Raw genomic sequence first — 57,671 nt, 5'->3', positions numbered from 1 at the left:
TTGCTTTCGCCGACTCAGTGGGTTTGTGAATCAAATGCTTGGTTTGCGGCTCTGCTGTTTGAATGGCTGGTAGGGCCCTGTGAAGTGCGAGAAGTTGAAGTGAAAGGGTTAGATCAACAGATCCGCACTCAGAGAAGCGGTGTGTACATGAAGAAATGCCGCTATTTGGAGCAGAGTGGGTGCGTGGGGATGTGCATCAACATGTGCAAAATGCCAACGCAAAACTTTCTAACCCAGAGACTAGGAATTCCCCTAACCATGACTCCTAACTTTGAAGATATGAGTTGTGAGATGGTGTTTGGGCAGATACCACCACCTTTAGAAGAGGAAGCAGCTTATCAACAGCCTTGTTTAATTAATCAATGTGGTGTGATGAAATCTTTAGAGCCTTGTCCCAAGGTACGAGAGGCTTGAATAAAATAAACCTTCAAAGGGGATCTGAACATTCAGATCCCCCTTGAAGGTTGCAAGGGTTAATTGCAGCGCTCAAGAAACATTAGATCATTTTCAGATCAGCGTAGCCTAGCACCATATCGTCAGAGGAAAGAGTGTCTCCTTCAGCCTGAGGAGTCCACATGACCTCGACTGCTAACAAGTTATCGCTAGAAACTGCTCCAAGCTGCCCTAATGCTTGACGCAAATCTTGGGAAGTGCGAATGACAGGCAGCTTCAGGTTGCCTTGAGTTGCCACCAGTAAGGTCACAACGATATAAGCACCGGGGTCTTGGTCAGACTCAACAAGCTGTCCGCTGGCATCAGGCAGCAATCCCTTGGGAGTTGCTTGGCGCAACTGGTTATTGACATTGGAGAGAGTTTCTTCGGTAAACTTGCTGCGTTCTGTCAAAGAAAAGCGATTGAATTGATCTTCGGCAGCTTCTAAACGAGTTTGCTGAGTGTCACTACCTGCATAACTCCAGTACTCTGGGTGCCGGAGTAAGGAAAGCGTTGTCTCTTGCAGCAGCAGAGTCAAACCTTCAGAGTTGCTGGTATCAGCAGTTTTTGCAATGCGATCGAGATCTGCTTGTAGAGTTCGTGCCTCGGACAAAAGACCAACCTGGACTTTTGCCACAGAAACAGTGGGCGACCCAGTGGAATAACCATAGCTATCTGTAGTTCCGCCACCTTGAGTAGAACGGAAACTGCGAACCAGGAAACTAGCGATCGCAAAGAAGATCAGAATTGAGAATAATCCACCACCACCAAACCCAAACAAGGGTAGAAGGAACGGAAAGCCAAAGCCACCCCCACCGGGATAGTAACCACCACCATAGCCGCCGCCGTAGCCGCCACCATAGCCACCCCCAGGAGCACTACGAGGGGCGCTACTGGGGGCACGGAAGCTTCCCCCACCCACTCGACCGCCACTTCGTGCTGCTAAGGCTCCATCTGCTTGGCTTAGAACTAGCGTAAAGACCAGACAGATTGCAAAGAGAGGCTTGACCCAGGATTTGATGAGTTTAGAGAGTTTTTTGTTCAAGTTGTTGTTCATAGTGCCATGCCGATTCAAACTGATGAAGGTTGACGTTGGCTGAGGCTGTAGATTCTTAATTAACCTTTCGGCTTAACCAAACGTTACAAACTATTCGTTTCATCTAGTCTATCTTCTCTAGGTCATCGACAGAAGGGTCTTAAGAGAGACTTAGGAGTGGATTACCGAACCTCTTTCTAGCTGTTGATTATCCACCTCCCACAATAGTTACAATCTCCAGTCGATCGCCCTCCTGCACTTCGGTTTCATCCCAAAATTGCCGATGTAAAATCTCACCGTTATACTCTACAGCCACCAAACGAAGATTCATGCCCAATTGGGTTAACAGTTCTGGTAGACAAGTCTGGGGTGGACATTGGCAGCGATCGCCATTGATTTGTACGGTAATGACAGAATTCATAGATATTGCTGAGGGGCAAACGGCAACTTAGATAGATTTCTTCCTTTTCGTCACCTATCGGAAGAGAGAGGAAAAGTTCGATGCAGTTGCGAGATAAAAAACTGGGTGGTCAGCGTTGGGTCTGAAGCCGCCATAATTGACCGTACGACTGCCACGCGCGTTGCTCCGGCAGTAAGAATAGGCTGAAGATTTTCAGTATCAACGCCTCCAATGGCAAACCAAGGCATGGGGGCATGGGCAGCAGCATAGCTGACATACTCTAATCCAGCGGCAGCTTTTCCGGCTTTGGTCGGAGTTTCGTGGACAGGGCCCACACCAATATAGTCGGCTTCTTCAGCGATCGCCTGCTGCATTTCGTCTGGATTAGTTGTAGAACGACCAATAATGCGTTGATTGCCCAGTAGCTGACGGGCAACGGCAATAGGCATATCTTGCTGCCCCAGGTGAACGCCATCGGCATCCACAGCGATCGCCAAGTCTACGCGGTCATTCATAATAAACAGTGCATCATATTGGTGGCAAAGCTGTTTAAGTCGCTTGGCATTGTGTAGACGAGTTGAGTCATCGGCATCTTTATCACGATATTGCACCAGAGGAACCCCGCCTTGAAGGGCTGCTTCAACCGTGGCAAAGAGGTTTTCGACTGGTGAGGTGACTAAATAAAGGAGCGATCGCTGCAATTTCTGGTGCCGCTGTTGCCCAATTAAACTCGTCTCTAGCATATAGACCTGATAGCGCATCTGCTTGCAATCAGCCGCCATTTGAGGAATATGAAGCTTGCCATACTCTTCTAAAACGCGCAGAGCCTCCTCCACTCGGCAAAAGTTCACCCGGAGCACTTGGGTGATGTCTGCGCGACTTTCTTCTTGAGGATGGGTCAAGCCAGTACCCGGATCATTGCTTGTGTCCCGCGATGCCCAAATTTCGGGCGTATGCCAGCGTGCCAGCGCCTGCCGCAGTTGCTTACACTCCGAGGTGAGCAATGCTTGGTTTAGCCCAAAACGGCACCATTCTTCAATAACCCGCAATCCTTCGCGGGCGCGGTCTAGATTCGCGTCGAGAATGCGATAAAGAGTTGATTTGGAAAGGCTATTTTGGCTCAATGTTTCGCCCATGAGAGTCTGACATTTAATTTTCTGATCGTAGCAGTGAGTCAGCCTAATCGGGCGTTCTCAGTCTGTTATCCGCCCCAATCTGCATAAGCCCTAATCTCTCAAGCTGCCTTCTTAAGTTCGTGAACTTTATCGAAGCTTGATGCGTTTTCAAGATAATGGGGCAAAATTGAATCGGTTCCTGAAAGGTTGACGTGCTTTGGCAATAGGAGAAAATCCCATGAGTTTGACCGTTTCCCCCAATCTTCACAATCGGTTCCGACCTTGGGTTAAAGCGTTGTCTAGTTTAGGGCTATTGACAGTTTTGGGCTATGCCTCTGGAGCGATCGCTCAGCCAATTCAGGTTCCGCCTGCTGTCCAGTCTTCTGGTTCTGATGCAGCGCAGCAATTCTTGTTCGTCAATTCTAGCAGCGGCAATGATGCAGGGCAGGGCGTAACCCAGCGATCGCCCTTTCGGACTTTAACCCGCGCGCTCCAGGCTGTTCAGTCTCAAAACGCCTCGTTCAACACCATTGTCATGGTGGCAGCCGGAACCTATACGCCAGATACGGGTGAAGTTTTTCCCCTGATCTTGCCGCCTGGCGTGATCATTCAAGGTGACCCCAGCACAAAAGGGAAAAATATTGTCATTCAGGGTGGAGGAGCATTTACAACAGCGACAGCAGGTCAGCAGAATGTAGCGATCGTTGGAACCGGACAAATTATGGGAGTTACGGTCAGCAATCCTCACCCTAACGGGTATGGGGTCTGGATAGAGGCAGGCAGCCCCACGATCGCCAACAATACTTTTACGGGCAGTAATTTGGCGGGCGTTGCCATTATGGGAGACAGTACACCGACCTTGTGGGGCAATGCTTTTAGCCAAAACCGGACAGGCGTTGTGGTGGCGGCGACAGCGCAGCCTGCTATTAAGGATGGCTTGGATCAAGTGGAAGCCGCTGCTCCTGCCGCATCTACGAGACAGCGCGACTCCCGTCCTGCTGCGACCGCTCAAGCCACTTCAATGTCCATTCGTCCTCAAACTCCAGCCACCCTGATTCAAACGCCCCCCGCTCAGTCAACAACCTCACCCGTTAATCCTCCTCGGCTCCTGGCAGCATCTCAAGCCCAGATAACACCTCGTGCAGGTGTTATGCCCCGATCGCAAAATTCTTCTGAACCGCCTCTCTCAGCTTCAGCAACTCCCCAAAGGTCGCGTCCCGATCGCTCAACTGCTCGCCCATCGATCGTCAATATTCCCGTCCCTGCCCCCCAATCTGAACAGCGGCGGCTGCCCATTAGTCGCTCTACACCTATTCCTGTTCCTCCCCCAGAAACCCAAGCGACTTCTCGATCTACTTTTACAGCGCCCCCAACCTCTAGCGCTTCATCTAACCTTCTGCGTGTCCCTGCCGAACCGCCTATTGGCAATGTAGGAGATTTGCCTGTTGTCAATGTTTCTCGGAACCCGTTGCAAAATCGAGAGTCTGGCAGTAGACAAAGTGCTGCTGTGAGAGGGTTGCGGTATCGGGTGGTGGTGGCGGCTGGCAGACGAGCCGAGCAAGTACGATCGCTGTTTCCAGGTGCATTTACAACTTACTCTGACGGAAAAGCTGTTTTGCAGGTGGGCGCGTTTGGCGATCGCACCAATGCTGAGGAAGCTGCACAAATTTTAGATAGCAATGGGTTGAACGGAACAATTGAAACACTAGATAATTAGATCAGCCTCTCTGAAAAAGTTTCTGCATCACATCATGAGTCGAGATTACTCCTTTGCCCAAAGTTTTATGTGGATGAGCTTTGCCACAGTAAGCTTGATGGTGGCAAGCCAGATGGGGGCTTTTTCGGCTCTAACTGCCAACGCTTTGAATGCTTTATCATCCTCCAACCAGGCAGAAGTGAAGCAATCACAACTTGTGGTGGATTTGGGCGATCGCAAAGTTTATCTCTATGCTGATGGAAATACCCAAGTGGGCTATGACATTGCTGTTGGCAAGGCTGGTTGGGAAACGCCGCCAGGCAAATTCAGTATTCTCAATATGCAACTCAATCCGACGTGGCAACATCCTTTTACAGGCGATGTTATTCCAACCGGAACAGGCAACCCCCTAGGCAGCCGCTGGATTGGCTTTTGGACAGATGGTACTCACCAAATTGGCTTTCATGGCACTAATCAAACCGACCTCATTGGACAAGCCGTTTCCCATGGCTGTATTCGGATGCGGGATAAAGATATTCAAGCACTGTATGAGCAGGTGGCGATCGGAACAGTAGTAGTGGTACAACCTTAATTTGCGATCTTAAGTTTGTGATAGAGCTACAAAAAAGCGAGGCTCTCTTTTAGAACCTCGCCCTTTTGACTGAATGCATCCTTTAATGCGTTTGCACTTCATATTGATAGGCATGGGTCTTAAGTAGCGAGCTTACCTGGGTCAACATTTCGCTTCCTGTATTCTTTTTCAATACTTGGCGCTCTGGAAAAAACTCAGGTTGATCCAGGTTACGAGCGATCGCCTCATTGACCTGTTGGGCAATCAGATCTTGTAATTCGTCTTTAGCTCTGCCTCGCTGATAGTCTGCACCTTCTTCAGTCGTCGCATACAAAGGCGGCAGACGATTGAGGGCATAAGCTGCAATGTCGCCTAAGTCGAGGGTACAATCGCTGGTGGCTTCAATCTCCGCAACACGAGCGATCGACTCAGTGAGCACCAATTCTTCCATAACATTAATAAACTGCTTGCGAGGCACTGCCACCACTTCGCCCGTAAGCAGAGCGCCCATGAGCCGGTCTAATGCCATGTATTCTTCAATAGACAACTCAGAGGCAGTATCACAAATTCGCCCAACTTCTGCCTCCATTGCTGGCGTTAAATATCCATCTTGCAGAGCCTGTTCAACAATTCTTTCAATACTCATAATTTCTTCCTAAGCTCCAAAACACCCTGCGTTAGGGCGATCGCTCACTCACGCTCAATCCTGCTTATAATGCCCAGAAAACTTTGGAAACAAGCAGAGAGACTTAGCAAGTTAGGCTACTCAAAGCCAGTTTCTCGCCAAGGCACCGGATCAACCGATAGCCCATTAACATACAGTCCCCAGTGCAGATGTGGCCCTGTCGCTGCGCCTGTAGAGCCAATTCCGCCTAAAGTTTGTCCGGCTTGCACTCGATCGCCTTCTTTGACATCGATGCGGCTCAGGTGAATAAAAATGCTGATAACGCCTTGCCCATGGTCAACGCCAACGGTATTACCATGAATTTCAAAACCATCGGCAACTCGCCCGACTAATACGACTTTGCCGCCAGCAGGGGCAACCACAGCAGAGCCAACTTCTCCGGCATAGTCTACGCCACGATGATAGTAGTCTTCGGCAAATTCACCGTTATAGTACCGACGAACGCCGTAGATACTGGTCACTTCACCGGTTGCGGGACGGCGGAAAGCTCCATTCCAAAGTTTATCTGGGGTGATCAAGGCTTTGAAGGCATCAACGCGATCGAACTCATGGTCAGTTCCTTCAGGTCCGCCGCCATTGCCTAGCCAAATACTTTGCGTTGGAAAGGTGCGATCGCGCAATTGCACCACCAAATCTTTCACAGTGCCATCGATCATCACCTGAATGGGCTTACGCCCTGCTGAAAATTGTGGGGTTGTGGGTAGCAAAGCACGGTAGCGGTTAGCGCCAATGGGAAAAGCGGTGTAGGTCTTTTGATTAAAATCGATCGTTGGGTTAGCGCTGCTGTTGCCCTGAATCACTACCGATAAAGTATCGCCAAGTTGGGGGTTAGAAGGTTGCACCTGGACAGTCGGAGTTACAGCAGGGGCACTCAGGATAGGGGTAACGAGGACGGACAGGAGCGCGATCGCGCCTAGTACGAGGCTAACGGACAAGCGATATTGCCACAGAAAACGGCGAAATGACTTGAGGGCTTTGAGTGCCGAGTTGGGAAGGGAAGGAGAAGGATGGGTCATGGGAAGAGGCGATCGGGAGTTTGCTGAAGGATCTAATCCATATTCTAGGGAACTCTGCATTGATCCTGAATTCTTTTCAAATTTTTGAATTTTGAATTCGAGTTTGCTCTCCGCAGAATCTGAAAACTCGGTATGCTGAAATCATTAAGCTTCAAATTTCTTAGCATTTCTCCAAGATTACAAACTCGTGCAAGAAGACTTTCGATTAATTGTTGATCTCGTTATTGTTCTAGCGGCGGCGGCGGGTGGTGGACTGCTGGCAGCATTGCTGAAACAGCCCGTGCTGTTGGGTTACCTAATGGGTGGGGCGATCGTGGGCCCGGCTGGGCTGGGGCTGGTTAAGGAGCTTATTCAAGTAGAGACGTTGGCGCAGTTTGGTGCAGCGTTTTTGCTATTTGCCTTGGGGGTAGAGTTTTCGTTCTCAGAATTGAAAAAAGTCCAGGGAATTAGTTTGGGTGGCGGAGGCTTGCAGATTTTCCTAACCATCCTAGTAACAGCGCTGGTTTCGACGGGCGTGGGCTGGGTGTCTTCGGCAACACAGGGCGTATTTTTGGGTGCAATTCTCTCTCTTTCTTCAACGGCGGTGGTGCTGAAGTGCTTGATGGAGAAGAATGAGACGGAGACGGCGCACGGGCGAGTCATGTTAGGGATTTTGGTGGTACAGGATTTGGCGTTGGGGGTCATGTTGGCAGTGTTACCAGCCCTGAACCAGCCTTCTGAAGAAATTGGGGTGGCGATCGCGATTGCGCTACTGAAGACGGCACTGTTGGCAGGTGGGGCGATCGTGGCAGGTATCTGGGTCATTCCGCCACTGCTGCGGTTCTTGGCTCGCACTGAAAGCAAAGAGTTATTCCTCCTTGGCGTGGTTGCCCTCTGTTTAGGCATTGCGCTATTAACGGAATACATGGGGCTTTCTATCGAGATGGGCGCGTTCATCGCCGGATTAATGATTTCAGAGGTAGAGTACGCCGATCAAACTTTGACCTATGTGGAACCGATTCGGGATATTTTCGCCACGCTATTTTTTGCGGCGATCGGCATGTTGATCGATCCATTCTTTATTTGGAACCATTTAGAACTGATTTTAGGACTGGTGACGCTAGTCTTTATCGGCAAGTTTTTGATTATTACGCCGCTGGTCAAGTCATTTGGTTATCCGCTCAAAACTTCGTTGATTGTGGGTTTGGGGCTGGCGCAAATTGGAGAATTTTCTTTCGTTTTGGCAAGCAAAGGACAGGTTTTGGGCTTGGTGTCGCGGCGGGTTTATCTGCTGATTTTAGGTACAACAGCAGTAACGTTGGTGCTGACCCCATTTGTATTGCGATTAATTCCTCAGCTTTTTGAATGGGCTGAGCAGGTGCCCTGGATGAAAACTTTGCTAGAGGGTTCAGAAGAGGCATGGGAAGTGCCGGAAAATCTACCAAAGCGGGATCATATTGTGGTCTGTGGCTACGGTCATATTGGACACAATATTGTTCAATTGCTCCAGTCCCATAACTATCCGGTGGTGGTGATTGATCAATCTGAGCAAGCCATTCAACAGTTGCGCGAGGCAGAAATTCCTTACGTGTACGGAAATGCAGCAAGTTTGCACGTGATGCAAGCTGCGGGGGTGAGCCAAGCTAAGGGAATGGCGATCGCGCTGCCAGATCCGATGAGTACGCGCCTTAGCCTCAAGCGGGCACTGGAGCTTGCTCCAGATTTAGATGTAGTCGTCCGTGCAGAGCATGAAAAAGACATTGATTTGCTATATCAACTAGGCGCAAAAGAAGTGGTACAGCCTGAGCTAGAAGCGAGCCTTGAGCTTTCTGCCCACCTATTAACCAGCATTGGCATTCCGCTACCCATTATTCAGCGAGAAGTGCAGCAAATTCGTAATTCTCATTATGAAGATCTTATTTCAAAGCGGCAGCCTGAGCAAATTTCGCGAGATTTGGTCGTTGCCGCACAAGACATGAACAGTCGTTGGTATCCATTGCCGGAAGGTTCACCACTGGCTGGGATGACTTTGGAAGAAACCGATTTGCGCCGCTTAACGGGGGTAAGCCTGATGGCAATTCGCCGAGATCAGGGCGAAGAAATTGACTACCCCGATCCACAAACGCCTTTGCAGGAGGGCGATCGCCTCCTCATCGTGGGCGATGCTGACGAAATGGCAGCATTTAGTGAATTGGCTAAAGGGGAAACCGTGGTGCCAGAGCAAGCCTCTTGCCAATGGTTGCTGGTGCCTGACGATAGCCATGTAATCGGGAAAACTTTAGCAGAACTGCACATTCGACAGCAGTTTGGCATTTTGATTCAGGCGATTCGGCGGGAAAGCAAATATATTCGGTTCCCCAACGGTGCAAGTGATTTGCAGGCAGGCGATCGCCTTTTATTATGTGGTAACTTTCATTCACTCACTCAAGCGAGCAGTTGGATCGCACCAGAATCCTCTAAAGTAGTGCAATTCCCCCTGGCTTCTGGCATCATGCCCAATCTTGTACCCGTTGAAGATCATTTGCCTAGCGATCGGTTGCCCATTGATCAACAGAGGATAAATTGAGTCCAGTGAGCATTAGAAATATTATTCCGCTCGTCCTTCTCATCTTTGTTCCAATTTCGATCGCCGCCAAGCTGCTCGATTGGGGAGACTCGACCATCTTTGTTACTTCGGCATTGGCGATCGTACCGCTGTCGATTTGGCTCTCTACTGCAACCGAAAAAGTTGCAGTGGTAACAGGGCCTTCTGTGGGCGGACTGGTCAATGCCATTTTTGGAAATGCCACTGCTTTAATCATTGCGTTGGCAGCTTTAAAAAGAGGATTGATTGATATTGTGCAAGCCAGCATTACGGGCAGCATTTTAAGTGCGCTGTTATTGCTGTTGGGGTTAGCGATGTTGGCGGGTGGGTTGCGCTATAAAGAGCAAGAATTTAAGCCTGTGCTTGCCAGAGTAAACGGTTCTTCGATGACGCTTGCCGTCACCGCGATCGCGCTGCCAACGATGGTGATTTATACCTCTAATATTGGCGATGCGATCGCCATTCATAATCTCTCTATGGTGGTTGCCACTATTCTGATTATTGTTTATGGACTAACCCTGCTATTCTCACTTAAAACACACAGCTATCTTTACCAGATTGGTTTAGCTGACAAAAGTGTGTCAGAACCCGAGGAACCGAAAGAGAAAAGCTTAAGCCTTATTATTTGGATTGGCATCCTATTGGCGGCGACGATCGCGGTTGCGTTTGAATCTGAGTTATTTATTGATGTGATTGAGCCAGAAACTCAAAGGTTGGGTTTAACGCCGCTGTTCACAGGAGTCATTCTGATTCCATTAATTAGCGATGTCGCAGGATTCGTAACCGTAGTGCGATTAGCCATGAAGAATCAGATGGATCTGACGGTTTCTACAACAACAGGCGATAGTTTATTGATCGCTTTATTCGTAGCTCCAGTGCTGGTTTTTGTAGGGCAATTTTCGGGGCATCCGATCGATCTGAACTTTAACGCCTTTGAAGTAGTGGCGTTAGCGATCGCGGTAACAGTCAATAATTTGATCAGCTTCGGCGGGCGATCGAATTGGTTGGATGGAACTCTATTGTTGGCGACCTATGTAGTTTTAGGTGTTGCCTTTTATTACCATCCCGCCTAATCTTCTCATTCAAAAGCTAAGCTGTTTAATTCCTAACATCGAGTTTTCTCCTCTTTAACTTTTCGTTGAACGCTGCTCGGAATCCCTAACGACGCACCTTGATACAATCGCTCAAACTCTCGTTGGAAATGGGCAGCAACAGTTGCGTTGTCAATGACCAGAAGATTTTCGTCGTTATTATCATTAGCCGCTTCACTCCAATTTTGCGAACCTGTGATTACAAGATGCTGATCCACAATGCCGACTTTGTGATGCAACAAATCGCCTTGGGGCAAATCTGGTGTGCCGACTGTGGTAATGGGCGATCGCCAAACTCGGTTACCTTTCTCATACCGACAACGCTGATTCTTTAATGCTACGCCCATCATGTCTAACGCCTCACTGTAATCACGGCTGAAGAACTGCGGTTCGATCAAGGCGCGTACCTGCACATCTCGGCTTTTCACCTGCTCTAAACGATCGCTCAACGGCTGCTCGGAAAACACAAACAGCATTAAATCTACCGATCGCTGAGCAGTACTGATTGCTCGACTAATTAGCCCATTGACGCTCTCCTCCCAATCTAGGCGCTTAGAGGTAGGAGAGAACTGCGCAGTCACAGTAGAACGGGGGGTAAGCGTCACAGTTTGGGGCGCACGGTAAGCTTTTTTAACTCCAAAAAGAGGATAGGAACTACGAGTGCCCCACATTAAATTAAACTCTTGGGTGAAGTTTTCCGCCAGTTGGGGGCTACTGATTTTAAGAAGATGATTGGCGTTACCTAGGCTGGCAGGGGCGATAAAATCACCGTGAATGTCTGACAGCGTGAGGTTGGCGGAACTGACGATGAGAGTTTTACCGTCGATAACTATAAATTTGTGATGCATTAAACCGCTGCCTTTAGAACCGTCGGCAGTGTCGTCAATGAGGGGAATTTGAGCAATTTGTAAAATGGCGATCGCGTCTCTCTGCTCGGCTTCTACTGCATCGACTTGTCCATCATGATTAAGGTCGGCGAGTTGCAAAAACTCATCATATTTTTTGCGATCGTGCTCATTTAATGCGTTGACTTGCTGAGCAGTCATGCGACTTAGTGGGCGGCTGTACGAGTTTTCGATAATGACCCGAACTTGAACTCCCGCCTGATGCCGTTCTCTCAGTGCTAGGGCAATATGGGGCAGGTTAATTTCGTGAACTGCGATGTCGATCGTGGATTGAGCGGTAGCGATCGCATCTATCGCCACTTGCTCTAAGTTGTCTCCTAAGCGTTTTTGTTGACGATAGGGCTCTGTATAAAGGGAGGATTGAGAATGATTAAAGTACGCTTGAATGAATGGATCTTGAGGGAGAGGTGGCAATAGAGAGAGTGAAGAGGAGGGCGACCCTTGCAGTATCTGCAAAGCAGTGCGCCAAGATATATTCAGGCAAATCAACAGCCCTAGAACAAACAAAACGGCAAAGCGAAACCAGAGGGAAGAGAGAAAACGCACTGGAAATTATGGCTGATGACTTTTCTAGCAATCCCCAATCAGCGCAATAATGCGACAATATTTGAACAAAGTTGAGCCGCCTTTGAGCCTAACGAGAGCATCAGTAAAATGAGAACCAAGCTGAACCGAAAAATTAGTCTAATCCTTTGCTTCACAGTCATTCTCCTGAGCATTTGGGTATTCAACTCTCGAATGCAGCCTATGGCTTCTCAACCCGTATCTCAACCCGTTCTTCCGATCGCGCAAGCTGCTGTTTCAACCCTTTATCAAGCCATTGACGAGCAGCACCGCGATCGCTTCAGCATTGACAGTCGGCAAGTCATGTTACCTGGAACGCTGCCGAATGGGGACGTGCGGTTTAATGAGACGGATTTATTTACCGTTCTGCAAAACACTCAAGCCTATTTTCAAGCATATTCCCAAGACAACCCAGAGGTTTCGCGGGAAGGTATTTTAGGCACCCAAGGAGTTACTGTTGCGGATGTGCTCAATACGCTGGAATTTATGATCGCGACTCTCCAGGAGGATATTGCAGGTGGACAGCCAATTCGGTTAAAAGATCCGAAGTTTCTCAACGCCAACTTTCGGGTCATTCAGTGGGATGCTTACGACCCAGAAACTCCTAGTGAACGGCTGTTGCGGCTGACTAAATATGCGGTGTTTGAGCATCCTGGCTCTCGGAGGCAGACGGCGGAGTTTAATGTACCACTCTACCAACTAAAAGAAGAGGCGGAGTCGGATCAGTTTTACCTGAAGTACACCAAGCAAGAGGTTTTATCGGGGATTTATGAGCCAGGCGGGACTGAGTTTGGGCGGGTGGAGCCGTTGGCTTACCTAACGCGGGAGGGTTTTGAAGATGCTTTGCTGCAAGGAACCATCTCGATTAACTTCACCGATGGAACTACAGACTTTTTCAATGTCGATCGCAACAACGGTATTGCTTATATTCCCGGTGTTTCGGCTAATCGGCAAGGACGCTACTGGTACTTTAGAGCGGTGGATGGCATTAAAGGGTATGGGCACCAATTTGAGTCTAAAATCTCGATTAAACCAGGGGTGACCTTTGCAGGAGATGTGTTGAATCTGGGGTTGGGCAAGATTGTAGCGTTAGCGCACAGCACAGGGGGGCGATCGCAACTACAGTTAGGCGTTGTCGCGGATACGGGCGGAGCTTTTTTGCCAAATTTGCATCAACTAGATTTTCTGGCAGGCGTGTTTGGCGATCGCGATGCGTTCTATGCGGCAACCCAAAATCTGCCTGAATATGCTCAAGCTTACGTGTTGATTCACAAAGCGCCATTGCCAGCGCGCTGAGCCTTTCTCCATAAACCCATCATTCATAGAGACACCAAGCGTTACCATAAGGATCAGGTTTAAGTTTTTGAGACTCAATTCCTATTTGTACGACTGGAGATACGGGGCATGAATTTGGGCATGAATTTAGTTGCACTTCAGGGCTGGCTGGATAATGCGTCCTTCGCGGTCTTATTCATCACGATGCTAGCTTACTGGGCGGGCGCAGCATTTCCCAGGCTTGCTTACCTGACGGTGGCAGGAACGACGGGAATGGCGATCGCCAATCTCTGCATAGCGGCATTGCTGGGGGCGCGTTGGATTGAAGGCGGCTACTTTCCCTTAAGCAACCTATATGAATCGCTGTTTTTCATCGCGTGGGGCATCACTGCTGTCCATTTTTTGGCAGAGAACATGAGCCGCAGCAATTTGGTAGGCGTGGTGACGGCTCCGGTAGCAATGGGAATTTGTGCCTTTGCGGCGTTGTCTTTGCCCGACCAAATGCAAATATCGGAGCCGTTGGTGCCTGCCCTTAAGTCGAACTGGCTGATGATGCACGTGAGCGTGATGCTGCTCAGCTATGCCGCGTTAATGGTGGGGGCTGTGTTGGCGATCGCTTTCCTCGTTATTACTCGCGGACAAGAAATTGAGCTAAAGGGCAGTTCGGTGGGAACAGGCGGCTTCCGAGATTCTCGCTATCGGCTACGGAAAGCAGTTGAAGAACAGATTGATTCTGATCATACTAGGGGTGGAACGGCTGTGATGATGGCTTCAGCCTCCCTGCTAGGAACAGCAACGTTAACCCCTCAACGTCTAACCTTGGCAGACACGCTGGACAATATTAGCTATCGCATGATTGGGTTGGGGTTTCCGCTGCTGACTATTGGAATTATTGCAGGAGCAGTTTGGGCAAATGAGGCGTGGGGGTCTTACTGGAGTTGGGATCCCAAGGAAACTTGGGCAATGATTACCTGGCTAGTATTTGCGGCTTATCTTCATGCGCGGATTACGCGAGGATGGCAAGGACGCAAACCAGCGCTGTTAGCAGCTTCGGGGTTTGTAGTGGTCTGGGTTTGTTACTTGGGCGTTAACCTGCTGGGGAATGGACTGCATAGCTATGGGTGGTTTTTTTAGTTAAATAGAATGGTTGAGAAATTAGGGAGGCGTGAGCATGGATCATGATTTTGGGTTGCTGAGCAACGATGAGGTTTTGTATGTGCGGGCGGGTAGCGTTTTAATGTCCAACGCGACGTTCAAGGCGAGTGAGTTTTTGGATGCATTAGCGCAGTTAGTAAGCGAGCGGGAAGATGAGTGGTCGGATGAGCAAGAAGGATGGTTTAATGAACGGGGTTTGGGATGTGAGGTGCTGCGGTTTGGCAATCAAGGATGGCAAAAGGGGCGAGTGAGAATTCGCATGGAGTTTATTCCTGATGGACCAAAGTTGCTGAAGGAAGGGGCACCTACTCAGCGGGAAAGACCGCCCTATGAAGATGATATTTTTAAGCCGAGGGACAGCTACCAGCAAAGAGACCAACCCAGGGATAGCTATTCCCAGAGCGATCGCCCTAACCGCAGAGGAAAAGATGATTACCCCGAAATCTACCCCGATCTAGATGAATATTAACCTAGATGAATATTAACAATGGCAGATGCTGGTTGGACGTTGCATCATGCTCGACTGCACAGGGTATTGCGCGCTCTTCGAGATACCCGCAAGGGGTCGCGGCAGCTTTTGCTTAAAAATGAGCGGTTGCTAGTGGCAGTGTCGGGTGGACAGGACTCGCTTTGCTTGATGCAATTGCTGCTGGACTTACAGCCTAAGTGGAGTTGGGAACTGGCGATCGCCCATTGCAATCATCGTTGGCGGGCTGATGCGGCTGACAACGCGCTTTATGTGGAAGAAATTGCTCGGGCATGGCAGGTTCCCTACTTCTGCAAAACGGCGGTTGAGATTCCGACGAGCGAGGCAACGGCTAGAGCATGGCGTTATGAGGCTTTAGCTGAGATAGCGATCGCTGAGGGCTATGGGGTTGTAGTGACAGGTCATACTCAGAGCGATCGCGCTGAAACCACGCTCTACAATCTGCTGCGGGGCAGTGGAGCGGATGGGCTACAGGCATTGAGTTGGCAACGCGAGTTGGGTTCAGGCATCAGGTTAGTGCGTCCTCTGTTAGAAATGACCCGCACTGAAACGGCTGAATGCTGCCAACTCTTTCATCTTAAAGTCTGGGAAGATTCTACTAATCAAGATTTGCATTATGCCCGCAATCGCATTCGTCAAGAACTCATTCCTTATCTGCAAACCTACTTCAATCCGCAGGTCGAGCAAGCTTTGGCACAAACAGCGGATCTGCTAACTGCCGATGTGGATTACTTGAACCAGACTGCTCTTGAACTGCTGCAAAAAGCCCATTCAGAGTTAGGGCTAAATCGAGTCATGCTGCAATCAATTCCATTAGCGTTGCAGCGGCGAGTCATTCGACAATTTTTACAAAAAATTCTGCCGATCGCGCCTAGTTTTGATCAGGTTGAAAAGCTAGTAGGGTTGATTGGTGCGCCAAATCGCAGCCAGTGTGACCCGTTGCCAGGAGAAGCGATCGCCCAGGTTGAGGGTGACTGGATCCAGGTCAAACCGCAGAACTCTAAGGATTAAGGCTCAGATCCGTAAGCCAAGAAGTCTGTGATGGTGGGCGAGCGATCGGGGTCTTGAATGGTGTAAAGTGGCACTTCTCCGTAAAAAGAAGCCCATAGCGTATAAGTGCTGACAGTGCCCACTATGTAATCACATTGTGCCAGCGAATATAAGTCTTCAACCAGATGATGAGTAGCAAAAGTCGCATTAAAGGATGCGAAATCTTCTTTATTTTGCTGAACGTTTGAGCAAATTAAAAACCCTACTTTTTGACTTGGAAATAAAGCTTCCACCTTCTCCATAATGTGAAGGTATTGATCAACTTCATAAAAATATTTACCGTCCATAAACTCAGCGTAATCGCCTTGACGAATATGCACACCTATCAGAACCTGACAAGATTGGCGAACGGTAGAGATCAAGGATTTTACACGCGATCGGTGCACTGAAATCGGAGCGAAATAATCTCGAATTTTATCTGCATGTTTGACAAAGTTAGAATTGTCACGAAATAGCCAGCCTCTGACGAAAACGACTTTTTTTTGAGTAACAAAGTCTAAAAACTCAGGGCTGCTTAAATCATATTCTTGGTTCTCTGGCAGGCGGAGCACAGCAAGAAGGGGGTTTGCAATCTTAGCTTTATTCACTCCAAAACCCAGGATACGGATAAGTTCATAGACCACTCTTCGCATCTGCTGATGAATAGGAAACCCCGATGGATTAATGGGGTAACGACACAGTAGATCGGTGCAGGTTGGCTCGAAAAACTGAGCGTATTCTTCAAAGGCAGGATTGATGATAGTTAAGTTATGCTCAATTGCAAAGGCAATGAAATGGGCAAAGAGAAATAGTCGGTTGGCTAATTGTCCAAATTTGCTGGAGATAACGATCATAATTTTGGGCGAAATTGTATTAAATGAGTGATGCGCGAACTGACCTTTAGCCGCCCTGACTTATCTAAACTGCTTGAACTGCCTGAACTGCCTGAACTGCCTGAACTGATTGGTAGACGTTAAAGGTTTGGGCGGCTGTTTTGTCCCAATCATATTGTTTGATGCGCTGAGATCCTTTAGAGATGAGGCGATCGCGCTCTAACGAACTGTTCATCAGTAATAACAATGCCTCTGCCAAATCAGAACTTGACTCAGGGTTAAAGAGAATGCCTGCATCTCCAATTACCTCAGGCAGGCTAGAAGTATTAGAGGCAATGACCGCAGTCTCGCAAGCCATGGCTTCTAGTGGCGGAATACCAAAGCCTTCATAAAAAGATGGATAGACCAGAGCAAGGCTACAGCGATACAGTTTGGCGAGATGGCGATCGGCAACCTGACCATAGTTTTGAATGCGATCGCTCAGTCCCATCTCTGCGATCTTCGTTTGCTCTTGACGTGTGAATGGAGCACCCACTACACAAAGCCGCAACTCAGAATTAACAGAGGCAACCTTGAGCAAGGCTGTCAGTAAGCCATCAAAGTTTTTGTAAGAGGTACGGCTTCCCACATACAAAAAATAAGGCTGAGAAGGCACAGGTTCAACCCCATATGCTAAGCTCACATCAATTTCTGACGCTAGATGGGTAACGGTAATCTTATCTTCTAGAAAGGGATAGTAACTTAATAGATCCTGCTTTGTGTTCTCAGAAATACAAATAATTGCTTGAGCGCGCAATATCGCTTTATGTTTGTTTTTGACATCCTGATGATCAGGATCAACGCGCTCATGAATGAAATCATGAACAGTCAGGACAATAGGAAATGGATAAGCATCAATAGGCTGATAGTTAAGGAGTGAGTAGTAAGTAGGGTGCAGTAAATCGAAAGATTGCCGCTGGGTGAATGTTTGAAAATATTGCTGACCCACCCAATAAGAAATTCGTCGCATCCCAGAGATCTCAGGTCTGGGAAAAAACCGTAGGTCAAGGTTGGGGTGAGCCGGGTAGTTAAGGTGCTGCCGACGGCAAGTCGTTAGGACTGGAGTATCGTGGTGGGGAAGGCGGCTAATTAAGTTGGCAAAGTAACGGTTAATGCCTCCGGCAGATTGGATTGCATAGATGTTGCCGTCATAGAGAATTTTCATGATTCTTTCCCCTAAGGTTGTTGAACTGGTTCTTTAAAGACGCTGCGTCTCCACCAGCAGTGTTCAGTGAACAATTCTTGAAAGTCAGACTGGTCAAAGAAATATTGGTAAACGTCTAGGCGGGATAGGGGCTTGAGGCGCAAATACTTTTGCCCCGATTCTCTTAATTTTGCTTCGACTCCTTTTTGTGGAAGTTGACCGAATTTCCAGGGAAGGTATTGTTTTCTAAAGATAAAATCACAGAGGTAGGCACTAAATGTACTTTGCATATGCCACAGCATGACTTGCTGACTCCCCAAAAAATCAATTCCTTGTCGTCGCTCATACTGAAACGGGAGGCTTTGCGGATGATAGGCATCGAGATAAAGTGGGTTCTCAAACAGAATGTAATTTTCTAAACCTTGCAAAATTTGCGAGAGATCATCTTGATAAATTTCTTGGGTATAAAGCAGGTGCCGAAACAAGTCTTGATCACTAGAAATTAGTGGGCGATCGCGGTAGCCTAGCCAGCGAGTATGGGCATCTGCCGCGTTAATTCGTCTGTCCCAAGCCTGAGCGGAGTACGTCGCAACATTGTTAGCAAACAGCGTTAGATGATGGTAATATTGGTCAAACCAATCCGGCTGATTCACGACGGTAAGTGCCGGACAACCCTGCAAAATAAAAGTCTTGCCACTGAATTTTTTTGCTAGTTGATCGGGTGACTCATTAAAGACAATATCACCGTCGTAATGAATTATTTTTTCCTTAGCAAAGTATCGAGCAATGACCAGCCATCTTAAAAAGCATTTCTTCTCATAATCTCCAAATTGGTCAAGCGCTTGGAACGATCGCTCCAACTCGACATAAATTGAATTTGCATTGTGCAGGATATAGCCCGATTCAATTAAATTATCCTTGTAGCGCTCATCCAGCCGCTCGAACCCTTCAAGGAAGAGAACATCTAGTTTTGAACTAAAGTTGAGACGCTGATTTCTTTTGCCCACAAAGTGGAGAGGAACAGCTTGCTCAAATTTCTGTGCATTCGACTTGCACCAAGCAACAATTACAGATCTCATGGTTTTGCTCCACTGTGAGCAGCTAGCGGTTCTCGCTTCAAGCCAACAATAGGAGCCAATTTTTCTAATAATAAATCTCTAGAGAACTCTGTTTGAATGGTTTTCTTAGCCTCTGCCCCCAACTGCCGACACCAGGCAGGATTGTTCCAAAGCTGAATGGCATAATCAGAAAACTCTTCTGCATTTTCAGCAATGAGTCCGTTGAATTGATGATGGATAGGGAATGCTTTTGTCGCACAGTTTAGGGCAAGCACCGGAACTCCGTGTGCCATTGCCTCGATAATTTTAACGGGCTGACCTGTGCCACCAAATACCGGACAAATCATGAACCGAGCCTGTTGATAAATTGGCTTAAGGCTAGGCACAAACCCAGATAAGAGAACCCCTGATTCTGCACAAATGTCTTGACAGCAGGCACCTGTTACTTGCAGCGTAAAGTCGGGAACGTGCGCTAATATTTGAGGCAAAACTTTTTTAACAAAGTAGAAATAGCCCTGTAAGTTGAAAGGGTTAGGGCCTGTTGGAAATACGACTGTACCGCTGTATTGATTGTCTAAGTGAGGAACCGTCTGCGTCATGGGTACCCAATGTACCTGCGGGTTATGAGTCTGCTGCTGGAGGACTTCGGTTTCGCTTTTAGAAATGGTAATGATGTGAGTGTAGCGATCGTAGATATAGAACTCTTCTGCTTTGGGAGAAAGCTGCTGTCGCTCAAAAAAGTCTTCTTTCAAAACAGTGTCGTCAACTTGAGCAGAACTGAGGGGTAGGTGCCGAAAATAAGGCTGTAATGCCTCTCTCATTTGATGATTGAGCGTAAATAGATCATGGGTGTCACTAATGCGCGGAATAGATTGCAACTGGCGATGGTTGAGCAATCCATCCCAGAAGGCATAATTCATAAAAATTAGGTCAGGCGGGTTGCGTCGAAGGACTGATTGAAACCATCGACGCATCCCTGGGGGGGTTTGGGCAAGGGAGTCGATGGGGGGTTGCCACCGACACACTTGATAAAACTTTCGGTATATTCGGGCAAACCGATAATCCCAGCGAGTCGCTTGATAGACAAGAACATCCTTGACTCCCCTGGCTTTAAGCGCCTGGATGCTGTCTGCTTCCCAAGGAGTCTCAGAACACAGCGTAGAACTGACTAGCGTAATCGCACAGCCTAGGTCTTTCAAACCACTTAAAATTTCTAAGCAGCGCTTATGAGCCCCTGATCGGGGTGGGCAGGGATTGTGAGGAAAGAAGAATAGGACTTTTTGGGGCATGGGTAGAGAGGCTGAAGAGATTAAGTCTGACTGCTTAAGAAACGGCTCACGTTTTGCTTAGTTAAGTGCGCCAAGTGCTTCAGGGTTTTGGGTGAGATTTGGCATTTTAGACCTTCTTGAAGTTGAGCGATCGCCGCCCTCAAATCCCCTATAGCTCTCAGTTTGTTGGCTCGATTGAACGCATCAATGGCGTAATATTCTTTTGCCTTGGAGGTTAGCATGTAGGCAGTTTCTCTGGGCAAATATGAGTGAGCAATTTCGATTGCACAACGAGTATCTGCAATGTTTCTGCCCGTTTTGATTAAACGAGATGATTCGGATGAGGAATGAAGTCGGAAACAGGCTAGAGTCTGAGGCTCGTACCAGATTGAGAAATAAGCAGCGATTCGCGTCCACATTTCCCAATCAGCGGCGGAGCGAGCTTGGGGGCAGAATCCACCGATTTGTTCATAGATTTCACGTTTGACCACAATAGAGGGAAACTGGATGCGCTGCATGGTAGCAATTTGCTTGAGCCAGTCTGCCAGGATTCCGGATGATTCTCGCTCTAAAAGCGATGTGAATAAGGTTTGATCCTGTTCGTTGATGTAACGATGCCGACAGAAGGCAGCCCCGACTGTGGAGTCTTGGCTTAACCCGACTTGTAAGGATTGATAAAAACCAGGTAAAACAAAATCATCTTGGTGCAAGATATGAATCCATTTGCCTGTAGCACGTTGAATACAGTTATTCCAAGTCTTGATTTGTCCTTGGTTTTGAAGCTGACGATGAAAGGTAATTCTACCGTTCCCCAGGAGTTGAACTAAAGGCTCTGGATCATCTTCAGTCGAGCAATCATCAATGACTTCAATATGCATGACTGCTGCGCCCGGATCTTGTTCGAGAACGCTGCGGAGAGTTTGTTCTAGATAGGCAGTCCCGTTGTAGGTCGGTACCATCACTGACCAGAACGGGCGAACCCGATCGTCAGGAACAGGATCTATTAAAGGACAATAAGGCAGCGTTGAGCTTTCCATGTCTGTATTCAGTTCTCCATAAAAAGAGTATTAACTGACTTATTCAACTTCCATTGATAGGGTGTGGTCAGCCAATTCAAAAATTCATAGGTTAGCAATAGCTTTTTTACGCGATTGCGGCTTCCTAAATAACGTAAAACTCTATATCGGCTCAAGATCATAATTTCGGTACAAGTTGTTTGAAAATAGCAGAAGTAGAATTTTTGACACCAGACTTGGTAGAACCTTTCCTTTGCTTGATAAAAAGCCTGGTCAAAGTTTCCTGAACTCAAATGAGTTAAATGAAAATCGATGACGTAACATGAATATCCTCGAAGAATCGCATTTAGGCACAGATTAGTTGCATAAAAATGAAACCCCTTAAGATCTTGAGAACAAATGTTTTTTGCAGATGATTTAATGATAAAAAAGTTCTCGTCTAATGAATAAATCTTCTGTTGGAAATCCCCTGTCCAATTTTGCGTACTTGGATCGCTGATCTTAGCGACAAGCTGGTGGTGTGTGTTGAAACCCGCGTTCCCAGCAATTGCTCATTGAGGATCTTGATTTTCTAAATCATTCAAAACCCTGCTCAGTTGATCGAACCCATGCCCTTGGTCAAGTAGCAGGTCTTGATGGCAAAAAATTATGTAAGGCTCAGGAGTAGTGAGATGAATGTGTCTCAGGGTTTCATAGGAATCATAAATATTGCCGTTGGAATTATCAAACAATGAATATCGACATCGTTTTTCATCGAATCCACTCTCGATAAAAGACGCTTTCATCTGTTTGTACTGGTCAAGTTTATTGGCGATCGTGCAAATATGAAAGAGTTTCATAGATTCTCTAATCCTGACTATGTTTTTTTAGGTTTAGAAACGATCTAAATGTTGTACGTCTTCCATCCTATGAATAAGAGCTTAAATAATCCGTCGGAAGATCTTAACCACTTAGGATTAGAATAACTATCCCATTACATTTTGAGCGATTCTGCTTGTTTCCCAGTTCAAAATAGGTCTGACCACACCTGGAAAATGCTGGACATAGTTCCCTCTTGCAGAAAGTCCATTAATTGAATCAGTGACATTAAATGCAACAGCATCTAGTTCATGAAAGTAGATGACGAAAGGATCTTGCTCAATAATTGCAACACTTACGGCTACCATTCCTTCTGACAGAAAGTTGCCAGGAACCCACATCGTTGAGCTATAGTAACCCTTAGCACGAGGCTTCTTTCGCATCTCTGACGTGATGTCATGGGAACTCAAAATATGAACACCATTCTCATTAAATAAATTAATCGAGTGTGTAAAGACTGCATCACTCTTGAGTACTTCATATACCATTGTGATTCCAACAGGCTTTGTGATATCAAAATTATCCATAATCTTTCCATCCTCATTGTGGACATTCACTTCTACAAGACGAGCGATATTGTTTCCAGGAGCTTTGTCTAAATGTCTCCAGCTTCGTCGGGCAGTGGTACCAAAGTCAGATTTAAGATAAGCGTGAACGACTTGTTCTGTTCTTCCACTAGACTTCACTGAACCATTCTCTAACAGAATTGCAGTGTTGCACAGCCGAGTTACCGTTTCCATACTATGACTGACAAATATTACGGTACGCCCCTCGTTCGCAACCGTCTCCATTTTTCCTAAGCATTTCTTTTGAAAAGCGCTATCCCCAACTGCTAGAACTTCATCCACGATTAAGACTTCTGGTTCTAGGTGAGCAGCTACTGCAAAGGCTAAGCGGACATACATCCCAGAGGAGTATCGTTTTACAGGTGTATCTAAAAACCTTTCAATCTCAGCAAAAGCAACAATTTCATCAAATTTTCGTTTGATCTCTGTTTTTTCCATTCCTAGAATTGCACCGTTGAGAAAAACGTTCTCCCGCCCAGTTAATTCTGGGTGAAAACCCGTTCCCACTTCCAGTAAACTTGCGACTCTTCCTTTGATGCGAATTGAGCCATGGGTCGGTTCTGTAATCCGGCTCAAGATTTTTAGCAGCGTTGATTTTCCTGCTCCATTGCGCCCAATAATGCCCACGCGATCGCCCTGCTGAATCTCAAAGTTGACATCTTTCAGCGCCCAAAAATCTTCGTTGCTAGAGCTGCGGGGTTTGACATTCTTGCGATTAAATAGCGCTTGACCCAGCGATCGCGCTCCATTGGTCATGGCATCCCGAAAGGTAGTGTAGCCCTCCTGCTGATGGCTAACAGTGTACTTCTTGCTGAGATTTTCAACGCGAATAATCGGGTTAGACATAAGTCCTACATTCCTAACTCATCGGGCAAAACGGACAATACAAAACTGGTAAATGATTCTGCTAATTTAAGAGCAAACTCTGTCTCATTCATAGAGAACCCTTCCCCGGTTCACGGCTTCGTTCACAAGGGAGTTCTTCACCGTTACTCTTTTCTCTACCTCTTGATGAGTGAGTACCAGTAACTCTGTTGGAGCAGTCAACCCCCACAAAAACTCATAGGCATGACTTGCGCGGCGATGATGGGGCTGATCCGAGTCTGAAAGAATGATCAGCAGATCGATATCACTGTCCACTGTTGGCCCCCCATAGGCGTGTGAACCAAAGGGAATAATTTTCTCTGGCTGTAGCCGTTTGACTAACCGCGATACAATTTCATTCAATACTTCAGACGACAGTAGCTGCATAATCCCTAGTTCATCACTTAAATGACAACAATTAGTTTTGTTCTCGTCTGAAGTCTGACTCTCAACAACAGGGTATTCGGTTCTTAATTAACCTATACACGTACCAGTTAGCTTAGTCAGGAAAAACATAGAACAAAGGATATCTCCAAGAGACCTGAATACCAGTCAAATCACATCAGCAAACGTGCGCTCAACCTTGCGGAAATACCAAATACCCGTTGCCAGTAAAAAGAACACCAGCCCAATCGAAAGGGCAAATCCGGGTAGATAAATCTCTGATTGCCCGCGCAGAATTGCCCAGCGGAAGCCGTCGATGACACCGACCATTGGGTTAAGTGAATAAAGCAATTGCCACTGCTGAGGCACCACGTTGGTACTAAAGCCTACTGGGGAAATGTACAGACCAAACTGGACGAGAAAGGGAACGACGTAGCGAAAATCGCGGTATTGAACGTTGAGGGCTGCTAACCACAACCCTACGCCCATAGAGGCAGCAAAAGCGATCGCCACAAAAATAGGCAGCGTTAAAATTCGCCAGTCTGGCACAAAATTACACCAAGCCATCAAGCCCAGCAAAATAATGCCCGAGATCATAAAATCAACAAAGCTAACGATCACGGCACTCGTAGGCACAATTAACCGAGGAAAATATACTTTAGACAACAGGTTAGCATTGCTAATTAAACTATTACTACACTCTGAAAGCGCACCCGAAAAGAACTGCCAGGGCAACATTCCTGCGAACACCAGAATCTGATAGGGCACACCTGGAGGAGAAGGGAGTTTTGCCAAATTGCCAAACACTACTGTAAACACCACCATTGTCAAAAATGGGCGAATTAATGCCCAAGCAATGCCAATGACTGTTTGCTTATAGCGCACCAAAATATCGCGCCATGCCAAGAAATAGAATAACTCTCGATACTTCCAAAGATCTCTCCAATACTGGGATTCAGTGCGCCCCGCTTCAATAATCAGTTCGTCAGTTGTTCCCATAGGTCTCGGTTAGAAATTTTGCATTGGGTTACTCTATCTTTTGCGGTTTCCTGAACGGCTCATCAGGAAGTTCTGCTAGCTTTGATGATTGCTAATCGCTGGATTTTGGGGCACAGAGGACTTTATTTTTGAGGTTTTGGTAGTCTCTTTAAAGGGATCTTTACCCAGACTGCAAGGGCGCACGGTTACTAGTTGCTTCAGCGCCAGGTAAAGAAAGGGGGGAATGGTTTGATAATAGCGTTTCCATAGCCGGCGAGGTTCTTGCACTAAACGATAGAGCCACTCTAGCCCCAGCTTGCGCACCCAAAGGGGTGCCCACTTATGAAGTCCTGCATAGACTGGAAACACGCCTCCTAAGCCTAGCATTACCGTATTAATCTTGCCTTGATGCTCGCTCATCCAAATTTCTTGTTTGGGGCATCCTAATGAAACAAAAACAATACCTGCCTCACTGCTATTAATTTTCTCAATAATATCGGCATCTTCCTCAGAGTTCAAAGGACGAAAGGGTAAGGGTTCCATCCCTGCAATTTGTAGCTGAGGGAATTCTTGCTGCAATCGAACTCTCATTCGATCTAACGTTTCTCGTTCAGAACCCACAAAGAACACACTAATTTTTTTGACTGAAACTTGGTGGCATAGGGCTAGCAAGATATCCATCCCTGCTACCCGATTTTGTCGCCAAACGCCTAATAGATTCATTAGCCAGACCAGGGGCATTCCATCGGGGGTAACTAAATCGGCGTTGGATAACACTGCTGCAAATTGAGGATTGCGATGGGCTTCCATCAACATATGCACATTAGCAACACAGACGACTTTACTGAGTCGGCGCTTAGCCCATTTTAATATCAATTCAATTTGATAATCGAAGGGCACGGCAGTCACTGGAAATCCAATCACACTCTGTTTGGGGGGCAATAGCTCTAGAGTCATGATGCTTCTCTTACACTTGTACTTCTGGTTGACAAAGGGGGAAGTACCTAACCGGGTTCAACGAACATTACGCGACCCTGGCTGGGTGATTGCCCTTTGGTATTGCACTGACCTGATGACTCTGTGCTAAAAGCACTTTTAAAGCGCAACCACAAACCGAAATGCGACAGACCGAAGTGCGATCGTAGGGATGAAGCGCCTGATACGTCTTCCCGATCGCCCTATCAGTAAATTCAATGAGACAAAAAATACGGTGGAAGAAAAGACTTAAGATTATCTAGAAGATTCCAAATCAGAATGAACGGGTTTAGCTAGATAAAATCAATCTTTCCAGTAGATGCGAGAGATGCTGTAAATCGTTCTGGTCTGTAGCTTTGCGCTGATAGATGCTGATAGATGCTGACGGATAGATGCGAGCGAGTTAGTACGTCATTGCGTGTAAATGCTCTTAAGCTCTACCCTGACACAGAAATGTAAAGGATGCAAGAGGTGATACTGAGTCAGGACGTTTTTCTACGGAAAAACTAAGTATGTATACGCAAGACGTGTTAATGAGTCTAACTTTATGAGCAGTTAGCATGGAAATAAATTCTTCGTTCTTTTTAGCTGACCTCATGGCTTTGAATGACCATACCCAAAACAGGGATACTCGATACCCGAAGCTGTTCTAAGGCTTGTTCTGCTAGCGATCGCTTCAGCCTTCCCAATTGTGATACCAACATCACGCCATGGGTATGGGTAGCCATGAGGTGAGCATCGGCAAAACCTAAGAGCGGCGGCGCATCATAAATCACCAGGTCAAAGTTATTGTTAACCTGCATCATAAGATGGTGCATTCGCTGGGAGGACAGAAGTCGGGTGGGGTCAGGGGGGACTGCTCCAGCCGTCAAGACAAACAGATTAGGTTCCACAAGCGATCGCTGAATGGCTCCTTTTAAGTCCATCTGTCCTGCCAACACATCAATTAATCCGCCCTTGTTAGGTAATCCGACATATTCATGCACCCTGGGGCAGCGTAAATCCGTATCCACTAGCAATACTCGCTGACCCATTGCCGCTGCCGCCTGTGCCAGATAGACCGAAATCGTCGATTTACCCTCTCCCGGCATGGCAGAACTAATGACTAAGGACTGAACAGGTACGTCAGTATTGAGTAGCCGAATATTGGCATAGAGCGATCGGAAAGATTCGGCAAAGGGATCGGCTTCGTAGTAGTGACGGCGAACTTTACCGTTATGTTTACCCCCATTAAACTCACGCAAAGTGCTTGCTCCTACAGTCTGGAGCACGGGCGCTAAGTTGATAATCGGCGCAGCATGACTCAACGTATCATTGTAAGGAATGATGCCTAGCAACGGCAGTTTAATTAAGCGCTTGAGTTCTTCAGGGGTGTAAATCACATCTGCTAATCGGTTCATAGCAAGCGCGGCTCCAGTCCCCAGCAACAATCCTAAGATAGCGCCCAGGGCAAGATTCCGAGCCATGCTGCTGTCGAAAGGTTGGGGCGAAGTGGTAGGGGTAATTAATTCCCAAGGGATTTCGCGTTGGGCAATATCAATTTCTTGGGCTTGGCGTTTAGCTAAAAGCTGGTTCAATGCCTCAGTCGCAATTTGCAACTCTCGTTGGACATCGGTGAAAGAACGGGAAACGCCTGCCAATTGCCTAACTTCAGAGTTTAGAGACCCTAGCTTGGCGGTTAAAGAGCGATCGCGCACCTGTAACTCTCGAATTTTTCCTGCCACTTCGCGTTGTACCTGCTGGCTTTCCCGCTCTAGCAACGATACTAAATTGTTACGTTCTTCCCGTAGCACTTGCAGGTCAGGGGTTTCTTCGGTGTAAACCGTAGTAGCTTCAGCAATCTTGCCATCTAATTCAATCATGCGGTTGAGTAACGATTGATAGCGGGGATTCTCGCTTAATGCCGAAGACGCTGCAACTTCAGGCGATCGCCCCGCCAATTGTCCCTGCAAATCACCTGATAACGCCGCCGCTTGTTCAAGCTGTACCTGCGTTTCAAGCTGTTGCTGCTTAAAATCTCCGACCTGCCCCGAAAGCTGCGACCCTTTGGCTTCAGGATCAATAATATCGTTACCCTGCCGAAGCGCTTGGAGTTCTCCTTGCAACGATTGCACCTGCTGCTGTAAATCAGGCAGCTTGCCCTCCACAAACTCAATGCCCTTGCGAATCGCTAGCTGCCGCGACTGAAGGCTGTAGTCTAGATAGGCTTTGGCAGTGAGATCGAGTAAAGATTTAACCTGCTGTGGTTTTAATCCTTGATACGTGACCTGAATAATGTTGGAATCCTTCCCGACTACCTCCACGCGAAGGTTGCTAGTAATAAATTTATAGCAACTATCGTTTGGGCTTTCACCGAGGGGTATTGATGAAGTGGAAGCCCCAAACTGTTCACAAGCGTCAGGATATTGCATCTTAAATCGTTTGACCACGGGCAGCAATATCTTCGGGCTACCTAAGATTTTTAGTAAATCTGGAGTTACCCCTTGAGCCTGAGATTGGCGCCCTGTCAATGCTTCCGGCAACGAAGAAATCACATCCGATTCTGCGGTATTGGGTTGAATTAATAGCTCAAACTGTGCCTGATAGCTAGGGACATCTAAAGACCCCTTTAATCCTGCCGCTACCATGACCGCTGCTGTAATGCCTATTACTAAAATTGCCCGTCGTCGCAGTGCGCCCAGAACCTGACCCAGGTCTAATCCGCTCTCGTCGGCTTGCGGTGGGATGCCGCCATTCATCAAACCCATTGGTTGACTATAGGATGTTGTTTTCATCTTTAACCCTGCTTACTTTTATCTTTCAAACAGCGCTGTCTCTTACAACAGTCCTGTTTTTCAAACAGATCTATCTTTGAAAGGCTAGTCCAGCGGCTCACTGGAAAATGCGGAAGAAGTTAAACGGAAATTGAAAAATTGAAAAGACGCTTCCTAAGGGGGCTAAGACTTGTCCCAACGTATCGGAAGTAGCGGCTAAGCCCGATCGCCCGACAACAACAACATCGTTATTACGCAGCGACGGATTTTTACCATCGGCAATGCCTTGGGTAAAATCAACCGGAATTTCTTCTCGGGACACCGAACCATCTTCATTCAGCCGCACCAAATTGACAGATGCGCGTCGTGCTCGATTGTTAAATCCACCCGCCGCCAAAATTGCCTGGTTAAGCGGTGTATTGGGCGGTAGCTCGAAGGTGCCAGGCTGCGACACTTCGCCTACCACGTTGATTTTGATGGAGTCGGGAGAGAAACTGGTGCTTGCCAATGCCGATGCCTCAGCCGGATCAAGGGCGGCGACCTGGGTCACAACAATAGAATCGCCTTCTTGCAAAATTGGGTCTTGATTTGCATCACCCGATTTCAAAAGATCCCAAAGATTAACCTTAAACTCTTGAGGAGTGCCCGATCGCGTGGGTCTACGAATCAGAATTTCCCGAATATTTGCCGTTGGCTTAATGCCGCCTGCCACTTGAATGGCACGGGTCACGGTAGGCAAACCGCCGCCGCCACCACTCCCCGGAACTCCCGCTTCTCCAGTCCGGGCAGAACCCGTCACGGTGTAAGGCCCCGGACGAAAGACCTCGCCAGCAACGGAGATATTAATAGGCTCAGAATTATTAGCAGCAAAGCTGGCATCGGATAGCAACCCCGATTCAGCAACATTGAGAGTTTCGGTGGCGGGGACAAAAATAGTGTCGCCATCTTTTAGGGCAAGGTCGTATTTTAAATCTCCTGTTTGCAAAAGCTGCATCAAGTCAACATTAATGATCTGTTCTGTCCCATCGCGCCGCGGACGACGGATTTCGACTTGGCGCACGTTGGCGCTTAGGGTGGTGCCGCCGGCTGTTTGGAGAAGTTGATTAATGGTAGGGAATTCTCCGCCTTCGACGTTAACGCTGTAGGCTCCGGGTCGGCTGACTTCGCCCGCCACACCAATTTCGAGGGGACGACGACTCAGCAAGCTGAGAGTAATGAGGGGACGGCGCAAAAATTGGCTGTACCCTGCCGCGATCGCCGCTGTGGCTTGATCAACGGTCATGCCATCGACAGAAATGTTGCCAGCCAAGGGCAAGTTGAGAGTACCATCTGCCAAAACTTGGGTTTCGCCGCTGTACTGAGGGGCGCGGAAAATATCAATCCGAACGCGATCGCCTGCTCCTAGGGTGTAGGGCTCGCCCTGAGTCACAGCAGCAATTAGGAGAGGCTGGTCTGGGGGTAGAGCAGTGGCGATCGCGGGGTGAGCCCAGGTTAGCAAGGTCACTAACAAAGCAGGCTGTAGAGCGAAGTGTACTGAGGAAAACGGTGCCCGTGGGGATATCCAAAAGCGCTGAAAAATCATAAGCTGCGGCGTGCTCCCTGGTAATCTTTGCAACTAGAAGAGCTCATTATTGCCCTTTGTTTGTGAATACCTCTTCAAGGGTGTAGGCATCTTATCAGTACAAAAATAAATATTTCCTATAAAGTTCGTGGGAAGAATTAGTGAATTTCGCGTCAGTAACTCTTTCGTATAAATATGGCTACCTCTAAATATGGCTACCTCACATCTCTTTGTCTAGTGTGTAGGAGTGAGCTAGGAGGATTAAGAAAATTTACTTTACTTAAACCAGTGCTTTAGGATCGTGGGTTTGGTTAAAGGTTGTAAAGTTTTGGTCAGATTCTAAATGTCCATCCACCAGGTTCACAATGCGATCGGCAACATCTAAAATCCGGTTATCGTGAGTCACCATGAGAATCGTGCAGCCCTGATCTTTTGCCAGGGTTTGCATCAGCGTCACGACATCGCGCCCAGATTGTTTATCAAGAGCAGCGGTCGGTTCGTCTGCCAGAATTAGCGAAGGCTGGTTGACCAAGGCACGGGCGATCGCTACCCGTTGTTTCTGCCCCCCCGACAGCGCTTTGGGCTTGTAGTCTACCCGTTCAGCCAACCCAACCTGAGAGAGCATTTCTGTGGCGCGTTGACGCTTGTTCCCCCAATCTTTAAGAACTTCGACTGCCATTTCTACATTTTGGGAAGCAGTCAAAGAATCAAATAAATTATGTCCCTGAAAGATAAAGCCAATATTGCGGCGAACCTCTACTAATTCCGATTTGCTCAACCCCACTAGCTCTTGCCCCAGCACATTTAAGCTGCCCTCTTGCAAAAACCGCAGTGCGCCAATCAAGGTCAGCAAGGTCGTTTTACCCGAACCGGAAGGTCCTGTCATAATGACGATCTGCCCTTTGGGTAACTCTAAATTAATGTCATAAAGAACTTGTTTGCGCAGGTCGCCTTGACCATAGTAATAGTCTAAATGGCGAACGCTAACGGCAATATTTTCTAAAGAATTTTCTAAAGAAGAGTTGGGAGAATCACTGGATAAATTATTGGATGAATCGTTAAGTGAATGGTTCATGTGCCGAAAACCTCAGCAGGATCAGTAGATTGAACTTTACGAACGGCGATCGCCCCTGAAATTAGGCACATAATTACTGTTGCAACTAACGTGTTGAAGGCACGGGGAGGAGTCATTTGCATTAACAGTCCCGTTGCATCTGCCGTTACCCGGTACAGTCCAAAGCTAATTAAAAAACCGGGTAAAAATCCTAATAAACCCATAAAAACAGCTTGCTGAATCACAACTTTTAGTAAGAAGAAGTTAGAGTAACCCATCGCCTTCAGCGTTGCATATTCTGCCCAGTGTTCAGCAACATCTGTATAAAGAATTTGGTAAACGATAATCACCCCGACTAAAAAGCTCATAACGGTCAACAGCGAAAAGACAAACCCAATATTCGTATTTTCCTTCCAATAAGTGAGTTCCTTGTTGACAAAATCCTCTTTGCTATAAATCAAAATATCAATGGGCAACCGTTGCGTTAAGGTTTGAACCAATACAGCTACATCTGCCCCAGGAGCCACTTTCAACAGTCCAATATCAACCGTATTCAAGTTTCGCTCATCCGCATCGGGACCGAGATTTGAAAAGTAGCGGACAAAGTTTTGATCGCTCATCAAAACGTTGCCGTTACCCGATGTAAAGTCAGTGCCCAAAGGAAAAGTTCCCACTAGCCGCACCTCTTGCTTCGCTACTTCTGTCACTGTTCCGATCGCCAAAGAACCGACTTCGGAGCGCGACTTTGAATCAACCATCGCAGTGCGAGGCATTTGTAACGCCGATCGCTTTGCCAAAATTTCAGGGAGGGGCAGCACAGGATCGCTCAAGTTAAACGCTAAGACTCTCAATGGGCGAATACTTTTGGTATCTGGGTTTTTCCAGTCGGCAGTGGTGGTGTAAAGCGGATAAGCAGCGTCAACGCCCTCAAAAGCCTCAGCCTGATAAAGACGACGGCGAGCAAATTTTTCGGGAATAAACATACTGGTTTTGATGCGGTTTACCACGATAATATCGCCATTTAGCGCCTTGAGAAGCTGGACTTGACTATCGTATAGCGCGTTCTCAAACCCCTTAAAAATGAACATTAACACTACCGCGAAAGAAACGCCTGCCAGCGCAGTCAATAACCGCTGACGTTTATGAGTGAGATTAAACCAGGCTAACGGTGTGCGCATTTTCATTAGAACAACTCCACAGGCTCGGCTGTTACAACTTTACGAACAGAAATAAGCGCAGAAATAACGCACATTGTAATCGTTAGTATAAAAACCATGACCGCTCGCTGCCAATCCATTGCCACAGGCAAAGCGTTATTAGTCGCATCGGCAGCGAAAGCATAAAGACCAACGGCGATTAAAAAACCAGGAATGTATCCTAGAACTGAGAGAATGATGGCTTCTTGAATCACGACATTAAATAAATAACCACTGCGATACCCCATCGCCTTTAACGTGGCGTATTGCTTCATATGATCTGAAATATCGGTATAAAGAATCTGATAGACAATCACGACTCCAACGACACAGGATACGGCAACACCCATGCCAAAGATAAATCCAGTGGAAGTAGAAGTAATCCAGTAGGAGCGATCGTTCTCAATGATTTCTGCCTTCGTTTTAACCAGTACATCTTTGGGTAAAACTTGGCGCAATCGAGTAGCTACCGCCTGAACATCCGCTCCAGGCGCTAACTTTACCAGACCCATGTTAACCAGGTTCAACGGAATTTTTAGAAGGCGCAGGAAGTTTTGGTCACTGCTAATGACAGTGGCATCGGCGGCAAATCCTCCCCCTAGCTCATACTGTCCGCCAATGGTGACGGTACGGCGATCGACCTCGGTTTTTGTGCCAATTTCTTTAGAGCCATACTCTGGGCGAGAGAGGCGATCGAACAGCACAGTGTCGGGGCGATCGAGGGCTGTCAAAGTAGCGGGGCTATTCAACTCGGGCAACGAAAACACCCGATCTTGAGGATTGTAGGCAAACATAAATACCGCTCGGCTGTCGCGGGTTTGGGGGTTGCGCCACTGCAAATATCCTAAATACAACGGCATGACGCGCTCTACGTCTTTAATTCCAGCGGCTTGATAGAGGCGATCGCGAGGAAATGCTTTAGCGCTGCTAATTTCCAACGTTTGGGGCGAAACTAAAAACACGTCAGCATCCATGTACTGATAAAACATAGAGGCGCTTTGTGCCAGTGCGCCTAAGAATCCTAAGTTCATAAATACTAGTAAGACGGCGAATGCCACTCCAGCCAATGCCACCACCAAGCGGCTTTTCTCATGCACCAAATTCAGCCAAGCGAGGGGAACTCTCATGCTGCGTCTCCTAATCTGCTCGGTAATTTAGGGCTGAACATCAATTTTTACATCTACTTGCAGGTTAGTCAGTGCCTCTACAGCCTTGCCGTTGTCAAGCTGAATTTTGACTTCAACCACACGAGAATCGGCGTTAGCAGCAGGATCATCATCAAGAACGTCGTTTTTAAAGATTTGCCAGCCAATCGAAGATACTTTCCCTGTTAAAGGTTCGTTAAATGCACCATTGCGGCTAGAAATAACGGCAGGTTGTCCGGGACGAACTAAACCCACATCGGTTTCATAAACCTCGGCAACCACAAACATTTGGCTGGTATCACCTAAGTCTAAAATGCCGTCAGTGCCGATCGCCTCTCCCGCTCGAGTCACAACCCGCAGCACCCGCCCAGAACTAGGGGCACGAATGATGGTGCGTTCTAACCGAGCCTCAGCCAAATTTAGATTTTCTTGAGACGATTGCACAGCCGTTTCTACTTGAGCGACAGGCAAATTTGCCTGCTGGGACTGGGCTTGAGCTTGGGCATTCCGAAGATTAGCAGCTTGCTCTGATTCGTTCTGTGCAAGTAGCGCTTGAGCATTCTTGAGCCTCTCTTGGGCTTGACGAGTTGTACTAACCTGTTGATCAAGCGCTTGCTGGGAAATTGCTCCGGCTTGGCGGAGGCTCTGTTGCCGCGCTAAATCCTGAGTTGCCAGAGTAAGTTCTGACTCTAGCTGTCTAACGTTGGCTCGGAGTGCCTCGGTTTCAGCGCCGCCGGGAGCCTGGATCTGCTGGATTCGGGTTTGAGCTTCTTGAATTTGTGCCTCGCCTAGCTGGGTAGTTGCCTCCAGTCTTTGCCTGGCTTCAACAAGCTGGCTGGCTGCAAAGTCGCGTTCGGCAAGGCGTTCTTCGTAGCTGTCAAGATAGCCTAAAACGTCTCCAGCACGAACGGCATCGCCTTGTTTAACGTTCAAACGTTTGAGTAATTCTGTGTTGGGACCGCTAACTCGAATCACTTCGCCACGAGGTTCCAATCGCCCTAACGCCGCAACTTCTACTCGTTGAAGCGGCGTTGCGACGGATTCAGATTCGGCTACTGGCGTTGGTGCAATCAGTCGAGAAACGCCTAAACCTAGCAGACCCAGAGCGATCGCCCCTCCTGTTATGCCCACAACCCAGCCCTTTCTGAACGGAAATTTTTGACTCAAGTTCATAGCCTATGCCCCTTTGAGAGTTAGTGATTAATGCTATTCCAAATAGACTGTGAGCATTTTTCCAAGCAAGGCACCTTGTTCTTCAAAAGAAGTAACTTCTTCGTTGTAGAGCCTTCCCAGAATCAATCCATCTATCAAACTCAGTACAAATACAACAATTTTGGGATCTTGCACTCCCAATAGATCAGCTACCCGATCGCGAGCGCGATCGCAGACTTGTTTCAGGATTTCGTTGTGGCTGGCGGTATGCTCTTGCTGTTGATGAAAGTCAATTAGGAGAAGGGTTTGTTTAAGGAAATAATCTTCGTTCTTAGCAATGAAATGAAATGCTGCTTCAATCCGTTCTGCCAGGGTTTGAGCCGCTTCTAGTTCGGCTTCGGCTCTCAGCAAATCTTGGCGAGTCCATTCTTCAACCAATTGCTCAAACAGCATTTCTTTACTGGAAAAGTAATGATAGAGCGTGCCAGTTGAAACGCCTAAACCCTGGGCAATTTCTCGCATGGTAATAGCGGCATATCCTTTTTCAGCAAACATATCAAAGCACTGACTGAGCAGCTCTTTACGATAAAGATCATGGTCAACGATCTTGGGCATAAGTTGGCGCTGGCTCACAGGTAGGGAGAAAGGCAGTGTAGAGAAGAAAGATTTTCAAGTTAGTCTAAAAGTTGGACAAGATATTTTAATCGAACAATTGTTTTATAACACGCATAGCCAAAGTTTGTAAAATACAATTGCGGGTTTTTATGTAAATTGTTCATTCTAAAAGACTCTTGCTTAGCCGTAAATCTCCTAGTCAAAACTTTCTAAAATTTTCTATGACAGATGCCAAGACAGTACAAATTCGCTTTTTACCCAATGATGTTTCTGTCGTAGCAACGGTGGGAGAGGGGTTACTTCAGGTTGCCGATCGGGCTGGAGTGATGATTCCGACTGGGTGCTTGATGGGGTCTTGTCATGCTTGCGAGGTTGAGGTGGAAGAGGGGGAAGCGATTTGTGCTTGTATTAGCGCGGTGCCGCCAGGGTTAGATGAGATGACGATCAATCTTTTTGTTGATCCGACCTGGTAGTTAAGCAATCTGCGTTTGAGGGTAGGTCTAAATCGTTCGGTAGCGCTTCTCGAACTTTAGCCAGAGTTTGCGCTAAGGCAATATCTTCTGAATCTAATAACCCCAACAAACGGCAAGGCTGATCACGAGTGACAACAGGAAGCTGCTGCAATCCTCGCGCCGACATCCGGGCGATCGCTTCACTTAATAGCTCATCAGCATGAACGTACAGGATTTTGGTTGTACAAAATTTCTCGACTGGCTGATGGAGATCTGCGGCTGCACCCGGATCGACCTTAGCTTTTAGCAGCAGCCGATGGAAGTCTTGCAAGGTCAGAATACCGATAATTTGCTCGTCTTCCATAATTAGAGCGCTACGACAGCGATCGCCCACCAACCGAGTTCCCGCTTCTAGCAAAAGCATTGTCCCAGGAAGCTGCAACGGTAAAAGATGCATGGCTTCAGAAACTGTCAACGCCAAAGTTCCAGGCAAAAGCGCCGGCTCGGACGGCGGCAGTTTTGGCGTATTATCAATCACGACCGAAGGACTTAAGATCTCGATCGCCCAATTGCTTAAACCGACAGCCGCCATCAGCGGTAAAACAATTCGGTAATCGTGGGTCAATTCAAACAGTAACAAAATCGCAGTTAACGGAGCGCGTACACTCGCCGCCAAAACAGCCGCCATGCCGACCATTGCGTATGCTGGAGGAGATGCCATGGCGTTGTGCAGCATAGGAAGGGCGATCGCCAAAACCTTGGCATAGATCGATCCGAGGGAAGCGCCCAAAAACAATGCTGGAGCAAACACGCCACCCACAAAGCCGCTGCCAAAACTCAGGGCAGTCATCACCAGTTTTACCGCTAACAACGCGATCACCAACTGCAACGGAAACTGCACGTCTTGCAGCATCGACTCAACCGTTTCGTACCCCACTCCTAAAATTTGCGGCAGTTGCAGCGACACCAGCCCTAAACAAGCTCCCCCAATCACCGGATGCAGCGCCTGCGGAACTTTTGCTAACCAGCGAAACCCAGCCACCTGTCCCTGAAAACACTGCTGAGAGAACCGCAGCGATCGCTTATACAGCAAGGATACCACACTCGCCAACAGCCCCAAACCCACGTACAGAGGCAGTTCCATCAGACTTCGCACCTCGTAGGCAGGCAGCGCAAAAGCCGGACGAGAACTCAGCCCAATTTGCGCAATCCAAGCAGCAACCACAGCCGCCAATAGCACCACACTCGCGGCTGAAGAGGCAAATGTGGTGCCTAACACTACCTCCAAAGCAAAAAACACGCCTGCGATCGGGGCATTAAATCCCGCCGCCAACCCAGCAGCAGCGCCCGCTGCCAACAACAATCGCTGCCGTTCTTGAGAAACCTTCAGCCATTGCCCCAACAGCAAACTAAAGTATGCCCCAATCTCCACGCTAGGGCCTTCGGGGCCCAGGGAAGCACCGCTACCCAGCGATATCGAGGCAGCGGTCATTTTAGTGATGGGGTTGAGGATTTGAATGTCGCGATCGCCCTGTGCCACTTCGAGCAAGGTCGTTAGCCCTGGCCCAAAATTTTTGAAGCGCCATCGCATCGCGCCTATCACCAATCCACCTAACAGTGGAATCAATGCTAATGTCCAATGTCCCCAGGTAGAAAGGAAGCCGGAGACATGACCGAACATGACCGTACTAATGACGTGGATGAGCGATCGAAACAGCACTACTCCCGCACCTGCACCGCCTCCAACTAGCACTGCTAACAGCAAAACTATGGTTTCAGGGCTAGGCTGAAGACGGATGAGGAAATGGCTTAAAGAAAAGGTAGAAGAATTAGAATCAGTTGGCTCAGATTGAGTTAGCCCCTTGGCATTGGGGGTTAGTGTCATGGTCGAAAGTCGCGCACAAAACAGTTCAGGATCATGAAGCCCGATTTTATTTCTCTTCTATTTTGATGTAATTTAGAGCTTTTAGCTCTCCAATCCTTTTCCTATTGGCGCATTTGGCTTGCCCAATCACACCTGATCACATTAAGATGGTGCCGCCCATCAACCGCTGATAGCGATACTCTAACTCCGCCTTCATTAACGCCCAGCGTTCGATCGTCGGATCAATCTCAATTACCTTCTGAGCCGCCTCGCGCGCTAACTCCAGCACATCTTGATCTTCGACCAAACTCGCCAGTGCAAAATCGGGCAATCCAGATTGCCGCGTCCCCAGCACCTCACCGGGGCCTCGAAACCGCATATCCATTTCCGAAATAAAAAAACCATCTTGAGATTGTTCCAACACCTTTAGCCGTTGCTTTGCCGTTTCGCTTTTAGAACTGCTTATCAACAAGCAAAAAGATTGATCTGCGCCACGCCCCACCCGTCCCCGCAATTGATGAAGCTGCGACAATCCAAATCGCTCGGCGTGTTCAATTAACATTACCGTAGCGTTAGGCACATCAACTCCCACTTCAATCACGGTCGTGGAGACAATAATTTGGGTTTGGTTATGGCGAAATTGATTGATAGCTTCTTCTTTATCAGCCGAAGACATTCGCCCATGGAGTAAACCCACATTGAAGTCCGGAAAAACAGATTCTTGAAGATGTTTGTATTCTTCTGTTGCAGATTTGAGGTCGAGTTTTTCTGATTCTTCGACTAAGGGCAGCACAATATACACTTGGCGACCTTGTGCCACTTGGCGACGGATTAAGTCGTAGGTGTTAGGGCGATCGCGCCCTCCCAAAACTGTTGTTTTAATGGCTTGTCGTCCGGGTGGTAATTCATCAATTTGGCTGACATCTAAGTCTCCGTGCAGCGTTAACGCTAACGTTCGCGGAATGGGTGTCGCCGTCATGGTTAAAACATGGGGAAAGTCGCCCTTTTGCTGTAACCGCGCCCGTTGTTGCACCCCAAACCGATGCTGTTCATCAATCACGACTAAACCCAGCTTTTGAAACTTCACGGGGTCTTCAATTAATGCGTGCGTCCCGACTAACAAGGGCAATTCACCTGTGAGTAATTCTGCGTGAATTTTCTTTCGTTTTGAAGCTTTGGTCGAACCTGTCAAAAGTTCTACAGACAGATGCATTAAATTAAACCACTCTACCAGCTTGCGATAATGCTGCTCTGCCAAAACCTCAGTGGGAGCCATCAGTGCCGCCTGATAGCCCGACTGAATTGCCGCCAAAATTGCCACAACTCCTACAACGGTTTTACCCGAACCCACATCTCCTTGCACGAGTCGATTCATGGGCGTAGGCTGCTGTAAATCGTTGAGAATATCGTTAATCACCCGTTGCTGTGCGCCTGTGAACTTGAAGGGGAGAACTTCGTGAAACTGATCAATTAAATGTCCAGTCGGGGCAAGAGTAGCGCTGGTTTGCTGCTGACGTTGTGCCATACGGCGCTTGAGTAAACCGAGTTGCAGGTAGAAAAACTCGTCGAAAACAAGGCGGCGGCGGGCGGCGGTAAGGGCTTCGCTGTTGGGCGGAAAATGAATGTGGGCGATCGCTTCTTGAATCAGCACCAGTCCCTGTTTGTCACGCAAAGCATTGGGTAAAGAATCCTGGAGTTGTACCACTGCTGGCAATGCAGCCACCACAGCTTTTCGCACCACATCTGCGCTCACACCATCGGTCAGCGGATAAACAGGCACGACTCGTCCCACCTTCATTGAATCAATTGAGGCTTGGGAATGGTCAAGCACCTCAATTTGGGGATTTTCCAGCGTTACACCATACTTGTCGCGTTTTACCAGCCCAGAAGCGGCAATGACCGCTCCGGGTGGATACATTCGTTTTTGCTGCTGCTGCCAAGCCGGGTGCTGGAAACGGGCACCTGGGAAAAATCGCCCTAGCTTAAGCTGCCCACTGTGGTCTTTCACAACCAGTTCAAAAATGGTGAGCTTAGAGTTACGCGGGCTACTAAAACAGTTACAGCGTTTAACAGTGGCGATCAGCGTTACAGTTTCTCCTGGCTCCAAGTCACGGATGCTGACCTGGCGAGCATAGTCCATGTAGTCGCGGGGATAATAGTAAAGGATATCGCGGACGGTATAGAGCCCAAGTTTGGCTAGTTTTTCGCTGTTTTTTGCACCAATACCTGGAAGGAAGGTAACGGCTTGATCAAGGGTAATAGGAACTTTGCGTCCAGGTTCAACCAGGGGAGCAGTTTTAGGAACTCTAATTTTAGTAGGAGCAGCGGTTTTTTCAGAGGCAGTGAAGGGAGATGTTTCAGAAGGTGAACGACTTGAAGTAGTATCTGCGTGGAATTTATTTTCGAGGTCTTTTCGGGCTTGGTGGAGAACTCGGCGAGATTCGGCAACGAGGTGCTGGCGATCGGCAAAGTCAAGATTAGGGTATTGAGCAAACTGGGTGGCTATTTCTTGAAACCGTTGGCGATCGCTGATCGATAGTTCCGCCGGAGGTTCGTTGAGGCTAAAGCTGAGGAATTCGCTAAAACGGTACTGGTTGCCCATGAGGTCATTAAAGCCTCGTTCGGCTTCAACAGCGAGTGCTTTTTGGAGGCGCAGCCAATCCATCGTTACTCCTCGGGAGTTCCCTTTAATGCCATCCACCTGTCATATTATCGTTCGCAAGTTCAAAAGGTTTAGGGCAATTGGAAATGGGTAGCAACCACAGCAAAGATTCAAGGTTGAAAGCAGAAGTTTTGAAGCAACCGCACTTGAGCAATTGTTTCAAAGTCACGATCGTTGTGAATCAAAAGCAAATCATTCTCCAAGGCAGCTTGAGCAATGCAGCAATCAATCGGACTGCGAACCGTTAGCCCTTTGCGCCGCAAATCATAATAAATTCGTGCAGCCGCTTGCCAGGAATCATTCGTCAGTTCAATGTAATTTTGAGTTTCGAGATAGGTAGAGAGAAGTGTCCACTCTTTTTCATTCAAACTTCCCTGAAGCAGTTCCAGATGAGTGAATCGTGTCAGTACAACTTCCTGATCGCCAATCAAGGCTTCGAGTTTCTGGCGAACCTGACCCGTACGATCTCGAAAAACACTGATCCAAACAGAGGTATCAATCAGCAGCATGACGAGTTTGGCGGAGGTCTTTGTGGTCGAAGTTTTCGGTAAACTGAATTTGTCCTGCAAGGTCAAGCAGATTCCTCTTGCGGCGCGATCGCACCAGTTCTTTCAGCGCCAAGTTAAGCAGTTCTTCTTGAGTGGCGAGGTTCGTAAGCTGGAAGGCTTCGTCGAGAAGAGCTTCGTCAAGATTGAGAGTTATTTGCATAGAGAAACCAGACACAAAGCATGGTCTCTATATTTTAGCCTTAACGCCCCCTTGAGTAACTCGAAGAGATCGCCTCTCCTCCCTCTCGCCCGACAAACTCTCGTCTCTGGCGCGCTGCTTCACAGACACCGTTAGGGTCGCGCTCCTAAACTTTAGTTCAATGGATGATTTGAGCTATTGGTTGAATGCGAATGGGTAGAGGGCGATCGGCTTTGCCATCTTAAGGTGTCAGCAATCTTCTTAATTGCAATCTTTCAGCGACTTCAGTAATTCTTTCCCAATCAATCCACCAAACTTCCTCAGTTCTAGATATCCTATTATGTGATTTAAACACATACCAGAAGAAGTTAGCTTTATAACCACTTTATGAATATCCAAGTCACTTATTTCATCTATTTCAGCATTTGTGATCTTGCATACAGAACATTGAGACTGGTCTTCAATCTTTTTAGGTTCCCTCCTTGAAGCCTTTTTAGAATTACTAATTTCATTTAAGAATTGCATCTTTGACAATTCTTCGTGACTATCTACTTGGCAAAAGAAGGCAATATTCTTGTCTTTAGACCTATCTATTAAATCGAATATAAATTTAAGGTTGCTCAATTGCATCTCAGTCAAAGTATCAAAGTCGTTTATTATTTTTTCTCTTGAACTGGCATTTATATAGTTATTGAACTTGCCAATCAAGCCAACGAAAATATCTGAAGCTTGAATAAATAATTCATACTGCGAATCAACAAAAGAATAATTTTTTACCTCCTGGTTTGTATCAGTAATTCTATAGCCGTCGAAAATTTCCGAAATAGATATTTCGTTATCAAAAATATGAGTTGAGTTCTTAAACATATATACAGGTCTTAGATAGAATTGTGAGTAATTTTCTATTAACACATGATCTTTCTCGTCCATTACGAATGGAAGTGAATCTTTTCTCTTTGATAGTTTGAGTATTTGTTTAAGATAAGTTAATCCAAAATGAAATTCTTCTGTGTCTATATATCCATCAAACATTGAAATTAATGCTTCAATAAATTCTCGAACTAATTCCTTTTTTATATTAGGATAGCCAGAGTTATAAAATAATTTAGTTATGGATTCATTTTCAAGTTTTGCGAGCTTATACAAGTCATTTTTCAGATAGTCGGCAAGACCTAGATCTATCTGTAGTTCTTCTTTTGCACTTACTATTGCAGAATCAATAATATCTACAATAGACCAGTAAAGAATGTTTACACTTGAATAGTGAACATATAAATTGTTTTCCAAGAAATACTTTAAGAAACAATTTAACTTTATGGATTTTAAGCAGCTAAAAAAGTCGTCTCCCTTTGCAATGTGTTTAAATTTTACGTCTCTGATATTATTTTGTAGATTAAGGCTACTGAACAAAGGTCTAATATCAGGCTTGGAGCCTTCATGAACTAAACCTCCCAAAATAAAATTTGAATTAAAAGAGACATTGAAGTCGATTTCCTTTACATTGTTTTCTCTTACATAAAATTTTCTATGATTATTTGTCTCGTCGTAGTGAAAAGTGAAAGAACTGTCAAAGTCTGTCGTTGGTGAAAGTTTTTTCAGTATTTCTCTAATATCGCTGCTATCAAAATTTATCATTCATCCCCTTTTTAGGTACAAAGCCTAACGGTTAACTGCTTTTCCAGAACACTGTACCAAAAGCTTTTCTGCATCCTTTATATGAGGCAGAAGAGCTGCACCGAATTTTCACATTAGACCTCCCCCGATCGCCCCCTCCATACTCTGCTCCCCACAACATACCAACAATCGCCCCCTTCCCTAGTCCTCATACCAACTCGATCGCCATGCCGCCTCAGCTTGAGCGATCGCTTTTTGCCGATGCTTTTTCTGATATTCTCGCTTGAGTTTGGCAAGACGAACCGATAACTTACGGATTTGCGATCGTCCGTTCAGCACCATCGGATCACTAAATTCAATCTCCGACAACCGCAGCCGAATTGCCATCACTTGCGTTGTCGAGGCTTCCTGATTAGACGGCGTTTGAATGACCAGGCTCAGAAGATTTGGGGCAGCAGATTCGCCAGAGAGATCGGCTCTAGATGCCACTTCCAAAATAGGCTCGGGTAAGCGCTTGGGCAAAATATCTGCCTGTTGCAGCGCGCGATTGGTGACTTGGGAAAGAGTTTGCAGTTCGTCAGAGATTTTTTCCTCTAAGTCCTTCTGCCAGTGGAAAAGATCTTTAGGAATTAAGGCTCTAGCTTCGTCAAATGGAAGATCTGAAGAAGGCATTTCGTCGGAAGACTCGTTGCGAAAAATAGCGGCGAAGAGTTCCTGGTTGGCTTGTTGCGCACCTGGCTCTGTTTCGTTATCTGGCTGATTTGGCTCATCTGGTTCGCCAAAAACTGAGTCAATTAAATCCATGCTTTCCGCTTGCAATTCATCAAACTCTGATTGATCGTCATTGGCAAAGCCTTCTTGCCTGTCTAATTCTGTGCGCATTTCTAAAAGGTGAGCAGCGATCGATCGCGCCATTTCTTCAGCGTTAGAAGTTTGAACCTTGGAAAAGTCGATCGGTTTAATCACAGTCACTTTTGCCGCCAGATCCATCTGGGCTTGTTTGGCAAGGTGCCGCAGGTCACGCTGGAGTTGCTGCTGCTGGTTAAGCGATAGGGTAAGAAACTGCTGAGGATAGCCGCGCGTGCAAACGTGATAGCTCGCTAAGATCATCTGCTGACGAACGGCTGCCCCCAGCGCCGATAGATAGCTGCTATAAACGCTGTAGTATTCTTCAGCCAAAGAAGCGATCGCCTGATTCAAAATATTAAGTTCGCGTTCTACCTGTTCAATTGCGCTCACCATTACACTCTTACCTCAAGGACATAAAAGGCAGGTCACGCGACCTGCCTTACGTTATTTCATCAACCAATAGATTGAAGGAATTACTTCACTCCCATTTGGGCAGCCACTTCAGCAGCGAAATCTTCCTCTCGCTTTTCGATGCCTTCGCCCATAACAAACCGAACAAAGCGTCGCACCTGAATGTTTTCACCCAGACCCGCAACGTTTTGCTTAACCAAATCCTCCACCGTGATGCTCTGATCTTTGATATAGGGTTGATCCATCAACGATAGTTCCTTCAGTCGCTTCTCTATCCGCCCATCAACGATCTTTTCACGCATGGCGGCAGGCTTGCTACCCAAGTCATCACGCCCCATCTCAATCTCTTTTTCCTTCGCAACCACTTCAGCAGGAATGTCACTAGCTTTGACATATTCCACATTAGGACAAGCAGCAATTTGCATTGCCACATCTTTGACCAATGCCTGAAACGCCTCGTTCCGAGCAACAAAGTCGGTCTGGCAGTTGATTTCTACCAACACGCCAACCCGTCCGCCTGTATGAATATAGCTTCCCACTAAACCTTCAGAAGCAATCTTTCCAGCTTTCTTCTCTGCTGAAGTAATGCCCTTCTGACGAAGCCACTCCATCGCTTTTTCAACATCGCCTTCGGTTTCACCTAAGGCTTTTTTGCAGTCCATCATGCCTGCACCTGTTTTATCGCGCAGTTGCTTGACAAGTTTTGCCGATATCTCAGCCATGTTTTTCCCTCTATGTCACTTCTTTTATTTACGCTTCCTCAGTTTCCTCTTCATCAGCGGGAAAATCGCCTTCGTCATAATCGTACTCTTCGTCATCGTAGTCTTCTTCAACCTCAAGTTGACCATGACGACCTTCGTAAATGGCATCTGCCAAACGACCCACAATTAGCTTAATAGACCGAATTGCATCATCGTTAGCCGGAATAGGAACATCAACGGTGTCTGGGTCGCAGTTTGTATCTAGCAAAGATACGATCGGGATATTGAGTTTTTGGCACTCTTGCACGGCATTGTACTCGCGCCGCTGATCCACCAGCAAAACAATATCAGGAATCTTCCGCATTGCTTTGATGCCGCCGAGATATTTCTGAAGCTTTTCTAGCTCACGACGTAAAACCGCCGCTTCTTTTTTAGGCAACAGGTCAAGTGCGCCCGTATCTTGCCGACGCTCTAATTCTTTAAGGCGATCGACCCGGGTCTTGATGGTTGTCCAGTTGGTTAACATCCCACCCAACCAGCGTTGGTTAACAAAGTACGAGCCACAGCGCAGCGCTTCTTGGGCAATAATTCCGGCTGCCTGCCGCTTGGTGCCAACAAACAAAACTTTCTTACCTTGCTCAGAGGCAGTGCGTAAATAAACATAAGCGTCTTCCATCAACTGGGCAGTTTGCACCAAGTCAATAATATGAACACCGTTACGGGAAGTGTAGATGTAAGGAGACATCTTAGGATTCCAACGGCGGGTTTGGTGACCAAAGTGAACACCAGACTCTAGTAATTGAGCCAAAGAAACAACGGGCATAATTTTTGTAACTCCATTCGGGTTATTCCTCCACCTAGGCGCACTTCTGAAAATTCGGTTGGAAGCTTCAGAAACACCCGAAACCATAGGTGTTATGGAAAATTTTGACAGCTTTTTAAGGTTAGCATAGCGATCGCCCGCCTAACCAAATCCTTGCTCTGAAAGCATACTCATCACCCAAATCTCTCATAGAGAAGCAGTTATCGCATTGCGCCCATCGTATTTTTCCAAGCCAACTCTTTGCACAAAATTTCCAATGCTCGTTGCTCAGCGCCATTAAATAGCTGGCTCTCTGCCAACTCGTTCAAAACCTGTTGAGTAAGCTGCGAGGCAAAGCTTCCTCCAAAGCGGAGCAAATGACTGTAGTAAGAAAACTGGGGCTTTTGGTTACGGTTCAAGTGAAAGCGGTAAATTTCGTCAGAGTTCATTAAGAACGCAGGCGTGTTGACCGGAACAACCACGCGCGGAATGCCATGAACGCCGTAGAGCAAGCCGTCGTCTTCTACCATTGCCCCAATCAGCACAATTCCTAAAAGTGTGCGCGTTTCTGAAATTAAATCGGGGGTAAACAGGGGGTCAGGTTCGCTAGAAAGACGAGGGCCATTGCTCATAAACAGAGGATTCATCAACTGAGAGTTGTAGATAATGCCGACTGCCCAGTTTCTAACCGTTGGTTCTTCAAGCTTAACGAAGCACCCAAATCCGTAATCATCGGCTTGAGGAGGATAATCGACATCAATTTTGTCATCCAACTGGACCACGTAGTCGCAGTGAGTATTAGACTTGACCACTTTGCCCAACTGCCGATTGAACTGCATGGTAAATCTCCTTAAGGTCTTGATGCTATAAGAATAGCGCCCTCATCCATTCTTAAATGACTCTGTTTGATAGAAGTTAAAGCTAGCCTAGCTTCACTTTTAGCAAGCTCCGGACTTGGTTAGCAACACCCCAAAAGTTCTCAAAATGATTTGCAAATCGTATGTGGGTGTCCAGAGCGCCTGATATTGCAGGTCTAAACTAACAATTTCTTCAAAGTCTTTAATTTCCGATCGCCCACTCACTTGCCAGAGTCCTGTCAGTCCTGGCTTAACATTCAGCCGCTGCCAGTGGCGATCGGTGTAGTGAATCACTTCATCGTGGGTGGGCGGACGGGTGCCGACCAGACTCATCTCTCCAACCAAAACATTCCAGAACTGGGGCACCTCGTCCAAGCTGGTCCGTCGCAATAGTCTACCAATACGAGTGATGCGCGGATCTTGCTCGTTCTTGAAAATTAGACCTTCAGCTTCGTTATGTACTAGCGTCTTCAGTCGATCTGCATCCTTTACCATCGAACGAAATTTTAATAAGGTAAAAGGACGACCTTGTAATCCATAGCGCGTTTGTTTATAAAGTACTGAGCCAGGGCTTTCAGCCCGAATAGCGATCGTAATCGGGAGAAACAGCATCGCCAGGATCATCATTCCAGCGATCGCCCCAACAATGTCAATCAATCGCTTCAAGGCACTGTTCACAGACCGATGGGGAGCCAGAAGCTTAAACACGGAAGGTAGCTCACCCAGCATAAGATAAGAACTAATTGCAGACGCAGGATCTGAAACTCCGTAATGGGTCATCGTTAATACCCAAAAAACATCCGTGTTTGTACATAAAAATATAACTTCACCCTGGATCAAAGCAAATTTGAGCTTCAAAGCTTTACGAGAACTTCATATAAATGAATAAATTAACTGAAGTTGATAAGGTTTTCCTTAAAAAACAAATTTCCTTCAGAAAGCAGTTTGTTAGTAATTAAACGGACATTTTTTAGAATTTTAAGGATTGAATTAACGAAAATATCCTCCGAAAGTAACCCGCCGAAAAGGATAAAGAATTTTTGTTTATGGCTCTCATAAATCGCGTTCATTAAAGGGCGATCGCTCATCTTTTTTAAGAAAGTTAACCTTTGTTTAAGAAGTCGTAACACTCTGTAGCTTTATTTAAAATACTGTTATTCTCGATACATCTTAATAAATTGATTTCATCAAATAGACAAAGGAAGAACTTATGAAAGCGTCAAAGCATTTAGGTGAATCTGTGTTGATGACCTTACTCTTAGTTGTCGTCTGTGTCGGCTTTATAGGCTATATGTTTGTGCAATCAGGCGCTTTATAAACGTCGATTAAGACTTTAAGAAATCCCTGGAGGCACTGAGTCAGTGCCTTTTTTATTACCTTAATCTCTACGTGTCTCTGCACAAAGTAGACCCGGGAGATTGCAACTTTAGCGAAACCATTATCTGAAAGCATTTGGATAGATATTTTGCGATGAACAATTTATTAGAGTGAGATACGAGGGCACAAACCTGGTAGATTTAGCGGAGTACCCGTAGAAATAGACGCAAGCAGATGAAAGTCCTAGTTATTGGCGGTGACGGCTACTGCGGTTGGGCAACCGCATTGTACCTTTCCAATCGAGGTTACGAAGTTGGTATCCTAGACAACATGGTTCGGCGGCACTGGGACATGGAGCTTTGCGTCGAAACGTTAACCCCGATCGCCCCGATTCAGTCTCGGATTCAACGCTGGAAAGACCTGACGGGCAAGCAGATTGATTTGTTTGTTGGCGACATTACGAACTACGAGTTCCTAAGTCGAGCCATGCACCAGTTTGAGCCAGAAGCCGTTGTGCATTTTGGTGAACAGCGATCGGCTCCTTTTTCAATGATTGATCGAGAGCACGCCGTTTTGACCCAGGTTAATAATGTGGTCGGCACGCTCAATCTTTTGTATGTCATGCGCGAAAGCTTTCCCGACTGCCATTTGGTTAAGCTTGGCACCATGGGCGAGTACGGCACTCCTAATATTGACATTGAAGAAGGCTTTATTACTCTTGAACACAATGGACGCAAAGATACGCTGCCCTATCCTAAGCAGCCTGGTTCGTTCTATCACCTCAGCAAAGTGCATGATTCTCACAATATTCACTTTGCCTGTAAGGTTTGGGGGCTGCGAGCTACTGACCTGAACCAGGGGGTAGTTTATGGAGTGCTAACTGAAGAAACAGGCATGGATGAATTGCTGATCAACCGTCTAGATTATGACGGGGTGTTTGGGACGGCTCTGAATCGCTTCTGCATTCAGGCGGCGATCGGGCATCCGTTAACGGTCTATGGAACAGGTGGACAAACCCGAGCATTTTTAGATATCCGAGACACGGTGCGATGCGTGGAATTGGCGATCGCCACTCCAGCAGACCCCGGCAAATTCCGCGTCTTCAACCAATTTACCGAACTCTTTGGCATCGGCGATTTGGCAATGATGGTTAAAAAAGCCGGAACTACATTGGGATTAAATGTAGAAGTGACTCATCTAGAAAATCCTCGTGTCGAGATGGAAGAACACTACTTCAATGCCAAAAATACTAATCTGCTTGATCTAGGGTTACAGCCTCACTTCCTCTCCGATTCTCTGTTAGACTCGCTGCTGAATTTCAGTGTCAAGTACAAGAGCCGCGTTGATGAGACGCAGATTTTGCCTAAAGTAAAGTGGAAACGATAAATTGGTAATCATGACAAGCCCTGAATATTGCTATTGCAGGTAGTTTCACTCGGTGCTGCATATAGTGAAAGCAGCACCTATTTTTTACTGCCCTCTTATCCATTGGCATTCATGACCTCTGCACTTGCTCGACTCAGCCTGCTCAACGGTCTTAAAATATCAGCCCAAAGCGCCCTTAAGAGCCAGCTTACTTATGCGAATTGCTCTGTTTACCGAAACTTTTCTGCCTAAAGTCGATGGAATTGTGACTCGCTTGAGTCATACGGTTGATCATTTACAACGACTAGGGAATCAGGTGCTAGTAATCTCGCCAGACGGCGGACTCACAGAATATAAGGGAGCCAAGATTTATGGCATTCCTGGGTTTCCGTTGCCTCTTTATCCTGAACTGAAGCTGGCGCTGCCTCGTCCATCCATGCGCCAAGTTTTAGAAACGTTTCAGCCCGACTTGATTCATTTAGTGAATCCAGCAGTGCTGGGTTTGGGGGGCTTGTATTATGCCAAGTCGTTAGATGTGCCCCTAGTTGCGTCTTACCATACCCATTTACCCAAGTATCTGGAGCACTATGGTCTAGGAATGTTGGAGGGTGTACTCTGGGAACTCCTAAAGGCGGTTCATAATCAGGCGCAAATCAATCTTTGTACTTCTACTGCTATGCAAGAGGCGCTGACGAGTCATGGCATTGAGCGGGTTGCGGTATGGCAAAAAGGAGTTGATACGGAGCTATTTCAGCCTAATCTGGGCAGCCCAGAAATGCGATCGCATCTTACCCAAGGGCATCCTGAAAGCCCACTCTTGCTTTATGTGGGTCGTCTTTCAGCAGAAAAAGAAATCGATCGCATTAAACCCGTCCTTCAATCGATTCCCGGTGCTCGATTAGCACTGGTAGGCGACGGACCCTACCGCCAAGAACTTGAGAAACATTTTGCTGATACGCCTACTTATTTTGTTGGCTACATGACCGGGCAAACCCTCGCTTCTGCCTTCGCTTCTGCCGATGCTTTTATCTTTCCTTCTCGCACAGAAACTTTGGGCTTGGTGCTGTTGGAAGCCATGGCAGCAGGTTGTCCCGTCATTGCAGCCAATGCTGGAGGGATTCCGGATATTATCTCGGATGGAGCCAATGGTTACTTGTTCGATCCGCAGGACGAAGGAGGTGCGATCGCCGCGACCCAGCGCCTCCTCTCCCACGCAGACGAACGGGAAACGCTGCGACAAAATGCTCGGATGGAGGCAGAGCAATGGGGCTGGGCAGCAGCAACACGACAATTACAAGGATTTTATCAAGCTGTATTAGATGAGCGATCGATGCCAACGGCTGCTTAAGCGATCTCCCTGACCGCAGCCTGTGCCTCTCGACGCAGCCCAGTGGCGATCCGAAATAGTTCTTGCCCAGTATGAAGATAATGATCGTCATAACTGGTTGTAAACCGTTCTAGCTCATCGATTCCATCGCTGACCTGGTTCAGGCAATAGTACAGATGCGCTGCTACTCCAGCTAAATTAGGAGGATTGGGTCTGGAACTAAAAGCTTGTTGTGCTTTTTGCAAATAATCCCTGCATTCCTCTAAGTAAGCCTGAAATGCTTCTAGCAATTCGTCATCAAAAGGATCAGCCGCAAGGGCATTAATCTGAGACTTTAAAGGCTTAAGAACCAGATTTAGCCATCGGATAATGGGTTGATAAACCTGCTTTAGCCAAAGCTTGAAAAGCTCATCGCTATCTCGACTACTTTGCCGCTGTCGATATCGTTTTTGTGCTTCAGCAGTTCGTTCTTGACGGGTAGGGCGGCGGGCAGCAGGGTCAAATCCAGCAGCTTTGGATGCGTGGTTAATTTGGCGATCGTAGGACTGTCGTTTAAACGGATCACCTAAAATCTCATAAGCAACGTTCAGTTGCGCAATTTGCTCATGACTGGCAGACGATGAATTTGTATCAGGATGTAGCTGTTTAGCAAGGCGACGGTAAGCTTGCTTAATCTCTGCCTGACTTGCTGTCTGGCTAACCTCTAGAGTAGTATAGTGATTCGATTTTGACATATGCCTATTTTATCGGCATTCTCTCCTATCCTAAAACAGTGGAGGCTACTAATTCTGGATCTTGAAACAGTGGCGTGCTCAAATAACGCTCACCAAAACTAGGCTGAATCATCACAATTAGCTTGCCTGCGTTTTCAGAACGGCAAGCCACTCTAGTCGCTGCTGCCAAAGCTGCACCTGTAGAAATCCCAGACAGCAGTCCTTCTTCACGCGCTAAGCGACGACCATACGCGATCGCCTCATCATCACTAATGGTAATCACTTCGTCGATCAACTCTACCTTTAAAACTTGAGGTACAAACCCCGCTCCAATCCCCTGAATTTTATGAGGCCCTGGTCGCCCACCCGATAGGATAGAGCTATTGGCAGGTTCAACAGCGATCGCTTTGAAACTAGGCTTTCGCTGCTTCAAAACTTCAGCTACGCCTGTAATCGTGCCGCCTGTACCCACGCCTGCTACTAACATATCAACTTGTCCCTCGGTGTCTTCCCAGATCTCGTTGGCAGTAGTCTCACGATGAATTTTTGGATTCGCCAGATTGCTAAACTGTTGCAGCATATAAGCATCAGGCAAAGAATTGACAATTTGCTGTGCTCGTTGAATACAGCCGCCCATACCCTCAATGCCGGGAGTTAGCTCTAGCTTTGCCCCATAAGCTCGCAACATTGCCCGTCGCTCAGAACTCATAGTTTCTGGCATCGTCAAAATTAATTGATAACCTTTTGCTGCCGCTGTCATTGCTAGCGCAATCCCTGTGTTGCCAGAAGTGGGTTCAACCAAAATCGTCTTCCCTGGCGAAATCAGTCCCTTCTGCTCTGCATCTTCAATCATGCTAATCCCAATCCGATCTTTCACCGATGCAGATGGATTCATTCCCTCTAGCTTTACCACAATTTGAGCGACACACCCCGCAGTTTGAGGAATGCGGTTCAGACGTACTAATGGAGTGCGACCAATTAATTCAGTGATGTTGTTAGCAATTCGCATAGTTCACAAAAGGAGGTGAGGAACGAAAAATGAAATTGATTAAATGTAATACATGATATCTAGTCGCTGTCTTGCTTCTCGCTTCTCAGCAATGTCTTGTAGCGTATACCTTTGCAAAATTACATCCGAGGCTTGACCTGCTTCTTGCCAAACTTCCCGAATGACAGTACCTTCTACAGATTTAGGCTCTCGATGGGGATCATGCGGTTGAGAATCGGTCCCTTCTATGCACTTCACAACCTCAAAAAGAGTAATTTTCCAAGGCTCTCTAGCCAAAATGTATCCTCCTTTTGCACCTCGTTGGCTCCGAACAAGCCCTGCCCGCCTAAGGGTCGCCAAGAGTTGTTCGAGATAGCGATCGGGAATGCTTTGTTCTATTGCTATTTGTCGGATTTGCAAAGGTTCACCATTGCTGTAACAAGCAGTCAGTTCTAGAAGAGCTAGCAGCGCATATTCACTTTTGCAGGAGAGTTCCACAGGTAGAAAGAGAGAAGATAAGACTACTCTTTTAGTATACCCCGGTTCTACAGTGGGGTTTGTAGGGTTAAGTTTTTCAAACATAAAGAAGCTCAAGCTTATGGAAAAGCTTGAGCTTCTTTATGTTTACCTGGAACCCCAAAGAGTTCTAGATTAAACCCTAACTCGTAGCTTAGAACGAGAAGGTTGTTCTTAGTGCGCCAACGAAAGTTGAGTCATTAGCACTGTCATTACCAGGACTGTCAATGTAGATCAGACCAGGAGTAACAGAAATATTGTCACTCAACTGAAGTTTGTAGAAGATTTCTCCAACAAATGAGTTGTCATCATCTAGACCCAAAGCTAGGTCAGAATCGTAAGGAGCAACACCTGCCAACACACCGAGCATGTTACCACTACCACCCAAGTCACGAATTGCCAAGGTTGCTTGGTAGCTCCAAACATCGTAGCTGTTGTTGCCAATATCAATAATTGGAATATAGGCAGCGTTACCACCAACTTCAAAGTCACCAAACTTGAAGTTGACCAAAGCACCGTAGGTATTAGCAATAGCAGGTCCACCCGAACCACCGTTAGTGAAGCCAGTGCCACTATAACCATTTCCATAAACTAGGGCAGCATCCAAGAAATCGCTAAGGTAGGTTAACTGAGCGATGATACCGTAGTCTCCGTTGAACAGACCTGCGCCAGGGCTTGAGCGTTCTGCTTCAGCAGCAGAATAGCCAAAATCAAGGCTGAAGTTATCTGATAATTGAACGATCGCACCTAAGCCTGCACTTCCTGGAATAAAGTCATAGGCGGGAGGACTACCAAAGCTGCCGATAGAACCGCCACCATCGCTATCCAAAGGAGTAATACTGCTGGCAACCCAGTCAGAATCAGCATAACCTTGAGCCGCAACCGTCACATCAACGCTGTTGCCTAAGGGGAAGGTGTAGTAGAGCTTGTCTAGAGTGATGTTATCGCCTACACCTGAACCAATTGTCCAGTTCGTTCCGCCAAATCCATCAAATCTATCGATATCACGGGCCTGAAGACGGGCTCTCAAGAGGTCGTCGCCAGTGAAGCTAGTATCAAAGTTCAAGCGAACTCGGTAGCCAGCAAGAGGCTGATCATCAAACGCATCGTCTTCATCAATAGGTACACCAACGATGAAGATAGTTTCACCCTTCAGCTTGGTGGTAGTGGAGAACTGGTTTGCTTCCAACTCAGCAGTGCGAGCTTCTAAAGAATCAACGCGACCACGCAAAGTTGCCAGTTCAGCAGCGAACTCTTCTTGAAGCCGCTGTAGAGTAGCAAGGTCTTCGGCGGTCGCTAGGTCTGCTGTGCTCGCCGCAATCAGGTCGCTGATCCGGTCTAGGCACGAACTCAAACCCGCTGCAAACTCGTAGCGCGTCAACGCCCGGTTCCCTTGGTATGTCAGGTTAGGATAGCCCACGATACACGCATACTTCTCAACCAGGTTTTGCAACGCAGTATATGCCCAGTCGCTAGGACGGACATCGGAGAGGCGATCGATGGTCAACCCACCGGCTTGTGCCAGACCGTTGTTGCCTTCGTTGCTATATTCAACAACCTGATTGAGCGAGTCAACGTTGGAGGGAGCAGGGGCAACTGGAGCAGCAGGGGCAACTGGAGCAGAAATCTGAGCCACTTGGGTAGGTGCAATAGGAGCCATCTCTGCAGGTGCATCTGTTGAAGCTGTAGGAGCTAATTCAGCAGTAGGAACAGCGCTGATTTGGACTGGAGCAACTTCAGGAGCAGCCACAGAATCAATGTGTAAACTTGTAACGTCGCCTAGCAATACATCAGCTTTTGTGGAAGGCTGAGTTTCTGCCGCGATCGCAGAAGAAGAAACGATCAAAGCCGCGCCGAGCAGCGCTGGCGTAGCTAGAAGAGAGTTCCAAAGAACTTTAGATAACATAAAAATTTTCCTCACACCTAAATCAAGAATGACTCTGAGTAACATTCTACGCTAAAGAAATTCGATCGATCAAGGGTAGCTTCAAAGAAAACTTAAACTTAATTAACGAAAAGCCTTGCAGATTAAGGCTTAGGAGTGAAGATCTTTTTCTCAAAAAAGGCGGAGTTGAACATAATTTGCCAACTCCGCTAGATCAATTTAGAAGCTAAACGTGGTTCTAACGACCCCAATGACAGCAGTATCATTGTTGCTGTTGTGGTTCGGCTCAGTCAAAACAATCACACCAGGAGTAATACTGATGTTGTCACTAAGCCGAAGACGATAGAAACCCTCAAGGTGAAGACCAACATCTGGATCACTTCTGCGATCGCCAGAGAGGAGGTCGCCAACTTCTGCATCGGCACCCGTCAAGCGAGGCTGAATACCTGCAACAATACCTAATTGGTTGCCTCTACCACCTAAATCAGGAAGTGCAACCGTTAGAGCATAGTTCCAAACATCAGCATCACCCACCCCAATGGCGCGGATGTGAGAGTAACCTGCCCAGCCACCAACTTGGAGTCCGCTCGACACCTTAAAGTTAGCCTCAACGCCATAGGAGTTGATCGACAGAGGTCTCCCAATTGATACACGAGCCAGAGAACTGCCTGTTCCAGTATTGTTGCCAATAGAGCTGCCGGCGCTGTCCCTTCCCTGAACGTAGGCATTGATGTAGGTAAGACCTAAAGTCAAGCGATTAAAGGGGGTCAAGGTTAGTTGACCAATTGCACCATAGTTACCATTGAACAAACCGGCACCACTACCAGAACGTTCTGCTTCGCCAGCTAGGTAGCCCAGTTGAAGCGTAATCTGGTCATTGAACTGAATACTTGTAGCCGCTCCTGCGTTGACGCTCGGAGCACGGTAGATAGGGTTAAACCGACCAAACCGAGAAAGGGCACCCGTACCGCTTGAACTAAAGGGGCTAACCGTGTTGACGATATCGTTGAAAGCACCCGCATTGGCAACAATTCGAGCAGTAACCTTATCGCCAATTGGGAAGCGATAGTATAAGTCATCAAGCTCAAGGGCGTTGCTTGTGCCCGTGTCATAACCCAGCCGTCCTTCGTTGCCTAACAGCGAGGAAGAAGTTGCAGGATCGGTGGTGACAAATCGGTTAAAGTTACCTGCTTGAAGACGGGCTCTCAACTGATCTCGACCGGTGAAGCTGGTATCAAAGTTTAGACGAGTCCGATATTGGAAAGTTGTTTCATTGATATCACCCAGATCATTCTCGGTGCTATCGTTACCACCGCCAAAAATGTCACTGACTGAAAAAACGGTCTCACCCACCAGCTTTGTCGTGGTAGAGAACTGGTTTGCTTCTAACTCAGCAGTCCGAGCTTCTAAAGAATCCACCTTGCCGCGTAGGGTTGCCAGTTCAGCAGCGAACTCTTCTTGCAAGCGTTGGAGCGTCGCCAGGTCTTCCGCGGTCGCTAAGTCAGCCGTGCTCGCTGCAATCAGGTCGCTGATCCGGTCTAGGCACGAACTCAAACCCGCTGCAAACTCGTAGCGCGTCAACGCCCGGTTCCCTTGGTATGTCAGGTTAGGATAGCCCACAATACACGCATACTTCTCAACCAGGTTTTGCAACGCAGTATATGCCCAGTCGCTAGGACGGACATCGGAGAGGCGATCGATGGTCAACCCACCGGCTTGTGCCAGACCGTTGTTGCCTTCGTTGCTATATTCAACAACCTGATTGAGCGAGTCAACGTTGGAGGGAGCAGGGGCAACTGGAGCAGAAATCTGAGCCACTTGGGCAGGCACTGGAGCGATGACAGCGGCTGCCTCGCTAACTTGTACCGCAGCCACTTTAGGCAATGAAACTGAGGCTAGTACATCAGAAGTAGAAGCTCCGCTGAGTTGGACTTCAGCTTCAATAGCGATCGCGGGCACTGCTGTAAACAGCGTAGCAACAAGAAATGCAGGAGATGCCAGCAGTGTGCTCCATAAAACTTTATTCATCATTTCCTCACACCTTAATAAATTAAGAAATGCTCAAAAGCTCAGAGCATTTCACCCCAGAGAATAACACTAAGGAATTCTGAAACCATGTCGTCCAAGCAACAACTGAAATGATGGCATAAACGGATTAAACAGCGTCAACATAACGTATGGCACTACTCTTCATCAGTCATTCTTCTAAAAATAACCTAGATTAAAGAAAATACATTATTCAGGACAGTATTCATGACCTAGACAAGGCTCAATGAATTAATTAAAAGTTAAGAACTTATAAACTAAGTAGTCTAGAAAAGTCAGTTGACTTACAAGATAGTGAGTTTTTTTAAGGTTAATAGAAGGTATTTTATACACGCCTTCAATTCCTATACTAGGTTGCAAATTTAGACCTCTACATGTTACTCAAAAGCCTCTTAGAGCAAAAGTGAAACTTCTAGGAAAAAGGTTTAGCTCATACCGAAATATCATTTCTGCTATGCATCCGTAGATAGACCCCACAAACAAAAATGCTGTCTCTGGGTAAGAGATGGCATCATACAAAAATTTAGGTTTAAAAAACTATCCGCTCCTACCAGACGCGAATAGACAAAAGCCTAAACACAAGGATAGGAGCGGTGTAGCGGGTCTTTAATTGACCTAGACTGCTGGGAGGGACTCTAAAAGCCAACCCAGCTTTCTTAAGGAAGTTAGTGAAACTCTCTCAAAAAAGATGACCTTACTGCTAGAGAGCAGCCCCAGCACACAGCCAGCTCACGTCAATTTGAAGACCCAAGCATTTACTACTATCTGACATAAGCATCACCTCCTGAATTTCTAAACGGCTTGTAGAACAGAAGAGTGTCAAGCACTCAGCGGGTATTACATCCTGTGTAATACACCTATTACAAGATAACACAGGAATTTAAAAGCCGAGGAGCTACATTGGTTGTTAGAGAAGGTTAGCGATCGCCATGAAAAAGCCCCCATGGAAGGAGGCAAAAATCTAAATTTAACGAAGCTAAATGTTTAGAGAGCGTTGCCTCTGGGCAGCACCTCTTCAGGGAAGATAAAGTTTTCGTGAATCTGGTCTTGAGGTGCCATCCAGGCCCGGATGCCCTCGTTTAACAAAATGTTCTTCGTGTAAAACGTCTCAAACTCCGGATCCTCGGCCGCCCGGA

51 protein-coding genes and 1 pseudogene (1 of these 52 running past the window's edge) are annotated in these 57,671 nt (G+C 47.1%); 13 read left to right on the top strand and 39 right to left on the bottom strand.

Going from position 1 to position 57,671, the window contains the following annotated elements; translation table 11 throughout:
• Window positions 1–414, top strand: the 3' portion of a protein-coding gene (locus KME11_14980) for a DUF4033 domain-containing protein (protein ID MBW4516512.1). The gene continues 234 nt to the left of window position 1, outside the view; 414 of the gene's 648 nt are visible here — the last part of the coding sequence; the start codon falls outside the window, past its left edge; it ends in the stop codon at window positions 412–414.
• An 82-nt stretch (window positions 415–496) separates the two neighbouring features.
• Here KME11_14980 and KME11_14975 read toward each other — a convergent pair whose 3' ends face one another.
• The 3 genes from KME11_14975 to KME11_14965 form a co-directional block, all read right to left on the bottom strand.
• Window positions 497–1,489 (bottom strand): DUF1517 domain-containing protein, encoded by a 993-nt coding sequence (locus KME11_14975; GenBank protein ID MBW4516511.1) that lies wholly within the window; start codon window positions 1,487–1,489, stop codon window positions 497–499.
• Between the two features lie 187 nt (window positions 1,490–1,676).
• Window positions 1,677–1,889: a thiamine biosynthesis protein ThiS gene (thiS, locus tag KME11_14970; GenBank protein ID MBW4516510.1), complete on the bottom strand. Its 213-nt coding sequence runs from the start codon at window positions 1,887–1,889 to the stop codon at window positions 1,677–1,679.
• Window positions 1,890–1,939: 50 nt separating this feature from the next.
• Complete coding sequence (locus KME11_14965) at window positions 1,940–3,004, bottom strand: thiamine phosphate synthase (protein MBW4516509.1); 1,065 nt, start codon at window positions 3,002–3,004, stop codon at window positions 1,940–1,942.
• Between the two features lie 217 nt (window positions 3,005–3,221).
• Between KME11_14965 and KME11_14960 the strand changes: the two genes are divergently transcribed.
• Window positions 3,222–4,700 (top strand): DUF1565 domain-containing protein, encoded by a 1,479-nt coding sequence (locus KME11_14960; GenBank protein MBW4516508.1) that lies wholly within the window; start codon window positions 3,222–3,224, stop codon window positions 4,698–4,700.
• Window positions 4,701–4,812: 112 nt separating this feature from the next.
• On the top strand, window positions 4,813–5,271 hold the full coding sequence (locus KME11_14955) for a L,D-transpeptidase (GenBank protein MBW4516507.1): 459 nt from the start codon (window positions 4,813–4,815) through the stop codon (window positions 5,269–5,271).
• A gap of 82 nt (window positions 5,272–5,353) precedes the next feature.
• On the opposite strand, the gene KME11_14950 is transcribed toward KME11_14955, so the two are convergent.
• Window positions 5,354–5,896: a late competence development ComFB family protein gene (locus KME11_14950; protein ID MBW4516506.1), complete on the bottom strand. Its 543-nt coding sequence runs from the start codon at window positions 5,894–5,896 to the stop codon at window positions 5,354–5,356.
• Window positions 5,897–6,012: 116 nt separating this feature from the next.
• Complete coding sequence (locus KME11_14945) at window positions 6,013–6,951, bottom strand: peptidoglycan DD-metalloendopeptidase family protein (protein MBW4516505.1); 939 nt, start codon at window positions 6,949–6,951, stop codon at window positions 6,013–6,015.
• Window positions 6,952–7,138: 187 nt separating this feature from the next.
• Here KME11_14945 and KME11_14940 point away from each other — a divergent pair, with 187 nt between their 5' ends.
• Together KME11_14940 and cax are read left to right on the top strand one after the other, a co-directional pair.
• Window positions 7,139–9,496 carry a cation:proton antiporter gene (locus KME11_14940; GenBank protein MBW4516504.1) on the top strand — a complete coding sequence of 786 codons (2,358 nt, stop codon included), beginning with the start codon at window positions 7,139–7,141 and terminating at the stop codon, window positions 9,494–9,496.
• Window positions 9,497–9,501: 5 nt separating this feature from the next.
• On the top strand, window positions 9,502–10,587 hold the full coding sequence (cax, locus tag KME11_14935; protein MBW4516503.1) for a calcium/proton exchanger: 1,086 nt from the start codon (window positions 9,502–9,504) through the stop codon (window positions 10,585–10,587).
• A gap of 32 nt (window positions 10,588–10,619) precedes the next feature.
• Here cax and KME11_14930 read toward each other — a convergent pair whose 3' ends face one another.
• Window positions 10,620–12,056, bottom strand: a complete 1,437-nt coding sequence (locus KME11_14930) for a DUF1669 domain-containing protein (protein ID MBW4516502.1) — start codon at window positions 12,054–12,056, stop codon at window positions 10,620–10,622.
• A 201-nt stretch (window positions 12,057–12,257) separates the two neighbouring features.
• Between KME11_14930 and KME11_14925 the strand changes: the two genes are divergently transcribed.
• The 4 genes from KME11_14925 (at window position 12,258) to tilS (ending at window position 16,002) form a co-directional block, all read left to right on the top strand.
• Window positions 12,258–13,370 carry a hypothetical protein gene (locus tag KME11_14925; protein ID MBW4516501.1) on the top strand — a complete coding sequence of 371 codons (1,113 nt, stop codon included), beginning with the start codon at window positions 12,258–12,260 and terminating at the stop codon, window positions 13,368–13,370.
• Between the two features lie 120 nt (window positions 13,371–13,490).
• The gene (gene ccsB, locus KME11_14920; protein MBW4516500.1) at window positions 13,491–14,483 is read left to right on the top strand and encodes a c-type cytochrome biogenesis protein CcsB; all 993 of its coding nucleotides are present in this window, start codon (window positions 13,491–13,493) and stop codon (window positions 14,481–14,483) included.
• A gap of 37 nt (window positions 14,484–14,520) precedes the next feature.
• On the top strand, window positions 14,521–14,973 hold the full coding sequence (locus KME11_14915) for a KGK domain-containing protein (protein MBW4516499.1): 453 nt from the start codon (window positions 14,521–14,523) through the stop codon (window positions 14,971–14,973).
• Window positions 14,974–14,991: 18 nt separating this feature from the next.
• A complete protein-coding gene (gene tilS / locus KME11_14910; GenBank protein MBW4516498.1) occupies window positions 14,992–16,002 on the top strand; it encodes a tRNA lysidine(34) synthetase TilS in 1,011 nt (336 codons plus the stop codon).
• Here tilS and KME11_14905 read toward each other — a convergent pair.
• The 17 genes from KME11_14905 to KME11_14825 all read right to left on the bottom strand — a co-directional run bounded on the left by KME11_14905 (window position 15,999) and on the right by KME11_14825 (window position 35,479).
• Window positions 15,999–16,874 carry an alpha-1,2-fucosyltransferase gene (locus KME11_14905; GenBank protein ID MBW4516497.1) on the bottom strand — a complete coding sequence of 292 codons (876 nt, stop codon included), beginning with the start codon at window positions 16,872–16,874 and terminating at the stop codon, window positions 15,999–16,001. The genes tilS and KME11_14905 overlap by 4 nt on opposite strands.
• A 64-nt stretch (window positions 16,875–16,938) precedes the next feature.
• On the bottom strand, window positions 16,939–18,057 hold the full coding sequence (locus KME11_14900) for a glycosyltransferase family 4 protein (protein ID MBW4516496.1): 1,119 nt from the start codon (window positions 18,055–18,057) through the stop codon (window positions 16,939–16,941).
• Between the two features lie 11 nt (window positions 18,058–18,068).
• Complete coding sequence (locus tag KME11_14895) at window positions 18,069–19,115, bottom strand: hypothetical protein (protein ID MBW4516495.1); 1,047 nt, start codon at window positions 19,113–19,115, stop codon at window positions 18,069–18,071.
• Window positions 19,112–20,383, bottom strand: coding sequence for a glycosyltransferase family 4 protein (locus KME11_14890; GenBank protein ID MBW4516494.1), 1,272 nt, complete (start codon window positions 20,381–20,383; stop codon window positions 19,112–19,114). Before KME11_14890 ends, KME11_14895 begins: the two co-directional genes overlap by 4 nt.
• A gap of 20 nt (window positions 20,384–20,403) precedes the next feature.
• A complete protein-coding gene (locus KME11_14885; GenBank protein ID MBW4516493.1) occupies window positions 20,404–21,399 on the bottom strand; it encodes a glycosyltransferase in 996 nt (331 codons plus the stop codon).
• Between the two features lie 530 nt (window positions 21,400–21,929).
• Window positions 21,930–22,217, bottom strand: coding sequence for a hypothetical protein (locus KME11_14880; protein MBW4516492.1), 288 nt, complete (start codon window positions 22,215–22,217; stop codon window positions 21,930–21,932).
• 126 nt (window positions 22,218–22,343) lie between these two features.
• Window positions 22,344–23,648 (bottom strand): ABC transporter ATP-binding protein, encoded by a 1,305-nt coding sequence (locus KME11_14875; GenBank protein ID MBW4516491.1) that lies wholly within the window; start codon window positions 23,646–23,648, stop codon window positions 22,344–22,346.
• 84 nt (window positions 23,649–23,732) lie between these two features.
• Window positions 23,733–24,053, bottom strand: a complete 321-nt coding sequence (locus tag KME11_14870; protein MBW4516490.1) for a nucleotidyltransferase domain-containing protein — start codon at window positions 24,051–24,053, stop codon at window positions 23,733–23,735.
• Between the two features lie 165 nt (window positions 24,054–24,218).
• Window positions 24,219–25,049 carry an ABC transporter permease gene (locus tag KME11_14865; GenBank protein ID MBW4516489.1) on the bottom strand — a complete coding sequence of 277 codons (831 nt, stop codon included), beginning with the start codon at window positions 25,047–25,049 and terminating at the stop codon, window positions 24,219–24,221.
• A gap of 75 nt (window positions 25,050–25,124) precedes the next feature.
• Window positions 25,125–25,985, bottom strand: coding sequence for a WecB/TagA/CpsF family glycosyltransferase (locus KME11_14860; GenBank protein MBW4516488.1), 861 nt, complete (start codon window positions 25,983–25,985; stop codon window positions 25,125–25,127).
• Between the two features lie 602 nt (window positions 25,986–26,587).
• Entirely contained in the window at window positions 26,588–28,777 is a 2,190-nt protein-coding gene (locus KME11_14855; GenBank protein ID MBW4516487.1) for a polysaccharide biosynthesis tyrosine autokinase, read from the bottom strand.
• Between the two features lie 97 nt (window positions 28,778–28,874).
• A complete protein-coding gene (locus KME11_14850; GenBank protein ID MBW4516486.1) occupies window positions 28,875–30,338 on the bottom strand; it encodes an SLBB domain-containing protein in 1,464 nt (487 codons plus the stop codon).
• Window positions 30,339–30,597: 259 nt separating this feature from the next.
• The gene (locus tag KME11_14845) at window positions 30,598–31,392 is read right to left on the bottom strand and encodes a DevA family ABC transporter ATP-binding protein (protein MBW4516485.1); all 795 of its coding nucleotides are present in this window, start codon (window positions 31,390–31,392) and stop codon (window positions 30,598–30,600) included.
• Entirely contained in the window at window positions 31,389–32,555 is a 1,167-nt protein-coding gene (gene devC, locus KME11_14840) for an ABC transporter permease DevC (protein MBW4516484.1), read from the bottom strand. Before devC (KME11_14840) ends, KME11_14845 begins: the two co-directional genes overlap by 4 nt.
• On the bottom strand, window positions 32,555–33,694 hold the full coding sequence (gene devC / locus KME11_14835) for an ABC transporter permease DevC (GenBank protein ID MBW4516483.1): 1,140 nt from the start codon (window positions 33,692–33,694) through the stop codon (window positions 32,555–32,557). Before devC (KME11_14835) ends, devC (KME11_14840) begins: the two co-directional genes overlap by 1 nt.
• 27 nt (window positions 33,695–33,721) lie before the next feature.
• Window positions 33,722–34,885, bottom strand: a complete 1,164-nt coding sequence (locus KME11_14830) for an efflux RND transporter periplasmic adaptor subunit (protein MBW4516482.1) — start codon at window positions 34,883–34,885, stop codon at window positions 33,722–33,724.
• Between the two features lie 33 nt (window positions 34,886–34,918).
• Window positions 34,919–35,479, bottom strand: a complete 561-nt coding sequence (locus KME11_14825; GenBank protein ID MBW4516481.1) for a TetR/AcrR family transcriptional regulator — start codon at window positions 35,477–35,479, stop codon at window positions 34,919–34,921.
• A gap of 221 nt (window positions 35,480–35,700) precedes the next feature.
• Between KME11_14825 and KME11_14820 the strand changes: the two genes are divergently transcribed.
• Entirely contained in the window at window positions 35,701–35,952 is a 252-nt protein-coding gene (locus KME11_14820) for a (2Fe-2S)-binding protein (protein MBW4516480.1), read from the top strand.
• Here the strand turns inward: KME11_14820 and KME11_14815 are convergent.
• The 4 genes from KME11_14815 to KME11_14800 form a co-directional block, all read right to left on the bottom strand.
• Window positions 35,924–37,816 (bottom strand): chloride channel protein, encoded by a 1,893-nt coding sequence (locus tag KME11_14815; protein MBW4516479.1) that lies wholly within the window; start codon window positions 37,814–37,816, stop codon window positions 35,924–35,926. The two genes, KME11_14820 and KME11_14815, sit on opposite strands and share 29 nt — an antisense overlap.
• Before the next feature lie 136 nt (window positions 37,817–37,952).
• Window positions 37,953–40,460 (bottom strand): ATP-dependent DNA helicase RecG, encoded by a 2,508-nt coding sequence (gene recG / locus KME11_14810; protein MBW4516478.1) that lies wholly within the window; start codon window positions 40,458–40,460, stop codon window positions 37,953–37,955.
• Window positions 40,461–40,567: 107 nt separating this feature from the next.
• Window positions 40,568–40,966, bottom strand: coding sequence for a PIN domain nuclease (locus KME11_14805; GenBank protein ID MBW4516477.1), 399 nt, complete (start codon window positions 40,964–40,966; stop codon window positions 40,568–40,570).
• On the bottom strand, window positions 40,953–41,165 hold the full coding sequence (locus KME11_14800; protein MBW4516476.1) for a type II toxin-antitoxin system VapB family antitoxin: 213 nt from the start codon (window positions 41,163–41,165) through the stop codon (window positions 40,953–40,955). Before KME11_14800 ends, KME11_14805 begins: the two co-directional genes overlap by 14 nt.
• Window positions 41,166–41,232: 67 nt before the next feature.
• Between KME11_14800 and KME11_14795 the strand changes: the two are divergent.
• Window positions 41,233–41,364, top strand: a pseudogene (locus KME11_14795) (DUF4351 domain-containing protein).
• A gap of 41 nt (window positions 41,365–41,405) precedes the next feature.
• On the opposite strand, the gene KME11_14790 reads toward KME11_14795, so the two are convergent.
• The 6 genes from KME11_14790 to KME11_14765 form a co-directional block, all read right to left on the bottom strand.
• Complete coding sequence (locus tag KME11_14790; protein MBW4516475.1) at window positions 41,406–42,779, bottom strand: hypothetical protein; 1,374 nt, start codon at window positions 42,777–42,779, stop codon at window positions 41,406–41,408.
• Window positions 42,780–42,959: 180 nt separating this feature from the next.
• Entirely contained in the window at window positions 42,960–44,000 is a 1,041-nt protein-coding gene (locus KME11_14785; protein MBW4516474.1) for a hypothetical protein, read from the bottom strand.
• An 80-nt stretch (window positions 44,001–44,080) separates the two neighbouring features.
• A complete protein-coding gene (tsf, locus tag KME11_14780; protein MBW4516473.1) occupies window positions 44,081–44,740 on the bottom strand; it encodes a translation elongation factor Ts in 660 nt (219 codons plus the stop codon).
• 28 nt (window positions 44,741–44,768) lie between these two features.
• Window positions 44,769–45,542, bottom strand: a complete 774-nt coding sequence (gene rpsB, locus KME11_14775; GenBank protein MBW4516472.1) for a 30S ribosomal protein S2 — start codon at window positions 45,540–45,542, stop codon at window positions 44,769–44,771.
• Between the two features lie 200 nt (window positions 45,543–45,742).
• Entirely contained in the window at window positions 45,743–46,360 is a 618-nt protein-coding gene (locus KME11_14770) for a hypothetical protein (GenBank protein MBW4516471.1), read from the bottom strand.
• A gap of 99 nt (window positions 46,361–46,459) precedes the next feature.
• Entirely contained in the window at window positions 46,460–47,107 is a 648-nt protein-coding gene (locus KME11_14765; GenBank protein ID MBW4516470.1) for a sugar transferase, read from the bottom strand.
• Between the two features lie 822 nt (window positions 47,108–47,929).
• Here KME11_14765 and KME11_14760 point away from each other — a divergent pair.
• Together KME11_14760 and KME11_14755 are read left to right on the top strand one after the other, a co-directional pair.
• Complete coding sequence (locus tag KME11_14760; protein MBW4516469.1) at window positions 47,930–49,081, top strand: NAD-dependent epimerase/dehydratase family protein; 1,152 nt, start codon at window positions 47,930–47,932, stop codon at window positions 49,079–49,081.
• A gap of 193 nt (window positions 49,082–49,274) precedes the next feature.
• On the top strand, window positions 49,275–50,408 hold the full coding sequence (locus tag KME11_14755) for a glycosyltransferase family 1 protein (GenBank protein ID MBW4516468.1): 1,134 nt from the start codon (window positions 49,275–49,277) through the stop codon (window positions 50,406–50,408).
• On the opposite strand, the gene KME11_14750 is transcribed toward KME11_14755, so the two are convergent.
• The 6 genes from KME11_14750 to KME11_14725 form a co-directional block, all read right to left on the bottom strand.
• Complete coding sequence (locus KME11_14750) at window positions 50,405–51,121, bottom strand: DnaJ domain-containing protein (GenBank protein MBW4516467.1); 717 nt, start codon at window positions 51,119–51,121, stop codon at window positions 50,405–50,407. The two genes, KME11_14755 and KME11_14750, sit on opposite strands and share 4 nt — an antisense overlap.
• A gap of 25 nt (window positions 51,122–51,146) precedes the next feature.
• Window positions 51,147–52,109: a cysteine synthase A gene (cysK, locus tag KME11_14745; protein ID MBW4516466.1), complete on the bottom strand. Its 963-nt coding sequence runs from the start codon at window positions 52,107–52,109 to the stop codon at window positions 51,147–51,149.
• A 39-nt stretch (window positions 52,110–52,148) separates the two neighbouring features.
• On the bottom strand, window positions 52,149–52,586 hold the full coding sequence (locus tag KME11_14740; GenBank protein ID MBW4516465.1) for an Rrf2 family transcriptional regulator: 438 nt from the start codon (window positions 52,584–52,586) through the stop codon (window positions 52,149–52,151).
• Window positions 52,587–52,758: 172 nt separating this feature from the next.
• Window positions 52,759–54,510, bottom strand: a complete 1,752-nt coding sequence (locus tag KME11_14735; GenBank protein MBW4516464.1) for an iron uptake porin — start codon at window positions 54,508–54,510, stop codon at window positions 52,759–52,761.
• Window positions 54,511–54,708: 198 nt separating this feature from the next.
• Window positions 54,709–56,517, bottom strand: a complete 1,809-nt coding sequence (locus KME11_14730; GenBank protein ID MBW4516463.1) for an iron uptake porin — start codon at window positions 56,515–56,517, stop codon at window positions 54,709–54,711.
• A 1,002-nt stretch (window positions 56,518–57,519) separates the two neighbouring features.
• Window positions 57,520–57,671 (bottom strand): photosystem II D2 protein (photosystem q(a) protein) (locus KME11_14725; protein MBW4516462.1); only part of this gene is annotated, 152 nt, incomplete at its 5' end.

This window comes from Timaviella obliquedivisa GSE-PSE-MK23-08B (genome assembly GCA_019358855.1).
GTDB classification, from domain to species: domain Bacteria; phylum Cyanobacteriota; class Cyanobacteriia; order Elainellales; family Elainellaceae; genus Timaviella; species Timaviella obliquedivisa.
This window is presented reverse-complemented; position numbering and strand designations above follow the sequence as displayed.

Bases quoted from the DNA above. Each gene is read 5' to 3' on its own strand.
- KME11_14975 (MBW4516511.1), bottom strand. From the start codon at position 1,489: ATGAACAACAACTTGAACAAAAAACTCTCTAAACTCATCAAATCCTGG.
- thiS (MBW4516510.1), bottom strand. From the start codon at position 1,889: ATGAATTCTGTCATTACCGTACAAATCAATGGCGATCGCTGCCAATGT.
- KME11_14965 (MBW4516509.1), bottom strand. From the start codon at position 3,004: ATGGGCGAAACATTGAGCCAAAATAGCCTTTCCAAATCAACTCTTTAT.
- KME11_14960 (MBW4516508.1), top strand. From the start codon at position 3,222: ATGAGTTTGACCGTTTCCCCCAATCTTCACAATCGGTTCCGACCTTGG.
- KME11_14955 (MBW4516507.1), top strand. From the start codon at position 4,813: ATGGGGGCTTTTTCGGCTCTAACTGCCAACGCTTTGAATGCTTTATCA.
- KME11_14950 (MBW4516506.1), bottom strand. From the start codon at position 5,896: ATGAGTATTGAAAGAATTGTTGAACAGGCTCTGCAAGATGGATATTTA.
- KME11_14945 (MBW4516505.1), bottom strand. From the start codon at position 6,951: ATGACCCATCCTTCTCCTTCCCTTCCCAACTCGGCACTCAAAGCCCTC.
- KME11_14925 (MBW4516501.1), top strand. From the start codon at position 12,258: ATGGCTTCTCAACCCGTATCTCAACCCGTTCTTCCGATCGCGCAAGCT.
- ccsB (MBW4516500.1), top strand. From the start codon at position 13,491: ATGAATTTAGTTGCACTTCAGGGCTGGCTGGATAATGCGTCCTTCGCG.
- KME11_14915 (MBW4516499.1), top strand. From the start codon at position 14,521: ATGGATCATGATTTTGGGTTGCTGAGCAACGATGAGGTTTTGTATGTG.
- tilS (MBW4516498.1), top strand. From the start codon at position 14,992: ATGGCAGATGCTGGTTGGACGTTGCATCATGCTCGACTGCACAGGGTA.
- KME11_14905 (MBW4516497.1), bottom strand. From the start codon at position 16,874: ATGATCGTTATCTCCAGCAAATTTGGACAATTAGCCAACCGACTATTT.
- KME11_14900 (MBW4516496.1), bottom strand. From the start codon at position 18,057: ATGAAAATTCTCTATGACGGCAACATCTATGCAATCCAATCTGCCGGA.
- KME11_14895 (MBW4516495.1), bottom strand. From the start codon at position 19,115: ATGAGATCTGTAATTGTTGCTTGGTGCAAGTCGAATGCACAGAAATTT.
- KME11_14890 (MBW4516494.1), bottom strand. From the start codon at position 20,383: ATGCCCCAAAAAGTCCTATTCTTCTTTCCTCACAATCCCTGCCCACCC.
- KME11_14885 (MBW4516493.1), bottom strand. From the start codon at position 21,399: ATGGAAAGCTCAACGCTGCCTTATTGTCCTTTAATAGATCCTGTTCCT.
- KME11_14880 (MBW4516492.1), bottom strand. From the start codon at position 22,217: ATGAAACTCTTTCATATTTGCACGATCGCCAATAAACTTGACCAGTAC.
- KME11_14875 (MBW4516491.1), bottom strand. From the start codon at position 23,648: ATGTCTAACCCGATTATTCGCGTTGAAAATCTCAGCAAGAAGTACACT.
- KME11_14870 (MBW4516490.1), bottom strand. From the start codon at position 24,053: ATGCAGCTACTGTCGTCTGAAGTATTGAATGAAATTGTATCGCGGTTA.
- KME11_14865 (MBW4516489.1), bottom strand. From the start codon at position 25,049: ATGGGAACAACTGACGAACTGATTATTGAAGCGGGGCGCACTGAATCC.
- KME11_14860 (MBW4516488.1), bottom strand. From the start codon at position 25,985: ATGACTCTAGAGCTATTGCCCCCCAAACAGAGTGTGATTGGATTTCCA.
- KME11_14855 (MBW4516487.1), bottom strand. From the start codon at position 28,777: ATGAAAACAACATCCTATAGTCAACCAATGGGTTTGATGAATGGCGGC.
- KME11_14850 (MBW4516486.1), bottom strand. From the start codon at position 30,338: ATGATTTTTCAGCGCTTTTGGATATCCCCACGGGCACCGTTTTCCTCA.
- KME11_14845 (MBW4516485.1), bottom strand. From the start codon at position 31,392: ATGAACCATTCACTTAACGATTCATCCAATAATTTATCCAGTGATTCT.
- devC (MBW4516484.1), bottom strand. From the start codon at position 32,555: ATGAAAATGCGCACACCGTTAGCCTGGTTTAATCTCACTCATAAACGT.
- devC (MBW4516483.1), bottom strand. From the start codon at position 33,694: ATGAGAGTTCCCCTCGCTTGGCTGAATTTGGTGCATGAGAAAAGCCGC.
- KME11_14830 (MBW4516482.1), bottom strand. From the start codon at position 34,885: ATGAACTTGAGTCAAAAATTTCCGTTCAGAAAGGGCTGGGTTGTGGGC.
- KME11_14825 (MBW4516481.1), bottom strand. From the start codon at position 35,479: ATGCCCAAGATCGTTGACCATGATCTTTATCGTAAAGAGCTGCTCAGT.
- KME11_14820 (MBW4516480.1), top strand. From the start codon at position 35,701: ATGACAGATGCCAAGACAGTACAAATTCGCTTTTTACCCAATGATGTT.
- KME11_14815 (MBW4516479.1), bottom strand. From the start codon at position 37,816: ATGACACTAACCCCCAATGCCAAGGGGCTAACTCAATCTGAGCCAACT.
- recG (MBW4516478.1), bottom strand. From the start codon at position 40,460: ATGGATTGGCTGCGCCTCCAAAAAGCACTCGCTGTTGAAGCCGAACGA.
- KME11_14805 (MBW4516477.1), bottom strand. From the start codon at position 40,966: ATGCTGCTGATTGATACCTCTGTTTGGATCAGTGTTTTTCGAGATCGT.
- KME11_14800 (MBW4516476.1), bottom strand. From the start codon at position 41,165: ATGCAAATAACTCTCAATCTTGACGAAGCTCTTCTCGACGAAGCCTTC.
- KME11_14790 (MBW4516475.1), bottom strand. From the start codon at position 42,779: ATGATAAATTTTGATAGCAGCGATATTAGAGAAATACTGAAAAAACTT.
- KME11_14785 (MBW4516474.1), bottom strand. From the start codon at position 44,000: ATGGTGAGCGCAATTGAACAGGTAGAACGCGAACTTAATATTTTGAAT.
- tsf (MBW4516473.1), bottom strand. From the start codon at position 44,740: ATGGCTGAGATATCGGCAAAACTTGTCAAGCAACTGCGCGATAAAACA.
- rpsB (MBW4516472.1), bottom strand. From the start codon at position 45,542: ATGCCCGTTGTTTCTTTGGCTCAATTACTAGAGTCTGGTGTTCACTTT.
- KME11_14770 (MBW4516471.1), bottom strand. From the start codon at position 46,360: ATGCAGTTCAATCGGCAGTTGGGCAAAGTGGTCAAGTCTAATACTCAC.
- KME11_14765 (MBW4516470.1), bottom strand. From the start codon at position 47,107: ATGCTGGGTGAGCTACCTTCCGTGTTTAAGCTTCTGGCTCCCCATCGG.
- KME11_14760 (MBW4516469.1), top strand. From the start codon at position 47,930: ATGAAAGTCCTAGTTATTGGCGGTGACGGCTACTGCGGTTGGGCAACC.
- KME11_14755 (MBW4516468.1), top strand. From the start codon at position 49,275: ATGCGAATTGCTCTGTTTACCGAAACTTTTCTGCCTAAAGTCGATGGA.
- KME11_14750 (MBW4516467.1), bottom strand. From the start codon at position 51,121: ATGTCAAAATCGAATCACTATACTACTCTAGAGGTTAGCCAGACAGCA.
- cysK (MBW4516466.1), bottom strand. From the start codon at position 52,109: ATGCGAATTGCTAACAACATCACTGAATTAATTGGTCGCACTCCATTA.
- KME11_14735 (MBW4516464.1), bottom strand. From the start codon at position 54,510: ATGTTATCTAAAGTTCTTTGGAACTCTCTTCTAGCTACGCCAGCGCTG.
- KME11_14730 (MBW4516463.1), bottom strand. From the start codon at position 56,517: ATGAATAAAGTTTTATGGAGCACACTGCTGGCATCTCCTGCATTTCTT.